The sequence below is a fragment of the Acidobacteriota bacterium genome (assembly GCA_028875575.1).
Classification (GTDB): Bacteria; Acidobacteriota; Terriglobia; order Versatilivoradales; family Versatilivoraceae; genus Versatilivorator.
In genome coordinates this window covers 154457-212127 of the sequence record JAPPDF010000080.1, presented here as the reverse complement: position 1 = coordinate 212127, position 57671 = coordinate 154457, and the positions used below count along the sequence as shown (strand labels likewise).

Below are 57671 nucleotides of genomic sequence, written 5' to 3'. Positions count from 1 at the left end.
GCAGAATGCCGTGAGGCAGGGCCGTCAGCTTCTCCATGGAGGCCAGGATGTCGTCGGGGAACCCCAGGCGCTTCAGCTCGAAGCTGCTGGCGTCGCTCTTGTCCAGGATGCGCATCACCAGGCTCTCCCCGTAGAGGGTGGGCAGGGTGGAGACCCGCAGATCGATCTCCTTTCCCAGCACCTTGAGCTGGATGCGGCCGTCCTGGGGCAGCCGGCGCTCGGCGATGTTCAGCTTGGCCATGAGCTTGAGGCGGGAGATGACGGCGGCCTTCAATTGGGGCGAGGGAGAATCCATGTTATGCAGGATGCCGTCGATCCGGTAGCGCACCCGGAAGTCCTTCTCGAAGGGCTCCAGGTGAATGTCGCTGGCCCGGCGCTCCACCGCCCGGGAGATCATCTGGTTGACCATGCGAATCACCGGGACTTCCGAAGCCATGTCCCGAAGCTGCTCGATGTTCTCGGCGATGCCCTCGGCCTCGTCCAGAGCTTCGTCCGACTCCTGCACCGCCTTGGCCCACTCGTCGGATCCCCCATAGAGCCGTTCCAGGGCCTCGTCGATCTCGGCTTCCCGGCCCAGGCGCACCCGGACCTCCACCCCGGTGAACATGCGCAGGGACTCCAGGGTATTGCGGTCGGAGGGATCGGCCATGGCCACCGTCAACACGCCGTCCTCCTGGTCCAGAGGCAGGATCCTGAACTGGCGGAGAAACTTGGGGGACAGTTTGTCGACCATCAGGGGCACGGCCGGAAAGTCCTTGGCCGGGATGAGCTCCGTCCCGTGCTGGGCCGAGAGGGCGGCCAGCAGGTCCTGTTCCGAGAGGTATCCCAGGTCCAGCAGGATGCGGCCAATCCTGTCCCGCCGCTCCCGCTGCAGGGCCAGGCCGTTCTGCAGCTCCGGGGGAGAGATCAGGTTCCGGTCCAGCAGGATCCGTCCGATGAGCTTGCGTGTCGCCATTCGATCTTGCTCAGAACTGGCTGATCCTCACCTGTCGGACCAGCTCTTCCATGGTGATCTTCCCTTCGCGGTAATCGTTGACCGATCCCGCACTGGCCTTGAAGATCAACTGGGAAGGATAGGGTCGCCCGGGGTCGGCCACGCCGTTGTAGAGGTGAACGATCACGGCCAGGCTGTGGTCGGGCTTCAACTGTCCCAGCAGGGAGCCGTGTTCGGCAACGGCATGGCGGAGGTTCTCCTTGAGGTGCTCCACCCGATCCAAAGCCGCCTGGTAGGCCTCGTCCAGCTCCTGGCGGCTGTAGGTCTTGGGACTGAAGGGCGTCAGGGGGCGGATGCGATAGAGGCTGGCTTCCGTGGAAAAGACGGCCCCGTAGCCCTCCAGGTAGGCGCCCTTTGGACTGCTGAGCACGGTGCTTCCAACGTTCCGCCGCAGCGCGTTTTCGATGACCGCCTGGAAACGCTCGATCTGGCCTCGAAGCCTGCCCTGGTCGACCGGAGCAGGAGGCGGGGGAGCGGCGGAGTCAGGGGCCGGGCGCGTTCCTGCCGGGTCGACGGGTGTCGGGGCTGCCGGCCCGGAAAGCGTCCAGGCGGCTGCCAGAATCAGGATTGAAAGAAGTGTCTTGCTCATTTGCTGCTCCTCGATTTGCCTTCGGCTTCGGCCCGATCTATCGGGCGACCGCATCTGCCGGACGGGGCCGGTAGCGGTCGGCCACCGAACTGATCAGCACCTCGTTCCGGGCCGTATCCTGGCGCATGGCCTGCTGAAGCCTCAGTAGATAGCCTACGTCCGCGTTCACCTGCCGGAGATCGACCGACCGCTGCCGCGTCCATTGGGACTGAGCCCGGGCCACGGTCTGCCGCAGTCGGGCCTCCCAGGTCTCCTCCAGTTGCCCGACCATCTGGTCCAGCAGGCGGCGGACACGAGCCTCGACCAGGGCAGCGGAATCACCGGAGGGAGCCGTTTGCTGGATGACCGGGGGCGCAATCTCGGGTCCGAAGGCGAGGCTGAAACTTCCCTGCCCGATCTCGACGCGGGCGTTCAGAAAGGAGAGGGTCCCCAGGCAGACCACCAGGCAGGCAGCCGCCGCCAGACCCAGCCAGGCCGCGCGGGGCGGCCGGCTCCAGCCGAACCCCAAGCCGCCGGCAACGGCGGCCCTCCCCGGCCGGCCGAAGACCAGGGGCTCGGGGATGGCTTCCTCGGGCCAGGCGGTCTTGAGGACCGAGGCCGTCCGGCCCAGCAGTTCCAGCTCCTCGCGGCAATCGGGGCAGTCGGCCAGACGTTTCCGGAGCTCGCCGGCCAGTTGGGGATCGAGTTCCTCCCCGATCGCCTCGGGGAACAGTTCCCGGCACCGTTCGCAATTCATGATTTCCTCCCTGGTTCTTCGTTGAGGATGGTCTTGAGCCGGCTCAGCCCCAGGTACATCCGGGACTTGGCCGTGCTCAAGGGACACCCTGCAATGCCTGCGATTTCATCGAAGCGGAGTCCCTCGAAAACCTTGAGCACCACCGCCTCCCGCTGCTCGAAGGAGAGCCGATCCAACGCCCCTTCCACCAGCAGGCGAAGCTCGGCCGGCTCCATCTCCTGCAGGTCTCCGAGGCGCGCCGCCGACCGCTCCGGCCGAAGGGCGTCCAGGCCCTGGGGATCCGGTCCTTCGCCGTCCTCGGCCCGACGCTGCCTGGCGCGGAAGTGGGCCAGGCAGTAGTTGCGGGCGATGGTGAACAGCCACCCGGCAAACCGGGCGGGGTCCTGGAGTCGATGCAACTGCTGGAAGGCTTTGAGAAAGGTGTCCTGGCAAACGTCCAGCGCATCCTCACGGTTCCCTGTCAAGCGGAAGGCGTAGTTGAAGAGCCGCTTCTCCCATCGACTCACCAGGAGATTGAAGGCGCCGGTGTCACCGCGAGCCGCTCTTGCTACCAGATGCTTGTCGGTCAGTCGTACCAGCTCCAAGTGAGCTCCTCACTGAGACGAGATGAACGGGGGCGCCAAAAAGTCTAACCGTGCCCAAAAAACGCCGCTCAGTCCCACGGCTATCTGCTGTCGCCGCTTCGCGGCTCCATTCGAACCCCCGGGCTGGAACCCGGGGGTATTCAATAGAAAATCCTATCCCCCCGCAGCGTTGTGGGTTAGGTGAGAGCTGCGAAGCTGCGGTTGGAGTCGGTAATCTGGCTAAACGTTCCCTACAGGCCATCCTTATAGAGCAGCGGAGCTGCGCCCTCGTGTAGCCCCGGGCGGCAGCCCGGGGTCGTTCCGGTTCTACGCCAACCCAGCCGCGAATGCGGCGAATAGGAAGCACCCGTTCGGGAAAGCACCGCTTCTCCAAAAAAACGCCGCCCCACGCCACAATCACCCGCTGCCGTCGCCTTCGCGGCGAATCAAGATCCGCGTTCCCGATCGCACAACATTTCCAAAACGACGCTGCCGGTGCCGCCGATAGTCACTCCCGCAACGCCGCGTTGCCCCCCTCCGGCTCGACGGCGGGCTGAATCTCCTTTGTGGCAATCTCGCCAATTCCGTCCCCCCCACCGGTTCGACTGCGGGCGGAGCCCTTGTCTCACCGGCTCCACTGGCCCCCGGGGGCGGGAGCCCGGGGCGTCTGAAATCCCTCAAAGTTCCTCCGGTGGCCGGCGGCGGGCGTGGAGCCACAGGACCGACCCGAGCAGCAGCAGAAAACGCACCGGAATCAGCAGCCATTGTGCCAGCCAACGAATCCCGGACAGTAGAAGTCGGGATGCGCCTGCCAGGGGCGCCAGCAGGACCCGCACCGGCTGCCGCACCCTGGCCCGCCACCAGGGGCGCCAAAGCCGGCGAGCGCGGGCAACCAGCAGCCTCCCCAGCAGGGAGAAGCCGAGCGGGGCGCACTCCAGGCGGTCGTCGAAGACCAGGATGCGCCTGCCACCGCAGGCCAGGGCAAAGAGCTTGGGGCGCAGGCGGGGAAGGTCTCCGCACCAGAGGACCGCCACCTCCCGGTAGCGCTGTCTCCGGATCGAGAGCCACAGCCGGTAGCCCTTTCCGAGTTCGCGGCGATGGGGAAAGACCCAGACACGGACGGCGGGCGGCTCCTTATGCAGGTAGGGCAGGTCGGAAGGGCTGCAGAGCAGGTGCAGCTCGGGCCGGTCGGCCGGGGTGCGACCACACAGAATCTCCCGAGCCTTCTGGATGTTGTCGGCGCTGGAAGAGCAAACCAGCAGGACCTTGTCAGCCATGACCGGCCTCGACCACGTCCAGAAACTGCCGCCCGATGACGCTCCAGTCGTAGCGCTCGCGGATCAGCTCGCGGGCCCTGGAGCCCAGCTCGGCCCGCCGGCGGGAATCCCGCAGCAACTCGGCGATGGCGGCGGCAAAGGCCTCCGGGGAATCGGCAATCAGCAGTTCCTCACCGTGCCGAACCCGGAATCCCTGGGCTCCCAGCGGCGTGGTGACCACGGCCATGCCCATGGAGAGCGCCTCCAGCAGCTTCACCCGCATGCCGTTTCCGGACAGGATGGGAGCGGCGAAAACGGCGGATTGTCCGTACACGGCCCGCAGGTCCTGGACGTAGCCCTGCAGTCGCACACGGGGGTGGCGGCCCAGCCTTTCCGGGTCCAGCATCTCCGTATTGCCGCCCACCACCCAGAACTCGGCTTCCGGCTCCTGGCGCAGCACCTCAGGAAGGATCCGCTCGGCCATGGTGTAGACCGACTCCCGGTTGGGCGGGTGGCGGTAGTTGCCCACGAAGAGCAGCTTGTTGCCGGGGGGTGCGCCGCCTGCAACCACCTCCGGCTTGAAGAAGCGACTGTCGACCCCGATAGGAACGGTCCGCAGCTTGGAGGAGGGCACGAACTCGGCTAGCAGCCGGGCGTCCTCCCCGGTCATGCAGACGACCGCGTCGAAGCGGGAGCAGGACCGAATCTCGTAGTTGAGCTGCACCATCCAATCGTACCATCTGCGGGCCCCGGTCCAGGGATTGCCGGCTTTCTCGAAAACCCGGGCGGCATTGGCGTACTGAATCTCGTGGAGAGTGAGGACGGTGCGCCGGACGGCCTCCCGGGGCACGTGCTGGGCCATCTGGAGGTACTCGGCCTGGATGACGTCGAAGCGCCGGCCTTGAAGCACACTCCGGACTTCGGCGGACATGGCTACGCCGGCAAACTCGTAGTGCTCGGCCGGCCGGGGTAGCCACAGGTGGCGGGGCGGAACCGGCCGGCGTGGAACCGCCCGAACCTCCACGCCCAGCGGCTCCAGCTTCTCCAGCAGCTCTCTCTCTCTCTCGTGCTCGATAAAGGAGATCAGCGTGACCCGATGCCTGGAGGCCAGGACCTTGACATTGTAATACATGCGCAGGCCGCCGCCGTGCAGGCCCAGGGCCGGCGGATAGGCGGTCAGCACCAGGATGTTCAGGGAATCCATGGGCTATATATTATAAGGAAGGTTAGCGGTCGGTGTTTTCCGGGCCGAACTTTAGCGCCCCCCCCGGCATCACTTGAACGCCAGGAAGACGGCTCGATCTCCGGCCAGGTACTGGGGGTTGGCATCCTCGGGCGGGGCAACCCTCTCTATCTCGGAGAAACCGGCCGCCGAAAGCATCTCGCTCGCAGCGGCGGCATTGGGGATGAAGCTCAGGCCCCGGTGGGCCGCCAGGCGGTTCTCCTCGATGTCGGGCTCCCGGTAGATGGCCAGGGCCGCCGGCAGTTCCAGGAAGGTACCCGTCGCTCCCCAGCCGCTGACCACCGGAGCCTGCTGCCGGGTGAGCTGGGTCTCCACCACGCACATCCGGCGGGTGATGCGATGCAGAATCCGCAGGGCTCCCATGGGATTCTCGAGATGGTAGAGCAGACCCAGAAACAGGGTCAGGTCATAGCGGTCCGGCGGGTCCTGGTTGGCCAGAAAATCCTCGACGTCGAAGGTGAGCTCTCCGGGGTTCTGTCCCTGAATCCGCTGCACGGCCCGGGCCCGCTCGATATTGAGGGGCCGCACGTCGATGCCCCGCACCCGGGCTCCCCTGGCTTGGAGCAGAAAGCTGAAGTAGCCCTCGTTGCAGGCCACGTCCAGGCAGTCGAGATCGGCCAGGCCCTCGGGAAAGGATTCCGCGAGCGCCGGCAGCATCATGTCCCGGCGAGTCCGGTGTATCTGGCGAAGCTCCGGGGAGAGCAGCGGCGTGCGGATGCCATCTCCCAGGTCGAACTCGTACATCCAGGCCGGGGGGGTGTGGGCCAGTTGCAAGCGTTCTTCCTTGGTCATCCTGGTCCTCCCGGACGGGGATTCCGGGCTAAAGCCAATAGGCGATGTGCTGCCGCCGCTAATTCGGCTGCGGCGCGAAACCCCTTCAAGCGTTCCTTTGGGGAGGCCGCGCGTTCCCCAAGGCCGCTCCTGATTCGCCGCATTCGCGGCTAGGTTGGTGCAGAACCCATACGACCCCGGGCTGCCGCCCGGGGCTACCCTGAGCCGCTGCTACGCAGCTCTAAAAGGATGGCTTGCAGGTGGCGTTTGTTCGGTTGACCTACGCCAACCGCAGCTACGCAGCTCTCCCCTAACCGACAACACTGATGATGGATAGAATTTTTCCAATAGATGTTCAACGGTGCAAATGTTTGCGGTCTAACGTGTAAAGGATGCCCGCCCGCGCTCCCGGGTGGAACAACTCTTTTTCTGTCGCGCCTCTTCTTCAATGCCCCTCCCCCCCGGAGGTCTCGGCGAAGATGGAGGCGTCGCTGCGGCGATAGTCGGCCCGCCGGCGGTAGCGCTTGTAGAGCGCTTCCGGAAACTGAAGCAAGGCTTTGAAGAATGCCCGAAGCTCGAAGCGGACATTGGTCTGGGTCAGGAAACGGGCCTGGGTGAGCGGCAGGAAGAGGCAGTGCTGCAGGATCCATCGGGCGTCGGTGATGCTCTTCCAGACGAACAGATACTGGTTCTTGCGAATGGTGTTGTCAACGAAGTTGTCGCCGAACTTGCCCCGGTTGGTGCCCCGGTGCTTGTGGACCACCAGGCTGTCGCTGGCCAGCAGGCTCTTCCAGCCCCGCTTCCAGGCCTGGTAGGAAAGATCCACGTCCTCCAGGTAAAAGGGGTCGTAGAGCGTGTCCAGGCCTCCCAGGGCCAGGAACTTGCGCCGGTCGAAGGCGCTGGAGCCGCCTCCCGCCCAGAGGACGGGCAGGCGCACCCCGGCCGGCTCCGGAGGGACCTCGTCGTGGTAGGGCTCGGGGAACCCCTGCCGCCAGCGGGACTTCGTGTTGCCGGTCTCTTCCCGCCGGCGCGACTTGTCCTGGAAGAAGACCTGGGAGGTCACCGCAAAGACGTTCTCTTCCCGGAAGCCGTCCAGCAGGGGCCGCAGGAAGTGCGGGTCGACCTCCATGTCGTTGTTGAGCAGCACCACCACGTCGCCCGTAGCTGCTTGCACCCCGGCGTTGTTGCCCCCGGTGAAACGCCGGTTCCGGTCCAGCGCCACCACCTTGACCTGGGGATAGCCGGCGTTCAAAAAAGCAACGCTGTCGTCGCGGCTGCCGTTGTCCACCACCAGGATCTCGTGGCCGTCCCCGCCCTGGCGGACGGCCTCCACCACGCTGGGCAGGAACTCCTCCAACAGGTGCTTCCCATCCCAGTTGAGGACGATCAGGCTGGCCCGGAGCCGGGCAGGCAGGCCCCTTGCGTCAGGCTTGCGGCGGAGCAGGGAGAAAGGAAGGTAGAGAATCTCGGCCAGGCAGAGCCCCAGGGCCACCAGCAGGTCGAAGGGGACCATCAGCAGCAGCGCGCCCAGCCTGAGCCAGAAGCCGGGCTGCAATGGGTGGAATGGACTCCCCATGGATCAAGCCCCTGGGCGCTGGTTGCGGTCGCTCAGGTACTCGCGCAAGGCGTCCTTCCAGTGCTTGAGGTCATCCATTCCCAGATCTTCCAGGTGATGGTTGGCCAGCACCGAATAGGCCGGCCGCCGGGCCGCGGCGGCGAAGGCGTCGGAGGTAGTGGGTGTCAGGTCGGGCTTGAGACCCAACAGCCGGAAGATTTCGCCGGCGAACTCGTACCAGGTGCAATTACCCTTGGAAGTGACGTGAAAGAGTCCGTAGTGGGAGGTCTCGATCAGGGCGGCGGTGGCGCGGGCCAGCTCGCGGGTGCTGGTGGGGGTCAGCCGCTGGTCGTCGACCACCCGGATGGATTCATTCCCGGCGGCCTTCCGGATCATGGTCTCGACGAAGTTGCCTCCCTTGCCGCGGCTGCCGGCATGGCCGTAGAGCCCGCAGGTCCGGATCACGACATGCTTTTCCCAAACGGATTCCAGCAGGTGCTCGCCGGCCAGCTTGGAGGCGCCGTAGACGTTGAGAGGACGAGGCAGGTCGTCTTCCCGATAGGGGCGGCCGCCAGCCCCGTCGAAGACGTAGTCGGTGCTGTAGTGCACCAGCACGGCCTCGACCTCGCGGGCGGCCAGGGCCAGGTTGTGGACGGCCTCTCCGTTCACTTGAAAGGCGGTCGAGACCTGGGACTCACAGTCGTCCACCCGGTGGAAGGCTGCTGTGTTGATCACCACCTGGGGACGCTCCAATTGCAGGAACCGGCGGACCCGGTCGAACTGGACCAGGTCCAGCGAGCGGCGGGGCGGGGTGAGCAACTGGTGGTCGGACAGGGCCGTCACCAGATCGGCGCCCAGTTGGCCGGAAGCTCCAATCAGGAGTATCTTCAAGTCAGCGGCTCCCCGGCTCCCGGCCTCCCATCCCGACCACGGCCGGCTTGAAGGGCGCGGCCGGGACCGTGTCGAACACCGACCCGGTGATCCTGATGATCTCGTCGGCCTGCTCCAGGAGCTTCATCCAGGCGATATTGTAGTAGCGGGGGTTGTCGAAGTCGGTATAGCCGTATCGGGAGACGCTCTCCACCATGTCCTTGACGGCTTCTTCCACGGTGACCGCCGGGGCGAATCCCAGCACCCGCTCCAGCTTCTTGCCGGAGACGCGATAGCTGCGGACACCCTGGTAGCGGTATTCCGGTTTGAGCTCCACCTTTATCCCAACCTCTTTGAGGGTGCCGACCACCCGCAGCGCCAACTCCGAAATCCGAAAGTTTCGGTAGACCACGTTGAAGATCTCTCCCGAGACCTTGGACTCCTCGGCTTCCAGGCAGAGGATGTAGGCCCGGGCCGCATCCCGGATATCCACCAGCGGCCGCCACATCTCGCCTCCGTAGTGGGTGGTGACGTGTCCCTTGGAGAGGGCGTCCCGGAAAAAGGTGTTGACCACCAGGTCATAGCGCATCCGGGGAGAGAAGCCGTAGATCGTTCCCTTGCGCAGGATGACCGGGCAGAAATTCTCGTCGGCCAGTTCCAGCAAACCCTTTTCCGCCAGGTGCTTGGAGCTGGCGTAGGCCGCCTTGGGATGGACCTGGGAGGTTTCATCCAGGACGATGTCCTTTTCCTCGTCGGCGATGCCGACATCGTAAATGGAGCAGGAGGAGGCGAAGACGAACCTGCGGATGCCCTTCCGCTTGCAGAGCCGGGCCAGCGACAGGTTGGCCCGGGTGTTCATCTCGTAATTGGCCTGGGGGTTGTACTCCGCCGTGGGATCGTTGGAGAGGCCGCTCAGGTTGATGACGGCCTCGATACCCTCCAGGACCGAGGGGTCCATGGTGCGGACATCTCCCTTTTTCAGCTCGATTCGCTCCCTCTCCTCGCGGAGGCCGGCATCCCCGTAGTACATGCGGTCGAAGACCCTGACCGCGTAGCCCCGCGCCAACAACTCCCTGACCAACACCGAGCCGATATAGCCGGCTCCACCAACTACCAGAATCATGGCCAACCTCCTTCTGTTTGGAACACCTCTGTTTTATCCCTTATGAGCCGCCGCGTGGTATGGGGCGGTTGTGCGGCTAGGTGAAGTTTGAAGTGTGAAGTTTGAAGTGTGAAGTTTGAAGAATGGATGGTGCATTGTGACACGTTAAGTATCTCGTCGCTCTCGGCGCGGTCCTTCAAAAAAAGCTCAACCAGATCACCAGCCGCTCGCCTGTTCCGGAAACCCTCCACTCATCACAATCCATACATCATTCATCACTCATCATTCCCCTACTACCTTCCCTTGACTTCCCACACGTCCCCGAAGGAGTTGGGGGGAATGCGGACTTCGTCCGGCTTCTCCCGGTTGTAGACCTCGCTGGCCGTGCTGACCAGTTGGGTGTCGTCCTCCAGCGCCATCCAGCCATGGTAGACACCGGGCGGCACCACGATCAAGGCAGGATTGCGCGCCCCGGTAACGAAGATCTGCATCTCATTATAGGTTGGGCTGTCGGGACGGTCATCCCGCAGCACGAACTTGGCCGATCCGTGGCTGATAAAAAACCAGTCCCACAGCCTGGCGTGCTTGTGAAAGGCACGGACGGTCCCGCGGGTCAGGTCGCCCACCAGGTAGACCTGCCCGAATCGGGTAAAGTGCTCGTCGGTGCTCCTCAAGATCTCGATCAGATAGCCCCGGTCATCCACGTGGGCGACCAGGGGCACCACCTTCACATCCTTGATCATCATGCTCCTTTCTTATGTCCAAAAGGGGCCGGGGGGCGACTGTCCCGCCAGGCCCGGAGTTTCGCGATGAGCCTTCAGCCGGTGGGGGCGCGGGCTTCGCCCTCTTTCAAACTTCCTCCTTCAAACTTCTACCTTCAGCCCGCGGGCTCCGGCCAGCCCCGATTTGGCCGAACTCACCTGCCTCAATTCAATGCGGCAGCCCATCTTCAGGTAGCCGTAAACCGTCTCCCGCTGCTTCAGGGTGAGGTTCAGGGCGTTCTCCACGAAGTCGCACATCTCCGAATCGCGATGGGTCCCGTTGGCCACCGCCGGGGTGAGATGGTATTGGCCCGGCTGCAGCACCGGGAGCCGCAGATGGAAGTCCACCGTGTAGACCTGGCCCGGTCGGGCCGGCGGCAACCGCAGGTTCTCCACCGAGGTGTTGCTTCCGGAGATCTCCTCGCCCAGGCGGTTGCGCATGAGAATCCCGATCAGGGGCGATTCCACCGGGCGGTCGAACCGGACCGATACCCTCACCGTCACCAGGTCGCCGTGAAAGAGGGTTTGCGGCTCCCTGCCCGCCTGGTCGAGCAGGCGGATGCCCAGGATCCGGGCGTGGCCATTGCCCCAACGCTCGTCCACGTTCGGAAGCGAATGCACCGACAGATCACCGGCTGCGTCCGGCTGGAGTTGGGTCGCCTCGGGGGCCTCCTCGCCGGCATAAGGATCGCGGCGCTGAGTCAGGGCGGCCAGGTAGCGGGCCGTCACCTTGTCGGGGGCGCCTCGATCCCTGATCCTGCCCTTCTCCAGCCAGATGGCCCCATCGCACAGGTTCCTGATTGCGGCCACGTCGTGCGAGACCAGCAGGATGGTCTTGCCCTCGTCCCGCATCCGGCGAAGCCGGCGCACGCAGCGCTGCTGGAAATAGACGTCTCCCACCGCCAGAGCCTCGTCCACCAGCAGAATCTCGGGGTCGAGGTTGATGGCGATGGCAAAGGCCAGGCGCACGTACATGCCGCTGGAATAGGTCTTGACGGCCTGGTCCATGAAGCTGCCGATTTCGGCGAAGCGCTCGATCTCCGGCATTTTCCGGTCGATCTCGTCCCGGCTCAGCCCCATGATTGCGGCGTTCAGAAAGGCGTTCTCCCGGCCGGTGAACTCGGTGTTGAAGCCGGACCCAAGCTCCAACAGGGCCGCCACCCGACCGCTCAATGCCACGCTGCCCGTGGTCGGGGTCATGGTTCCGGCGATGATCTGGAGCAGGGTGCTCTTGCCTGAGCCGTTCTCGCCCACAATCCCGAAGGTGGCGCCCTGTTCGACCTGGAAGCCGACTTCCCTGAGAGCCCAGAAGTCCTGGTGGTAGCGGTGCCGCCGAAAGATCAGCTCCTTCAGTCGGGCCGAGGGCTTGGAGTAGATGCGGTAGTTCTTGGATATGTTTTCGACGGTGACGGCATGCATGGCCAAATCGCCGGAACAGGCGGGGAAAATCGGGCCTCGGGTTTGGCCGGCACCGCACTGGCAGCGGCGACGACCCCAGGCGGATCTATTCTAGCGTGGCAGAGAGCAGATTGAAACCATGGGCGGGCGGGTGGGGAGGGGATGAGTGCCTTCGGCGCGCGGGCATGGTATGGTTTCGACAGGTGCCGGGGCGGATTAGAGGGAATCATGACGACTCACGAAGATCCAAGACTGCGCGAGGCCTTTGCCCTGTTGGACGCCATGCACCGGGAGGATCCCTCGGTTGGCACCGACGGCCCCAAAAGCATCCTGGCATCACTCGACTACCACCAACGGCTCGGCCGCTGGGTTGAGCGCCTGGCTCCCGAGGCCTCCTCAGCCCTTCGCCTGGCGGCCCACAGCCAGCACGTCCGCCGCTGGGCTATCCCCCGCGACTCCTACCCCATGACCCGCAAGGGCTACCGGGACTGGAGAGACGCGCTGGGCCGGTTCCATGCCCGCGCCGCCGCCGAGGTGCTGGTGCGGGTGGGCTACGAGTCTCAAACCGTGGCCCGGGTCGAGCAGCTGCTGAGAAAGCAGCGGCTGCGCACCGACCCCGAAGCCCAAGCCCTGGAGGACGCCGCCTGCCTGGTCTTTCTGGAGGTGCAGCTCGAGGACTTCTCCCGCCAGCACACCGAAGAGAAGCTGTTGCACATTCTCCGCCGAACCTGGAAGAAGATGTCGCCCGACGCCAGGACACTGGCGCTGCGGCTGGAGCTGTCCGAGGGCGCCGCCGGTTTGGTTCGGAAGGCCGTCCGCGGGTCAGGCAACACCCCTGGCAGATAGTCCGATTGCCGCTATCCGGTTCATGTCCCGCGCCCTTTCCGGTAAGATAGCGCGCATCGTTCGTTTCAGAGAGGAGAGCCCCATGAAAGACAAGACGGATCAATCCATTCCCCTGGAAGCGGCCAAGGTGGAGTTCCTGGAGCAGATGGTCCAGGCCCACGGCCTGTCCGACATCGGCAAGGCGGTGCGCTGCCTTATCGACTACGCCCGGGAGAATCCCGACCGGCAGGCCCTGATCTTCGGGGAAGTGCGTTGCATAGACTGCTAGGACGGCATTGCCCTCCTATCCTGTCCATCCACGTTCTATCGGGAATGAATCGTTGATCCCCGGGCGGCAGCTCGGGATTCCAGAAAGCCGCCCGGGCGGCGTCCGCATGTAGCCATCGGCGCCAGCCATCGGAACGGGCGGCTTGCCCCCATCCATTCTCGACACCAGCCTCCCACTCCCCTGCCCTATCCTCGTCCGTAACGGTCTTCCAGGCGGACGATGTCGTCCTCGTCGAACTCACCGAAGGCGATCTCGAGCCAGCGGCTGGGCCGGGGACCCGCGCCCGCGGCCCGATGGCGGGTCTGGCGTGGGATGTAGACCTCCTCGTAGGCCTCCGGCTCCCAGGTCCGCTCTCCCACGGTCACCTGCAAGCCCGGGTCGAGAGCCACCCAGAGCTCGTCCCGGTGGCGGTGAAGCTGCAAAGAAAGAACTTGCCCGGGGTTGACGGTGATGATCTTGACCGTGCTCACCTGGTTGTGGGTGAAGCGGCGAAAGGCGCCCCAGGGCCGCTGCTCCTGGTATATCAGGGATCGGGGATCGTCCTGTGGGTCATGTGGCATAATGTGGCCTTCCTGCAGTCGATTGCGGTCATGGATCCCAGCTAGCCTAGACGATCGGCGCGGGCAACCTCAAGCCGGAATGCCGGTTTCCCCGACCGCCGGCCGGGACGGGAACCGAGACCCGCTCCGGGGAGGGACGACCGGATGGAGACCATGCTGGTTGCCGGAGGCGCCGGATTCATCGGCTGCAACTTCGTCCGGCTGGCGCTGGCCCGAACCGAAGCCCGGCTGGTAGTGGTGGACAAGCTGACCTATGCCGGCAGCCTCCACAACCTGGAGGGACTGGCCGGCAAACCCCGCTGCCGCTTCCTGCGGGGAGACATCGGCGACGGGGACTTCGTCCGAAGGCTCTTTCAGGACCACCGGCCGAGCTGGACGGTCAACTTCGCGGCCGAGACCCACGTGGACCGCTCCATCGACGATCCCCGCCCCTTCCTGGCCACCAACGTAGCGGGCACCGCCGAGCTGCTGGAATGCGCCCGCACCCACTACCGGCAGCTCGAGGGCTCGGCCCGCCGCCGCTTCCGTTACCTGCAGGTCTCATCGGACGAGGTCTACGGAAGCGCCGAGGGAAAATCGACCTTCTCGGAAGCCACCGCCTGCGCTCCCAACTCCCCTTACGCGGCGTCCAAGGCCGCCGCCGACCACTGGGTGCGGGCCTATCACCGGACCTACGGCCTGCCGACCCTCATTACCCGATGCTCCAACAACTACGGACCCTATCAGTTTCCCGAAAAGTTGATACCGTTGATGGTGCTGAACGCCATGGAGGCCAGGCCGCTGCCCATCTACGGAGACGGCGGGAATGTGAGGGACTGGCTGCACGTGGAGGACCACTGCGCCGCCCTGCTGCTGGTGCTGCAAGGAGGTCGCCCGGGAGCCGGCTACAACATCGGCGGCGGCAACGAGCGCACCAACCTGGAGATGGTGGACCAGGTTTGCGCCTGCCTGGAGGCGCTGCTTCCGGCTGCAACCAACCCGGCCATGCAGCGCCGGGGGCTTGCGGCCTACGCCGACCTGAAGAGGCAAGTGCCCGATCGACCGGGCCACGACCGCCGCTATGCCGTGGATTCCGGAAAGATCCGGAGGGAGCTGGATTGGGCTCCCAGATACGCCCTGGAGGGAGGCCTCGCCCAAACGGTGCGCTGGTACGCCGAACACCGGGACTGGTGCCGCAAGGTACAGGAAGACAACTACGACCGACGACGGCTGGGGACCGCGGACAGGGTGGAATCATGAGAAAGGGAATCATTCTGGCCGGAGGCTCGGGCACCCGAATGGCTCCCGTGACCCGGGTCATCAGCAAGCAGATTCTCCCGGTCTACGACAAGCCGATGATCTACTATCCGCTGTCGACCCTCATGCAGGCCGGGATCACGGACATTCTGGCGATCACCACTCCCCGGGACCGGCCCGCCTTCGAGGAACTGATGGGTGACGGCAGCCAGTGGGGCCTGAGCCTGAAATATGCGGTTCAGCCTCGTCCGGAAGGCATTGCCCAGGCCTTCCTCATCGCCAGGGACTTCCTGGAGGACCAGGCGCCGGCGCTGGTACTGGGCGACAACATCTTCTACGGCCAGGGACTCTCCCAGAGTCTTCGCCGGGCCAGCCGGCAGAGCAGCGGGGCCACCGTCTTCGCCTACCAGGTGCGCGATCCGCAGCGCTACGGCGTGGTCTCCTTCGACGAAGAGAGCCGGCCCACCGGCCTGGAGGAGAAGCCGGCGCGGCCCCGCTCCTCCTACGCGGTGACCGGGCTCTATTTCTACGACCGGCAGGTGGTGGACCTGGCCGCACGGCTCAAGCCTTCGGCCCGCGGCGAACTGGAGATTTCGGATCTGAACCGGGAATACCTGGCCATGGGCCAGTTGCGGGTGGAGAAGCTGGGACGGGGGATAGCCTGGCTGGATGCGGGCACCCGCGAGTCGCTGCTGCAGGCATCGGTCTTCATTCAGACCCTGGAGGAGCGCCAGGGTCTGATGGTGGCCTGCCCGGAGGAAATCGCGCTCGAAATGGGATGGATCGAGGCCGCTGACGTCCGCCGCATGGCCAGGTCGATGCAGGGAAGCCCCTACGGGCGCTATCTGATGGGTCTGGTGGAGCCGAAGGAATAGGTCATGAAAGTCACCCGGACGGCGCTGCCGGGAGTGCTGATCATCGAGCCCGACGTCTACAGCGACACCAGGGGTTTCTTCCTGGAGTCCTACCACGCCCTACGCTACCACCGGCAGGGCCTCCCGCTGGAATTCGTGCAGGACAACCACTCCCTCTCACGCCATGGAACCCTGCGGGGGTTGCACGCCCAGGTGCGACAGGCCCAGGCCAAGCTGGTTCGGGTGATCGAGGGGGAGGTGTTCGACGTGGCCGTGGACATCCGGCTGGGGTCGCCCACCTTCGGGCGTTGGACCGGCGTCTGTCTCTCGGCGGTCAACCGCAGGCAGTTCTTCATTCCCGAGGGCTTCGCCCACGGCTTCGCCACCACCAGCCCTTCGGCCCAGGTGGAGTACAAGTGCAACCGGTACTACGACCCGGACGACCAGATCGCCATACGCTGGGACGATCCGGAGATCGGGATCGAATGGCCCATCCGGCAACCCCTCCTGTCCGCCAAGGACCGTGACGCCCCCCTGTTGAGCCAACTCCCCGACCGACTGCCCCGCTTCGACTGAAGTCGGCAAAACCCCCCGGGAGCGCGGGCGTCCCGCCCGCAAAAGACTTCCCGCAGCCTCGGCCATCTCCTCCACCGGCTTCGACCGGCAACGGCGCCAGCACTCTGCTTCGGCCGGGCCCATGCCGTTCCAGACGGCAGGGTGGCCGGGTGCCCCATCGCAGGGAAACTGAGTGGCACCGAACGGCAGTGCATGCGGGCGGGACGCCCGCGCTCCCGGGGGGATGACCGACCAAGGAATACGGTCAATGCAAGCGAATCGTTCGGGAAACGGAGTTTGCCGTCCGCTCTTCCCTACCGCTTCACCTGGGCCAACTGGGAGCGGACGCTGCTTCGCAGCATGGCCAGGTCGTTGGAGAGGTCGATCATCTGAAATCCCCGTGAGATCCACTTGTTGGCGGCAGCCACGTCGCGCACAGGCAGGCCGGCGGGCTTGCCGACGGCCTGGCACCCCTCCAGGATCCGCATGAGCTGGCGCTCGTGTTCGGGGTCGCTGCCGATCTGCTCGGCCTTGAGACCCATGGACAGACCCAGATCGTGGGGACCGATGAAGCCCACGTCGATACCGGGAACCGCCATGATCTCCTGAATCTGATCCACGCCCTCGAGGTCCTCGATCTGGGGAATCAGCAGGATCTGCTCATTGGCGACGGCCGGGTAGTCGACAAAGGTCTGATTGCGACCGGTTCCGGCGGAGCGCTGGCCCAGCGGAGGATAGCGGACCGCCTGCACCAGGGCTTCCGCCTGGGCGCGGTTGGACACGTGGGGAATGACCACGCCGAGGGCGCCGGCGTCCAGCACCCGGGCGATGTCTTCCGATTTGTGGGACCACACCCGGGCCAGGGGAACGGCGCCCCGCGACTCGATGGCCCGGAATCCGTTGGCGGCATCGTCCAACGCCCAGGGCCCGTGCTCCATGTCCACGGTCAGCCACTCGAACCCTTCGGTGGCGAGGACTTCGGCAGCCAGGGTAGAGGCCAGGTTCAGCCAGGAACCGACCGACACCTTTCCGGCGTTCAGCGCAACCTTCAGGGGATTTTCCAATCGCATGCAAGCCTCCGGATCGGGAATTCATGAATGCTCGCCGGGTGGAGCGCAGCCAAGTCTGGCCCCGGGGCCGGACGGCGGTCCATTGTGACGGCAACGAGGAAGCCAGTCAACCGGAAGGGACATCGCGGGGTCTTGTGGCTGCTCGGGAATACAGGCTGGCCGTTTCCGGGAAAAATCCTGTGCATGCTGCGCATCGATGTTGATTGTCCCTGCAAATCACGAGGCGCCGCGTCTGCCCCCCACCGGCTCGACTGCGGCTGAATCTCCTATGTGACGATCTCGCCGATTCCGTCCCCCCCACCGGTTCGACTGCGGGCGGGGCCCTTGTCTCACCGACTCCCCCTCCAGGGGGGAGTGATCCTTGAGGCCAGCACGAGACTTCTTGCCCGATTCCTGTGCAGGATGTAAACCCTGTTTGCGGTTTAGGGTGTGGAGGATGCTTCACGGGAGCGCCGGGGTTCCGCCAGTGGGCGAACCTGTTTTGCCAATCCAGCGGTTGTTTTCTCACCGGGAACGCCCTAAATTAGGAAATTCAATTTTCAGACGCTCAGATTCGGGGCCACCGGCCGGTTCCTGCGCCCCGACGATGCACGGAGAGCGGCAGAGACAGGCACCCATCGATGAGACGACAACACGGGAATCCAATATGAAAAACCACGTCCAGGACGTCCGTTACGAGCCGGACGAACGACCTCCGCTTCCTCTCACCATAGGCCTCGGGCTGCAGTACGCCACGCTGACGGCCGCCGGAATCGTGCTGACTCCGGCGATCCTGGTTGGAGCCGCGGGGGGCAACGAAGCCTATCTGGTATGGGCCGTGTTTGCCGCGCTGGTGGTCAGTGGAGTCACCACGGTGATCCAGTCCGCTCGCATCGGCCGCCTCGGCTCCGGCTACCTCCTGCTCATGGGGAGCAGCGGCGCCTTCCTGGCCGTCTGCGTGGCGGCGCTGGAACGGGGTGGCGGGGGCCTGATGGCCAGCCTGATCATCGTCTCCTCCCTGTGTCAGTTCTTTCTGGCGGCAAAACTCTCGCTGTTCAGGAAGATCTTCACGCCGACCGTAGCCGGCACCGTGCTGATGCTGATCCCGGTCACGCTGGGACCGATCATCTTTCGCAAGCTGAACGACGTGCCGGCGGAGGCTGCGCCCTCGGCCGCCCCGGTCACGGCAGGCCTGACCCTGGCGCTGATGGCCGTGATCTCAATGCGGGCCAGCGGCGTCTGGAGGCTCTGGGCCGGGGCTCTGGGAATGGTTGCGGGCAGCGCCTGCGGCGGCCTCTTCTACGGAATCTACGACACCCGGCGCGTCCTGGAGGCCGACTGGGTCGGTTTTCCGCAGCTTGCCTGGCCGGGTCTCGACTTCGGCTTCGGCCCCGACTTCTGGGCCCTTCTGCCCGCCTTCGTGCTGGTAACGCTGGTGGGCGCCTTGGACACCATCGGAGACGGCATCGCCATCCAGCGGATCTCATGGCGCAGGCCGCGTGCCATCGACTTCCAGTCGATCCAGGGGGCGCTCACGGCCGACAGCCTGGGCAACCTGCTGTCCGGCCTGACGGGCACGGTTCCCAACACCACTTACGCGGCCAGCATTGCGGTGGCCGATCTCACCCGGGTGGCGGCCCGGGTCGTCGGCATCTGCGTCGGTGTCATTTTCGTGGTGCTGGCGTTTCTGCCGAAGCTGGTCGCCGTCATCGTTGCCATTCCCGGTCCGGTGGTGGCCTCCTACTACATCGTGCTGGTGGCATCCCTCTTCATTCTCGGCGTCCGGGTGCTCATGCACGACGGGCTGGACTATCGCAAGGGCTTCGCGGTAGGCATCGCCTTCTGGCTGGGCATCGCCTTCCAACTCCAATGGATCTATCCCGAGCTCCTGCAGGGCGCCTGGAGCGATCTGCTCGGAAACAGCATGACGGTCGGCGGGGTGACCGTGATTGTTCTGACACAGTTCGTGGAGCTGACAGGACCGCGCCCCCGGCGCCTGAAGGCGGAACTGACCCTGGCCAACCTGCCGAAGATCGACTCGTTCCTGTCCGCTTTTGCCGCACGCGGCAAGCGCAGCCGGGAGATGACCGATCGACTGCGTGCAGTCGGCGAGGAGATGCTGCTCACCCTGACGCGGCCGGAGGACGAAGGCAGGGCGCCCTCGGGACGCCACCTCCTGCTCGTGGCGCGCAACGATGGAGATGCGGTCGAACTCGAGTTTGCGGCCACGACCGACGACACCAATCTGGAGGATCAGTTGGCGCTGCTGGGTGAACAGACCAGCGGTCCCCCGGTCGAGACGGAGGTCTCTCTCAGGCTGCTGCGCCACTATGCGTCGTCGGTGCGCCACCAGCAGTTTCACGACACGGACGTGATCACCGTCCGCGTCGGACCGGCCGCCTCCATGTGAGCGGTTGGGCAGCGGGCGTCAACTCGGCCCGCGGGAGATAGGGGACGTTGTTTCGGAAAGGCAGTGCGTTCCCGGGACCCGACTATTGATTCGCCACCTACGCGTTTATGTTGTATCTCTGGTAACAAGCTAATTATAAAAGACTTATTTTGTATCAGACCGCTTCAATCCCCCCATTTGCAAGTGGGCCACCTCTACGACGCCAAGTCCTTGCCCCCCGGAGGTGGAAATCGTTGATCGGTTCGCGGCCGTCGGAGGCCGGGATTTCCTGCTCCTATCGGACGACCTCTTCCATGACGACATCGAAGTCGCCATGGCGTTCGACGGTCTCCTGCCCCCGGAATCTGCGAGCTTTGCCGGGCGGGCTGCCATTTCCAGGCCCCTGGCATGCCAGAACACCCCGGAACGCCTCCTGCACCGATTTCGCCTCAGGAACCCCAGGCCCCCCCTGTGGGGGATCCGGAAAGGCCGGCTCTCTCAGCGTTCCTGTGGTCGTCAATGCCCAAAACCCTGCGATTTTCGATGCCCGTTGACACGCGGCCAAGCGGGAGGCGACTCGGCATATCGGGAAGCGCTAGCGGGTGAGGCTGACTTGTGCCTGGGTGGCTGACTGGACTCGCGATAGACAACAACTGTGACCGACCCCGCCGAGTTGACGAAGTAATTCAGGATTTCAAGAATTCCCAACCCATTGTCCGCATCCAAACAGGAGCGCCGACAGGGAAGGAAGGACTGCAGGTTAGACGGATTGCATCCACAGGCTGCCGCCGCGGTGCGGGACGCAGAGCGGCATGCGCGTCTCGAACAAATCACGGCGGCACTTGTAGATCCAGTCTGACAGGTAGAGCACCCGGAAGTTGGGGTTGGCGCAGAGAAACGCACGCACGAAATAGGTCTCATTCCAGGACCGGTTCTGGTCTGCGATCCAAGCCTCAGGATATTCAAAGGGGAAAAAGATGTCGTGCAGGTGGACGAGCACGCCGGGGCGGAGCCGTGGGAGAATGCGAAACAGGTAGTCGAGGACGTCGCTGCCGGTCTTGCCCACGTGCGAGGAATCAATGAATAGGACGTCGCCGGCGTCGAGGTCGGTGAAGAGCGAGAGTGGCGTCTCCTGCAAGCGCTGCGGACGGACAGACTTGCGATACTTGAGGTCGTCGCCGAAGAGTTCGAGTGCGGGCTCCGGATGGGGCTCGATAAAGGTCATTTCGAGCGCACTGCCGAGATGCTGCTCGTTGATGTCGATGGCCGCACAGGAGGAATAGCCCGCCCCGACCTCAACAAAACGACGGGGACGGAACTCCAGCAGGAAACCAAGAAGGGCCAGGGCGTCGGCGAGCGGGAAGCTGGGGTTGGCGTAATGGTAGCGCCGGCCGGGCGCGGGCTGCTCCGGGAACGGATTTGCCGGATAGTGCGCCGCGATCTTGTCGAACCAACGCAGCAACTCACCTTCATCGATGCCAAACTCCGCCGGCACCGCATCGGGGTGTGCTTCCTGTTCCATGGCCCGGCGAACCCAATTGTCGTCGGGGTCGACGATGGGCGAATAGTAATGACCGGGAGGTTCATAAAGCTGATTCGCCCGCTGCTCGGCCGCGAGCGAAGACAGGGCTTCCAGCCGCTGGTCGCGCGCGGCAATTTCTTCTCCAAGGCGCACAAGACGGACCCGCGCGTCAGCAAGGCTCTCCTGCAATGATCGGTTCTCGTCGGCAAGACGGCGGCACGCAGGAATTCTCAGCAGCAGGCGAAGGAGAAAACCGCCCGGCGGGGATGTTTCTTGTGATTGGGAGTTCCTTGGGGCGATAGTCATAGCCAGCCCCGCAAGATTCTTCGCGAGCGAACGGACGTCGAGGGTCGGAATACAGGAAGCACGGCGAATTCAACAGCAAATCCGCCGAGAATCTAATCACATCCCGAACCGGTGGCTTCAGACGGGGGAAGTCCCGATCCGGATAATCACTCGCTTTCCCTGGACCGCTCGATCAGGTCAGACCATTAGCCTGGGTCGTATCTCTGAAGGCCGGGAAAGACAGAGCCGCCCCGCTTGCCCTATTTCGGGAATACCAGTTTGGGCAGAACGACCTTGCCAGGAGTGGATACAGGCTTTGCACCTATCATTTGAGGATGCGGACGGGCAATGATCTTCATTTCCGAGCTGCGAACCAGGGCTGCCAGACCTTCATAGTTGGGGAACCACCAGCAAGTATCATCTCCGTTATGGTCGTGTTCGACGAAGCGGAAATCGGGAGCAAAAGCGTTAGCCGCTTCCTCCTTGGCCGACTGGATCAGGATGGGCTCCTTGGCCATCTCCGCAAGCCGATCCTGGACGATGGTAGGATACTTGAGGTGATAGATCAAGCCGACACAGACAATGGTATCGAACCGGCTCTCGGTGGTGAGGCAAGGGTGTGCGCGTCATCGATAGCCGTCTCGATTTCCACTTCGAATTGATCGGCTGTGAACTCTGCTTGCTCATTGAACCGGACCAAAGGATCCACCAGAACACCCCGGGCGGCGCCTCGTCTTTTCATCTGGACGGCAAAAAATCCGGCATTGTCTCCAAGGTCTAGAACGGTTTTTCCGGTCAAGTCCTTGGGGACGTGGGCCTTGAGCAGATTCCATCGGGCCTCGACGTCGTATCCAGGTTCCTGACCGCTGCCGGTTCGGACTCGGTTGCTGAATTACTGGAATAACTCGGATCGGCGGCTCCTGAACTTCATTGGTTGAACCACGTCCCCTACCCACACAAGTTATTCCAGTAATTCAACAACGTCCCCGCCGATCCGCGGCAGAGCCTTCGTGAGCCCGCTCCAACGCCTTGGGTGACCTGGTGGTCCTTCGTGTGACTTGGTGGATTACTCTCTTGGATCTTGCGGCTCGATTCCTGCGACTCCCTCCTCACCCGCCGAGCCAGCGAAACGCCTGGGCCACGCAGAAACAGACCAGAAAGCCCATGGCGATGGGGAGGAGCGCCGAGGCCGCCGTCCACTTGACGCTGCCGGTCTCCTTCCAGATGGTGTAGAGAGTGGTGGAGCAGGGGTTGTGCAACAGGCTGAACAGCATCAGGTTGATTCCGGTCAGCAGCGTCCAGCCGTCTGCCTCCAGCACTCCCAGTGTGGCCGAGGCCGCATCGAACTCGAACATGACGCCGGCGCCCTCCCCCACCCCCGAGAGACCGGCGCTCAACACGGTCAGCATCAGCACGGTGGGGATGACGATCTCGTTGGCGGGGATGGCGATGATGTAGGCCAGCAGGATGACGCCGTTGAGCCCGATGAGAAGCCCGAAGGGGTCCATCCCCTGGATCAGGTGCTCCGCCAGGCTGGTGCCGCCGACATGAATGTTGGATACCAGCCAGATGGCGGCGCCGGCCGGCACGGAAAACACCACCGCCCGCCAGAGCACGATCAGGGTGCGGTCGATGAGGGAGGTGTAGATGGTCTGCAGGATCCGGGGGGGACGGTAGGGGGGCAGTTCCAGGCTGAAGGCCGAAGCCTCTCCCTTGAGCAGGGTGCGGGACAGTCCCCAGGACACCAGGAAGGTGCACCCCACTCCCAGCAGCACCACCGCCATCACCGACCCCGCCGACACCAGCCCGGCCAGGGCCGGAGGGGCCAGGCTGCCGATGAAGATGGTGGCGATCAGGATCTGGGTGGGCCAGCGGCCGTTGCAGAGGGAGAAGTTGTTGGTCAGGGTGGCGATCAGCCGTTCCCGGGGACTGTCGATCACCCGGGTGGCCACCACCCCGGCCGCATTGCATCCGTAGCCCATGGCCATGGTGAGGGCCTGCTTGCCGTGGGCTCCGGCCTTCTTGAACCAGCGGTCCAGGTTGAAGGCCACCCGGGGCAGATAGCCGAAGTCTTCCAACAGGGTGAAGAGGGGGAAGAAGATGGCCATGGGGGGCAGCATCACGCTCACCACCCAGGCCATGGCCAGGAACATGCCGTCGATCAGCAGACCGTCGAGCCACCAGGCCAGTCCGGCCGCGGCCGCCGCCTGCTTGAGGGCGGGATGGAGGGTTTCCAGGAACAGGGAGGATAGCAGGCTGGAGGGTACGTTGGCCCCGGCGATGGTCACCCACAGCACTGCCGCCATCAGCAGCATCATGATGGGGAAGCCCAGCCAGCGGCTGGTGACCAGCCGGTCGATGGTCCGGTCCAGGTCGAAGGCAGGCCGGGTGTCGTCCCGACTCAGCACCCGATCCGAGATCCGGGCGGCATCGGTGTAAAGCGCCTCCATCAGCGAGTCGTGGAGGTCGGGCCCCACCTCCCAGCGCAGATTGGCCGCCGCCTCCAGCACTTCTTCCCGGGTGTTCACAGGATTCATCCCGCCCTCTCCGCCGGCGCCGCCGTTCCCACCCCTTCCGGGGCTCTCACCAGTCCGGCCAGCTCCCCCGAGCGCACGGCTTCCTCGATCCTGGCGTCCCCCTCCAGCAGGCGCAGGGCCACCCAGCGGGCATTGGGAAGATCGGGGAAGGCCGCCTCCAGCTTTTCAACCAGCAGGCTGACGGCACGCTTGAGCGCCGGGGGCTCACTCTGAATGCGATGGGGCTTGCAGACGAAACTGCCGGTGGCGACCTGGTGGATCATGTCGATCAGCAGGGGAACGCCCCGTCCCTGGCGAGCCGCCGCAGGCACCACCGGGACGCCAAGCTCCCGCGCCAGGGATCGTTGGTCGACCGTCAAACGGTGACGCTCGGCTTCATCCATGAGGTTCAGGCAGACCACCGCCCGCCCGGTGATTTCCAGCACCTGGCAGACCAGGTTGAGGTTGCGCTCCAGCCGGGTGGCGTCCACCACGATCACGGTCACGTCGGGTTGTCCGAACAGGATGAAGTCGCGGGCGATCTCTTCGTCGGTGCTGGTGGAGAGCAGCGAGTAGGTGCCAGGCAGGTCGACCAGCTTGTAGTGGCTGCCCTGGTAGGCAAAGCCGCCCTCGGCCCGGGTCACGGTCTTGCCAGGCCAGTTGCCGGTGTGTTGGCGTAGGCCGGTGAGGCTGTTGAACAGGGTGCTCTTGCCGGTGTTGGGATTGCCGGCCAGGGCCACCACAAAGTCGTAGCGGTCCATGTTCACCCCCAGCCGCTTCAGATTGGCCGGATGGTGGGCGGGGCAGACCTCGCAGGCGCTTGGAGGGTGAGTCGGTTGCATCAGGCCACCTGTCTTCGGGAGTTGATCCGGATACTGGCCGCCTGCTCCCCGCGCAGCGCGATCAGCGCTCCCCGGATCCTGAAGGCCGTCGGATCTCCCACCGGACTCTTCATCTCGGCTGCCACCACCGTCCCGGGAAGGAGGCCCAGGTCCATGAGGCGGCGCCTTTCCAGGCCCCGGCAGTTGGGAGACAGACCGACCACGGTGGCTTCTTCGCCGGGTTCCAGGCACGCCAGAGTTTCCAGGGACTCTTCCACCGGCTGCTCCCGCGGCAGGGAAACCACCGAAACGTTGGCGGCCACAATGGGCGCCAGCACATGCTCCTCGCCTTCAGCCCAAAAGCAGATGCGCTCGGCCGAAACGTGGGTCAACTGAACCGCCATCAGGGGATGCAGCCCTTCGGCCACCAACTGGGCATAGACGGCCTCGGGCTCGTCCTCCAGATGGGCGATCCTGGCCCGTTCTCCCACCGCCAGGCTGGTGAGCGGTTGGCCCCGGCGCGGGGGGAGCTGCCCCCGTTGGGTGGGGATGGGATCGCCGTGCGGATCGAAGGGCGGGTTGCCCATGCGGGCCGCCAGGGCATCGGCTTCGCTGGAGGACAGGCGATGCTCCTCCTGCTCGGCGCGCTTGTGCCAGTCCGGCTCCTTCAGTCCCGTCTCCTCCGAGAGGTAGCGCTCCCAGAGGCGATGCGCCCGGATGATTCGCAGGGCGTACTCTCTTCCCTTGGGGGTCAATCGTAGCGAGGCGCCTTCGGAAGTGACCAGCTCACCGGCCTCGATGCGCTGAACCAGCCCGGCCACCCTTTCCACGGGTGTGCCCAGAGCTCCGGAAAGGCTCTGAATCGTCGCCTCCCGCTGCTCGTACTCGCAATGGTAGAGGTGCTTGAGTGCATCCTCGGACAGCACCCGGTCAGACAGGCGCAGCCACCTGCGCCAGCGCTCCAGCCAGCCAGGTCCGGGCCGAAACAGGAAATAGATCGCCAGGGCAGCCAGAACCAACAGTATGGGACCCGTCAGCTCGTTCATGGGAATCTCCGGTCCGCCCGGCCAAATCAATGGCGGGCGGCCCAGCGCGGCTGATTCCTACTCGTTCCAAGCGCCTCGGCCGGGCCGGCCGACAGCCCCCTGGGATGCGCGACTCTCCGGGAGTGCAGCGGGGGCGGGGGGGCGGTCCTTCAGGGGCAACACAAAGATGCTCCTGGAGGCCTCCAGCCCCAGGTATACAGGCTCCCGGCCGGATTCGGGGAGCAGCTTCAACGGCCCCTGAAACGGGGCCTTCTCTTGCAGCGAGAGCCGGGTGGCCGGACGCAGGCCGACCTTGTCCAGATAGGCCAGGAACTCGGGGTCGCTGTTGGTGACCTTGCGGACGCTGTAGCTCCCCGGTTCGGCCTCGGCCAGGCAGAGGTCGTCCTCCACCTGCCGAAACCCCCGGGCGTCGGGGATGGCTTCTCCGTGGGGGTCCTGGGAGGGAAAGTCCAGCAGGGCGTCGATCCGGGATATGAACAGGTCGGAAACGGCATGCTCCAGGCGTTCGGCCTCCTGGTGGACCTGCTCCCAACCGTAGCCCAGCACCTGGTGGAGGAACATCTCCAGCAGCCGGTGACGGCGCAGAATCCGCACGGCCACCTGACGTCCCTTCCGCGTCAGTGTGGCCCCGTAGTAGGGCTTGTATTCCAGCAGTCCGGCCTTCTTCAACTTTCTCAGCATGTCGGTGACAGTAGCGTCGGCCACGTCCAGGTGACGCGCCACCCTGGAGGTGCTGGCCCTCTGCTTCATGTCCTCGATCTTGAGGACCACCTTGAGATAGTCCTCCACGGTGCTGGAGACGGTTGCCTTCTTCTGCGATTCAGCTGCCACCGGATTACCCTTCGTTTGCTTTCATACCAATTTAGAGTAACCGAAAAAGACACCCTTCGCAAGCGTCCAATGTGTTCTTTTCAGGTTGTCAAGAGCACTTTGGAATTTTATTAGACTGATCTAAAAATGAGGGGTGGGCAGGAGGGATCGCCAGTTGGAGGGTGAAGGACCGAAGGATCCAACGTTGTCGGAGAGGCGGGTGGGACAACTATTGAATCCTGCACGAGAACCGTCCTGTTTCATGCGAGGTCGGCCCCTGGCCTGCCGGGTGGATCATGCCGGGTGAAACAGAGACCTCGTACCAACCCCGGAGACTGGGGCCCCAGCGGCTCGACGGCGGGCTGGATCTCCTATGTGGCGACCTCGCCGGTTCCGTCCCCCCCCCCACCGGTTCGACTGCGGGCGGAGCCCTAGTCTCACCGACTCCCCCTCCAGGGGGGAGTGATGCTCGTGCGTTGTATGCAAGCCTCAGGAATCACTCCCCCCTTGAGGGGGAGTCGCAGAAGCCGAGCCGCAGGCGAAGGCTGATGCGGAGGGGGGCATACGCGACGCCGCAAAGCTGCGGCTTCCTGAGACGCAGCGTTTGTTTCAACTTAGGCCGGCTTCCTGAAATGCTCGCATGACCTGTTCCCTGGAGAGACCGGGGCACTCCAGGTAGCGCCTTCCCTCCGCCGGAAGGTCCACTCGGCCTCCCGTGGACCGAAACGCCACCGGGCCCTTCCCCGGGTCCTGCCATAAACGCAAGCTATCCCCCGGAAGTTCCAGTTCCACCCGGCCGCTGCCCGCCGTGTGCCAGTAGACGATCCAGGAAGCTCCCTGGTGCTCGAAGTAGAAGGCGCGCAGCCGGTCGCCGCCGGCTCGCTCGATCTGACGGCAGGGCGCCAACTCGAATTCTCCGGATGCCGTCAGCAGCAGGGTGTGCTCCTGGTCGAGATTCTTGAGGGCCTCCCGGTGGGCCGGCGTCAGCCAGCGGTTCACCCTCACCTCCTCCCACCGTCGCAGGACTTCAAGATTGTCCGGCGTCCTGGGGTGTCTTGAAAACAGCTCCAGCCGCCCACGGAAGGAAATGGGGCAGTCCCAGGCGGCGGCCCGGCTGGTGACGAATTCCAGCATGTCCGGTTGGGTCCCCATGGTCTCCGCCGAGGATTCCCAGTAATCGATCCACCCGTAGTTGAGGCCGGTAAAGTCCTTGGCGATGCGGGGCGCCTCCTCGCAGGGATGGGCCCGGGTGGCATCCTTCATGACCTCCGGGCGGAAGATGTCGAAGGCGTTGCCCCGGGTGAGGATGTGCCAACTGAAGTGAGACTTGCAGGCCCCTTCCGCAAACAGCGGTCCGGGCTTCATCTGCCTCCAGGTGAGCCACTGGGCGCGGGAGACGTTGAACCAGTAGGGCGGAGGGACGTCCTCGGCGCCGTCGAAGTAGGCGAACCGGAAGCCGGCCCGGCCGTAGAGCTTCCCCAGGCGTTGGGCGACCTCCTCCTGGATGCCGGTCTTCTGGTCGTAGACGCCGACCACGCCGGCGACCTCTCCCAGCAGGCCGAACTTGCGTCCTGGCCGGTGTCGCCGGGCCCGGGTTCCCAGCGCTCCCCTCCGGCATTCCATAAAGCGGTAAGGGCGCTGGGTGGTGAAGGAGCCATATTCCACCAGTTCCTCCTCCAGTTTCAGCACCTTGACCGCCGAGTCCAGCTCGCAGCCTTCGGGATTTTCCTCGACCTCGATTGCGGTCTGCGAGGTATCCACGGCGCCGGCCAGGGTAAAGGTGCGCTTCAGGTTGAGGCGGGGGTCTGGCCGGGGCGTGATATAGGGGTCCTGCCCGATGGCCTTGTTGTAGTGGTGATGGAGTCCCGGAATCAGGCCGGCATCCTCGATCTTGCGGACGATCCGCTGCAAGTCGCGTATGCCTTCCGGGTAGCGGTCCTTGCGAAAGCGATAGTGGCCCGGGTTCGGGGCGAAGGCGGTGTAGTAGATCATGAAGGTCCGGAATCCGCCTCGCCTGGCGTATTCCAGGTGGAGATCGATATTGGCGGGGGTGACGTCACTGACCCAGTAGTAGGAGTAGGGGTACTCCCTGCGCCGCCGACTCTCCACATCGGGAGGCAGGTCGAAGTCCTTCTCCACCTGAGCTACCCCGTCCAGGATCCGCTCGGCGCCGGTCACGACGAGCGCCGCTCCCACCCCCTCCAGCTTGACCCCCCGTACGGCCGCGGCCTGCATCAGGTGGTATCCGTCCCGTTCCAGTCCGTCGATGCGCGGGTGGGGATCGGTTCCCAGTAGGCAGACCGCCACCGAGTCGTCCCACTGGACGTTCAGCCACTCTCCGAAATGTTTGCGGTCCCGAACCGGGAGCTGGAGCAGGCACACCTCGTCGAGCGGAGTCGGCCGTTTCTGGCGAAAGCCCGGCTTTTTGGCCGACTCGATCTTCTCCACGGAAAAGCTGAAGTAGTCTTCGGTGACCCCGGTCCTGAGGGTGATTTCATGATCCACCAGCTCGAATTCCAGCAGCAGCCGATCCCCCTCCCGGTGCACCGAACGAACCGGGAAGGTCCTGGATTTGGCGGGGTACCTGAGCTGCAGCTCGTTCTCGTAGGGACGGTACTGGGTCACCGAAAACGCGGGGGCCGCGGTCCCGGGAGCCAGGCACTCCTGGCCGGTCTGTTTGTGCCAGAGGCTGCGGGCGATGCCGTCCGCCCCGATGATCAACCTGGCTTGCCGGTTCTCCAGGACGATGTCGTCGGGTCCCGGAGTGAACTGCCTGTCGGTGGTCGAACCCCGCTTTCCTGCCTGTTCCAGCCCGCAGGCGGGGGTCAGCAGCCCTGCGGCTCCCGCCAGAGTTCCGGACTTCAGAAAGGCCCGCCGGCTCTGACCGCCCGACCCCCGGCCTCCGCCGGGAGATTGTTTGGCTTCATTCTCCATCATCTGTGCTCCTGATCGCTTGCGCGCCGGGGGGGATGGGTCAATTCCAGGACGCCCAGAGGCTCAGGACTCAGGAATTGCGCGCTTCGACTCGACGCAATAAACAGGTCTTTCCGCTGGGTCTGGATTATACGCGGATTCCGTCCCGCATTCCGCAAGCAACAGGAAGGTTGTGAGCGTAAGGGGTGGGCCGGTTTCTGGGGGTGGGGTCCGGTGCTTTCCATGGGGTTACGCTCAAGGCGGTAGGGTTCGGAGGGGTATTCAATTTTCTTCGATAGATACGAACCAGCCTTTCACGGGACAGGCCGGGAGAATATCCACCAGTCCCCGGTTCTTCGGTGTTTCGGCAAGCACCAGGCGATATTCACCTTTATCCACCCGTTCAGTTTCAAAGGCTTGGCCGGGTTGGATGTTGTCGTGCTTGGGCAATTCAACCGGTATGACAATCCGGCCTTTGGTGGAAATCACCGTTTTCATGTCAAGGAAGGTAACATCTTGGCAGGGCGATTGTCGATCTTGAGAGCTACGGCTATTTCCCCCAATCTGGGCCGATAAGCCTTTCAATCGGCCAACTCCCTTACCAAGAACCCGCCAATCCCGCGGGAAACCCGAGCTGAAGTTGGAATCATTCAGGAAGCTGCCTTCGAGAGGTGCAGAACTGCCGTCGGAAGGAGTATGATGGTGTCGCCGATATTGCTCCGGAGGTCCAAAGGGAGGCACGACGATGGATGCTTGCAAGGTCTTTGACCCGGAACAGTTGCAGGAAGGTGGTGAATTTCTGAAGCAGCAAGGGTATGTGATTTTCGACCGGGTCTTCCGAGGAAAGGAACTGCAGCAGCTCATTGCGGATTGTGACCGGCTCATGGCCCGGGAGCGCGAATTTCACTTCGATCCGGGAGACGGCCCGGAATCTCCCGACGATGCTGAAATCGAAGCCTACCTGGCCAGAACCTACAAGGTAGGTGCGGAAGAGCTAAGCCGGGTCATGAAGAGGATCCGCCACACCAGGGCTCTCAATCACGATACTCCCTGGCCGGTGCCAGCGGAAGAGGTGAACCACAATTTTCTCCACATCCCCCTGCTCCTGGACGAAGGCCGCATGCAGCGCTGCTTCAACCTTCCGGCCAAGCTGATCGGCTGTGACCGTCTGTTCGACCATCCCATTCTGCGGCAGATCATGGGCGAACTGCTGGGGAAGGATTGCGTGCTGTCCGATATGGCCGCCACCCGTATCGGCCCCCATTCGGAACCTTCCTACTGGCATGTCGATTCGCCATTCACCATGGTCCCCGAGCCACTCCCCACCATCCCCATGGCTATCGCCATCGGCTGGATGCTGGACGACTTCACCGTGGAAAACGGAGCTACCCGAGTGGTGGCCGGCACCCACCTCAGCGGCAGGAAGCCGCCCTGGACCTACGATGCGGTCGAAGGCGAGGTGGCGCTGACGGCCCCTGCCGGCAGCTTGGCGATCTGGTTTTCCCAGACCTGGCACCGGGCCGGAACCAACCTGACGGACGGCCCCCGGCGGGCCGTGCTGGGGAATTTCATTCGCGCCTGGATCAAACCCTTCACCGACTATACCCGCAGCGTTCCTGACGATATCGTGGATCGCTACCCACCCCACGCCCGCTACCTGCTGGGCTGGTCGGCCTTCGGTCCGGCCCGCGGCTGACCCCGCCCGCGGCTTCTGAACGGGTGTTCTGTCTCAGATAGTAGCGTTGCCGTATTTCTGTGCGCAACGGCGCCGGATTCAAGGAGCGACGACGCAGTTATGCAACCACTGTTTGCAGTCCTGACGCTTATGACAGCCGGCTATCTCCTGGCGGGATGTCTATCAGCTGACAATCCGCCAATTCCACGGACGCCGGAGGACGATTCCTCTCGCTTCCGCTACCTCCTGCTCGACAGCCGCATCCTCGAAGAGAAGCACAACCTCCGTCTGGCTGTGGGGACCGTCAGCAAGCATCCAGCCAATCCGCTCTTTGGCGAAGACAAGCCCTGGGAGCAGCGTTTCGACAACCTGTACGCGAACGTCATTTACGATGATGAGCAGAAAATCTACCGATGCTGGTACAACCCCTTCATCGCAGATCCGCTGGTCAGGAAGACTCCGCGCGAGCAGAGGCACTTGGTGCCCTACCGTCCCTATGATCGTGAATTCGGCATCTGCTATGCCGTCAGCAAAGATGGTCTGACATGGACCAAGCCCGAGTTGAACCTGGTGGATTTCGAGGGCAGCAAGGCCAACAACCTGTTGCTGCGGGGCGTGCACGGCGCCGGCATCCTCAAGGATTCGCGAGACCCCCAGCGCCTTTACAAGATGTTTTACGGGGGAAACTGGATTCGGAAATGGAAGCCGGGAGTGGCGGTCCGGTTTTCGGATGATGGGTTGCTGTGGAGCGAGCCGGTCGCCTGCCCCGAGGTGGAGGCCAACGGTGACACCCACAATAACGCCTGGTGGGCACCTGAACTGAACCGCTATGTGGCCATGACCCGGCTCTATGAAGGTGAAAGGATCGTGGCTCGAACCGAGAGTTCCGACTTTCTCAAGTGGACCAAGGCGGTGGAAGTGCTTCGGGGAGACCCGGAAAACCAGACCTATGCCATGGAAGTGTTTCGCTACGGTGGAGTCTACCTGGGTTTGGTCATGATCATCCGGCGCAACGAAGATCGCGTTCATTGCGAGCTGACCTGGAGTCCCGATACGATTCACTGGGAACGGATCGATCCGGGCACTCCCCTGATTCCAAACTCTGCCGTCAAAGGAAGCTATGACTGGGGCTGCGTGTATGCCGCCAACGCTCCCGTTGTCACCCGGGAGGAGATCCGTATCTACTACGGTGGCTCCAACGGTGCCCACCGCGATTGGCGTGAGGGGGCATTTTGTTTGGCAACGCTACGTCTGGATGGGTGGGCCGGCTATGAGCCGGTCGATCCCGGCAGGCAGGCAACCTTAGTGACCAAACCGCTGAGGTGGCGAGGTGGCTTGCGCCTGACGGCGGACTCGGAATCCGGTCGAGTGAAGGTGGCAGTCATCGGTGACCAGGGGGAGATCTTGGCCAGGAGCCGGCCTGTAGAGGGCGACGTGACCGACGGCGAGGTGCATTTTGACGAACCGAAGCGACTGGAAGACCTGGCCGGGCGATCGGTTCGTCTGAGGTTTGTCCTGCAGAGAGCCAAGCTCTATTCTTTCGTGCTGACGCGGTAGATTCTCTTTTCCGTTTAAAGCAGGATTTCGTCGATGACCCGTCCGCCAATGTCGGTGAGCCGTTTGAAGCGCCCGGCATGGAGGAAGGTCAACTGGTGCTGATCCAGCCCCATCAGGCGAAGAAGGGTGGCGTGCACGTCACGCACCGGTAGAGACTCTCCGGAGCTGCGGAGCGCGAATTCGTCGGTCTCTCCGAAAGTGGCTCCGGGGCGCACGTCTCCGCCCGCCATCCACATGACCAGCCCAAAGCGATTGTGGTCTCTTCCGGGTTTGTCCGATACCACGTTGGAATCGAAGGGAGTCCTTCCCATCTCCGAGGCCCACACCACCAGGGTCTCTTCCAGCATTCCCCGGGATTTCAGGTCCTTCAACAGGCCGGCAATGGGCTGATCGACTTCATGACACAAGACCGGCAGGCGGCCGGCCAGATCCCCGTGCTGGTCCCAGGGTTTGCCCTTGCCGTGAAGGAGCTTGACGAAGCGAACCCCCCGCTCCACCATGCGGCGGGCCATCAGGCACTGGCGGCCGAAGGTGCCCGCGACCGGGTCATCGAGCCCGTAGAGCTTTCTGGTGGCTTCCGATTCCCCGGAGAGATCGATCAACTCCGGCGCCGCGCTCTGCATCTGGAAGGCCATCTCGTAGGCGGCAATTCGCGCTTCGAGTTCTCCGGTCCGGGTGCGCTGGCCGGCGTGCCGCTGGTTGAGCCATTTCAGCAGGTCAAGCTCGTTGCGCCGGCTGCTCGCAGAGGTTCCGGCCGGCGGGTGCAGATCGGCGATGGGATTGGAACCCGGTCGGAAGAGCGTGCCCTGGTGGATGGCCGGCAGGAAACCGTGACTCCACTGGGAAGCGCCGCCCACCGCGGGAGCCCCCTGTCCCAGCACAATGAAGCCGGGCAGATTCCGGTTTTCGCTCCCCAGACCATAGGTCATCCATGCCCCGATGGCCGCTCCGCCGGGAAGGATCTGTCCCGTCAGGGAATGATAGACAGCCGGAGCGTGATTGCTGCTGTCGACCGTGACACCATGGAGAAAGGCCATGTCGTCGACACAGGTCGAGAGGTGGGGTAGCAGTTCCGACATCCAGCGACCCGACTGGCCGTGTCGGGCGAAGCTGAAGGGGGAAGGGATGATTCGGTTGTGGGCGGTTCCGAGGCTGGCCACGTCCAGATCGGTCCCGCGGACCGAGGGCATCTGCTGCCCTGCATACTTGTCGAGGACCGGCCGGTACTCGAAGGTGTCCATCTGGCTCACTCCACCTTCCATGAAGAGAAAGATGCAGCGCTTGGCCCTGGCGGGCAAGTGAGCCGGCTTGGGCAACAGCGGATTCTCGGCCGAATCGGCCGAGGCGCCCGCATCGCCTGCCAGCAGATCCATCAGTGCCAGGCTGCCTAGGCCCAGATAGGAGTTCTTCAAAAACGCTCTGCGGGAGGGTAGAGGGCTCATGGTGAAATCCCTGTGAGGGTGCCTTCGGATCGGATTTTGTGGAAGCTATTTTACCTCAACTCAGTCCATGAACAAAAACTCGTTGGAATTGAGCATGACCCGGCAAAGGGCTTCCAGAGATCCCTGGAACTCCACGAATTGCTGCTGCTCGGCCGGGTCGGGCGGGCGGTTCAACGCGATCTCGAACAGTTGGGCCACCCGATCCTTCCGCCGGCCCCCGGCTTCTCTTGCCACGCGGGTCGCCAGATGAGCCGCTTCCTCGTTCACCAGCCGGCCGTTCATCATCGAAAGGGCCTGCAGGGGAGTGGTGGTGACGCTGCGCCGTTCACAGGATTCGTTGAAGACGGGAGCATCGAACGAGGCCATCATGGGCAGCGGGAGCGACCGCCTCTGAAAGATGTAGACCGAGCGTCGCCGGGCGTCAGGTTCACTTTCGTTGGGCTCCCACATGGACCCGCCGGATCGCGCGGGGCGGCTCAGATCCTTCATGTCTTCCGGCAAGGGCGGAAAGACGCTGGGCCCTCTTCGCTCCAGATTCAAGCGGCCGCTGGCAGACAGAATGCTGTCCCGGATGGCCTCGGCCTCGAGCCGGCGGCGGTTGAAGCGCCACAACAGGCGATTCTCCGGATCCAGGGATGCGCCACCGACCCCTGGATTGTCCGCCGCCTGGCGGTAAGTGCTGCTGGTTACCATGAGCCGATGCATGGCTTTCACGCTCCAGTCTTCTTTCACGAAGCGTACCGCCAGCCAATCCAGCAGTGCGGGGTGGGTGGGGCGGTCGCCGTTCTTGCCGAAGTCGCTGGAAGTTCCCACGATGCCGCGTCCGAAGTGCTGCTGCCAGATACGGTTGACCATCACCCGGGCGGTGAGCGGATTCCGCGGACTGGCGATCCACCTGGCCAGCGTCATCCGCCGGCCCCGGGTCGGATACTGGCGGTAGCGGTCCTTTTCCAGCACGGCCGCGGCATCGCTTCCGCTGATGGCGCTGGGGAATCCCGGCTCGACCGCCTCTCCGGGTTGCCGGTAATCCCCGCCCTTCAGCACGCGGGTTGCCGGGATTCCCGGCCCCAGGGGAGGACCGATCACGTTGGTCACCGTCAGGGCCAGCGGCCTCCAGCGCAACAGCCGGCGCCGCAGGACCTCCATGGTGTCGGAAAGATCGAGATGCCGCTGTTTCTCCTCCCGGGTAAAGTATTTGGAGGGGCGATTCACCCGGCGGGCTTCAGCCCGGACATCCGCCAGCGTCAGCGCCCGGAAACGCCCCGGTGGATCGGTGGTCCCGGCGGCATAGGCCGCGGTGAGCTTTTCAAGGAGCCATTCTTCATAGCGAGCCAGGGCGCTGTGGTCTTTCTGCTCCAGTGTGCGTCCGGCTGTCTCCTTCAGGTGGTCATATTCCGCCTTTTCCTCGGCGGAAAAGACGTTCTGGTCCTTCCGTGAGAATTCGAGCTCAAGGTCCTTGGCGGTGAGTTTGTCCGAAGCTGCCTCCGACACTTTCTTTGAGATCAACTTGTCGAGAAGCGCCTGTTCGAGCGCCTCCAACTCCTGCTTTTCCGCTCCGTTTTCGAGGCGCTCCCGGTACTGTTCGATCTTGGATTCGGCCAGGGTCCTGAAATGAGGATCCTGGTAGGGGACGATGAATTCTTCGGGTGGAATGCCTGAGGTGTTGCGTGGCAGCGGGACCCGGATGGCGTTGAAGAATGCCTGGAAGCGAAAGTAGTCCCTGGCGGGAATGGGATCGTATTTGTGGTCGTGACAGCGGGCGCAGCCGAGGGTCAACCCCAGGAAGATGGAGCCCGTCGCCGTGGTGACTTCATCCAGGAAGTCCTGCCTCAGTTGTTCGGACGCCAGGTTGCCGAGATCCCAGGGCGCCAACCGCAGGAAACCCGCGGGAATATGTCCCTGAATTTCCGGCTTGTACCAGGCCTTGCGGCTGTGCTCGTCTCCGCCCGCCACTTGAAGCATGACAAACCGATCATAGGGCAGATCGGAATTGAAGGCCTCGATCACCCAATCCCGATAGCGCCAGGCATTCCCTATGAGAATGTCGCCTTCCATGCCGTCCGACTCTCCATATCGGACCAGGTCCAGCCAGTGGCGTCCCCAACGCTCGCCGTATCTGGCGTCGGCCAACAGGGTGTCCACCAGTTTTTCGTAGGCGTTGGGCGAAGGATCATTGAGAAAGCGCTGCATTGCCTCGGGCGTGGGCGGCATCCCGATCAGGTCCAGGTAGAGGCGGCGCGCCAGCGTCCGCCTGGAGGCGGGAGGGGCGGGCGCCAACCCGTTCTCTTGCTCCAGCCTGCGCAAGATGAAGCGGTCAATGGGATTGCGTATCCAGCCGGAGTTCCCGACTTCGGGAGGAACAGTCTTGACCGGTTGTTGGAAAGGCCAGATCCAGGCCTCGGCCTGAACTCCTTCCGTCGGTTGCAGGTTGCGAATCCAGCTTTCGATCCGGGCAATCTCGCTCTCCGTCAGGACTCCGCCCAGTGGCATCCGGGGATTGATCTGTCCCTTGAGGAGGCGCACGAGCGGGCTTGCCTCCGCATTGCCCGCCAGCACCGCCTTGCCGTGCTTGTTCCCGCCGGAAATCACCGAATGCAGGCTCGCCACCGAAAAACCGCTGGTTTGTTCTCCCTCCGAGTGACAGGCCTGACATCGGGCCAGCAACAGGGGTTTGACATCGTTTTCAAAGATGGGATCGGTGGGTTCACCGGTGGCGAAGCAGGGAGCCAGGATGGCCTGCAAGAGCAGGACGGTCAATCGGTGAGAAATGCGGGTTACAGCCATGGACTACTCCATCGTTTGCATCCATGGAAATTATATCGAAGAAGAAACCTTACAAGTCCACAAAGCTGCGGGTCAAGCAGAAGGCGCCGCAGCGATTCTTTGGTTTCGTGGTCGGTTGAGGCTGCAGGGGGCTGCTGTTGGACTACAGTGGGGACGGACCCACAAGGTTATACTAGGATAGCTCGGCCTCTCAGGCAGAAGAAGCCTCACTATGGACGACAACAGGACCAGGATCCGCAGGCGCATCGACCCGCTCAAGACCGCGCTCGCAATCTCGATTCTCTGTGCGCTGCAAGTCGTCTACAATCCGGCGCTCCTGGCCCGTGACTTCCAGCTACGCTCGCCCAACGGCCAGGTCACCCTCACGGTCGGTCTGAAGGAATTGCGGACCCCCTATCCCAGGGGAGTCCGTCCCTACTATCGCATCGGCTTCCATGGGGCGACGGTGGTGAGGGATTCCTGGCTGGGGCTGGATCTCAGGGGCGGGCCTCCGCTTGGACGGGATTTCGTTCTACTGGACTGGGACACTTCGTCCGGGGACGAGCGCTACCGTCTCCCCTACGGAACGCGTGGGGAACTGAGGGACGCTTACCGCCAGGGGGTTCTTCGCCTTCGGGAGAGCACACCTTCCGGCCGCCGTCTGGACCTGGTTTTTCGCGCCTACGACGAGGGAGCCGCCTTTCGCTACCGCGTTCCGCCTCAACCCGGCCTGTCGGATGTGGACCTGCTCGAAGAAAACTCCACCTTCTTTTTCCCGGAGGGCTGCCGCGCCTGGGTGCTGCAACTTCGGGACTTCGCCACCAACTACGAGTCGGAGTTCAATCCCCAGCCACTGTGGCGCCTGCAGCCCGGCGCCATCGTCGGCCTGCCGCTGCTGCTGCAGACCCTCTCAGGTTCCTGGCTGGCCCTCGCCGAGGCCAACATCACCGACTACGCCGGCATGTACCTGACCCCCGTTCCGGGCATTCCGGAAACGCTGGAAAGCCGCCTCTCGCCCCATCCGCGCCGGACGGGAGTAAAGGTCCGAAGGGAGGGTGCCCTGCAGTCGCCCTGGCGCGTCTTCCTCTTGGGCAGGACACCGGGGAAACTGATCGAGAACAATGTGCTGCTGCTGCATCTCAACGAGCCGAACCGGATATCCGATCCCTCCTGGATCCGGCCCGGCAAGGCCGCCTGGCACTGGTGGAACGGCACCAGCGCCAAGGGAGTCCGATTCGAGCCGGGAATGAATACCGCGACCATGAAGCACTACCTGGACTTCGCCGCCGACCAGGGCCTGGAGTACCTTCAGATCGACGCCGGCTGGCATCAGGGCAGCGAAGAGCAGGGAGACATCACCCGGAGCCGGCCCGAGCTCGATCTCCCCCACCTGATCGGATACGGGCGGAAGCGTGGGGTGGGCATCCTGCTGTGGCTGCACTGGAAGAGGGCCCGGGCGCAGATGGAAGAGGCCTTCAGGCTCTATGAGGACTGGGGGATTGCCGGCGTCAAGATCGACTTCATGGACCGCGACGACCAGGAGATGGTGGGCTTTTACCACCAGGTGGCCCGCCGGGCCGCCGGCCACCGCCTGCTGGTCAACTTCCATGGAGCCTACAAGCCGGATGGCCTGCGCCGCACCTGGCCCAACATCATTACCCGGGAAGCCGTTCTGGGCCTGGAGTGGAACCGGCTGGGAACCCGCTGCAACCCCACCCACGACCTGACCCTTCCCTTCACCCGGATGCTGGCCGGACCCATGGACTACACGCCCGGAGCCTTTCGCACCGTGCTCCGCAAAGACTTCGAGCCCCGGGCGCGTGAACCCCTGGCCCAGGGGACCCGCGGTCATCAACTGGCCATGTACGTGGTCTACGAGAGTCCCCTGCAGATGCTGGTGGACTATCCGGCCGCCTACCGGAAGCAGCCGGGAATCGAGTTCCTGGGCAGGGTGCCGACTTCCTGGGAGGAGACCAGGGTCCTGCAGGGCAGGGTGGGAGAATTCATCACCGTTGCCCGCAGGAGCGGAACGGAATGGTACGTAGGCAGCATGACCAACTGGGACGGACGGGAGTTGAGAATTCCTCTGCAGTTTCTGGGGTCAGGACGTTTCCGGGCCGAGGTTTATGCGGATGTCGAGGGTGATCCGACCGGAGTCCGGCGGCAACACCTTCGAGTCGGCTCCGCCGACGTGGTGACAGCCCGGCTGGAGCCGGGCGGGGGCCACGTCATGCGGATCTATCCGGAAAGGCCTTGAGCCGCCCCATTACTTCGGTGCCGGCGAGCCCATCACTGCCCCCTGGAGGGGATTCGCGGAAGTCGACACGCGCCGGCGCCTGTTCCTGCCGCCTGGGTCCTCGGCCAGGTCGAGCGCCTGGATACGTGCTAACCCGCATTTCTCACCAGGTCGCTGAATGTTCTTAAAAAGACCTTTTATATTCAGCACTTTATCGAACCTGTTGGGACTTCTTGCGACTACAAACGGCGCTGGGCGCGCCCTGGCTTGTCCTTTCCTCCTCAGCGCGCACATGCTCGCTCGACCGTAGAAACCGCTACGCTCTTCGCTCACGAACACGCGCTGAGGAGGAAATTACTGCGCCATGATCACACCCCCTGGTGAGAAATGCGGGCTACTCCCACCCGATCATCGGCTGTTACCCCATTCGCGTGAACCGCTCTCGGGCAAACCGCCGGATTTCGATTGCCTCGGCAACTCGCCGACTTTTACCTAGTACAAATATGCATTGATGTGTTATGTATAGGATCGTGCGTCGTCGCCGACGCGCCGGGACTCGACGCCATGAACATCAGCAAGGACTTGGTAGCTGCTTCGGCCGGGCCACTCGTCCTGGCCATCCTGGCCGAGGGAGACAGCTACGGTTACGCCATCATCAAGCGGGTCGGCGAGCTGTCGCGGGGCCAGCTCCGATGGACGGACGGGATGCTGTATCCGGTGCTGCACCGCCTGGAGCGACTCGGCTACGCCGAGGCCCGCTGGGCCACTGCCGAGACCGGCCGGCGTCGCCGCTACTACCGCATCACGAAGGCAGGCCAGGCGCACCTGGAGGCTCAACGACAGCAGTGGCAGGTGGTGGACTCGACACTCCGCGGGCTTTGGAGGGAACGCACCCAGGCGCCTGCTCTCGGATAGATCCCACGGCGACGCGGACGGAACGATCATGGTGACGAACAACGACCCACTCGAGGCACAGATCGCACAGTGGCGAAACTGGCTGCAACGCCGGCCGGCAATCCGTACGGTCGACGTGGAGGAACTGGAAGGACATCTGCGGGACCAGGTGGCGGCGCTCGTCGATGCGGGTCTGGCTGCCGACGAAGCTTTCCTGGTGGCCGTCAAGCGGCTGGGCAACCTGGATGCCGTATCGCGCGAGTTCGCGCGCGAGCACTCCGAGCGGCTCTGGAAACAGCTTGTCGTCTCTTCGGGAGCGGACCACGAAGCGCGTAAAACCACGCGCATGGAGATCCTGGTGGTCATCGGTCTGGCCGCGGCCGCCGGCATGGCCGTCAAGCTTCCCGAGTTGTTCGGCTACCCGCACATCGGATCAGGAGAGGGCCTGTTCGACTCCAAGGCGCCCTACTTCCCCAATCTCAGTTTCTTCGTGTTTCCGTTCCTCGCCGGCTACTTCGCCTGGAAGCGCCGGTTGAACCGGACCGGGTGTGTCCGACTGGCGCTGGCCTTCACCACCGCCGCACTCGTCGTCAACGCCTTCCCGTTCACGCCGGCCGGTCACACCTGGACGCTGGCTGCGCTGCACCTGCCAATTGCGTTGTGGCTCGCGGTAGGCGTTGCCTACACCGGGGGGCGCTGGCGCGACGGCCGCCGACGCATGGACTTCGTGCGCTTCTCCGGCGAGCTGTTCATTTACTACGTGCTTATGGCCCTGGGTGGGGGCGTCCTGACCGGATTCACCGTCGGCATGTTTGCCGCGATCGGGGCGGATGTAAAGTGGTTCGCGACGCAGTGGCTGCTGCCGTGCGGCGCGATGGGCGCCGTCATCGTCGGCGCCTGGCTCGTGGAGGCGAAACAGAGCGTCATCGAGAACATGGCGCCGGTGCTCACCCGCCTGTTCACGCCGCTGTTCGCGGCCGTGTTGATTGCCTTCCTCGCCACCATGGTCTGGACCGGCAGTGGCATCAACGTGGACCGGGAGGTGCTGATCGGCTTTGACCTGCTGCTGGCGCTGGTCCTGGGCCTGCTGCTCTATGCGGTCTCGGCGCGGGACCGGCACGCCCCGCCCGACGCGTTCGATGCGCTTCAGCTCCTGCTCGTAGTCAGCGCTCTCGTTGTCGACGGCGTGGCGCTGGCGGCCATCGCCGGACGGATCTCCGAGTTCGGCTTCAGCCCCAACCGGGTGGCGGCGCTGGGCGAAAATCTGATCCTGCTGGTCAACCTCGCCTGGTCGGCCTGGCTGTACGCGCGCTTCCTGAGCGGCCGCGGCACCTTCTCCGCCCTTGAACGCTGGCAGACCGACTACCTGCCGGTCTACGCGGTCTGGGCAGGCTTCGTGGTCGTCGCCTTCCCGCCGCTGTTCGGCTTTGTCTAGAGTTCCGTGATGGAAAAGGGAACCAGACGCATCCGCATCGTAGAGAAATGTCGCTAGGGTCGCGGGGATCTTGCTCCCTCGTGAGTTTGGTGGTTGCCGGCGCGTATCGGTTCCCCTCACCGGCTCGACTTTGGACTGCGCCCTTGTCTTGCAGGCCCCTGCCGGCCCCGGTGGACTTGGACCGGGAAAGGAACTATATTCTTGCAGACAAGCGCCCGTAGCTCAGCTGGATAGAGCACCTGCCTTCTAAGCAGGGGGTCGCAGGTTCGAATCCTGCCGGGCGTACCAGTATCTGAAACACTATGCTGGATCGCATTTCTCACAAGAGCTGGGCATCGACCGTTTTCAATGCGTGACTGTGCCCGCCGCATTCGCGACTGACCGGATCGCCCTGGGCTGCCGCCCGGGGATTTTTTTGGCACGTTGTCCCCCAGGCGGTGTCGAGATATGGGGAAGAAGGGAGATAACAATGGCCAAGACTCACACCCGGCCGTGGGACGCTACGGATTATCTTGAGACCGAGGAGGACATCGTAGCTTACCTGGAAGCGGCGTTCGAGGACGGCGATCCCAGGCTTGTAGCGGCTGCGTTGGGGGATGTTGCGCGGGCCAAGGGTATGACCAAGGTTGCCAGAGAAGCGGGTCTGGGCAGAGAGAGTCTCTACAAGGCGCTGTCGGCCGATGGCAACCCGGAGTTCGCTACCGTGCTCAAGGTCATGCGAGTCCTAGGCCTTCGTCTTCAGGCTACCGCCGCGACCGTTCAATAATTTCTGGAGTGAAGTCCGTTATTTTGCCTGGCTGTGACGCCTTTCTTCCTCCTGCTTCCGCAGTTCCCGCCGCAGGATCTTTCCGGAGGTCGTCATGGGGAAGGATTCGACAAATGAAATCTCTCTCGGGTATTCGTGGGAACCCAATCGGGTCTTGACGAATTCCTGAATGGATTGTCGGAGTTCCGAGGTTGGCCTGCATCGGGGCTTGGGTTTGACGAAGGCCTTGACGATGGTGCCGCGGATCGAGTGGGGCACGCCGATGACGGCCGCCATGGAAACGTCCGGGTGCTTGAGTATCGACTCTTCCACTTCGGCCGGGCCGATCCGATATCCGCTGCTGGTGATGAGATCGTCGGTGCGTCCCACAAACCAGATATAACCGTCGTCGTCCTTGCGGGCCAGGTCACCGGTGCGCGCCCAATCTCCCGTGAATTTCTCCTCGGTGGCGCGGGGGCTCTTCCAGTACTGCAGGAACATCACCGGGTCGGGTCGCCTGACGGCTATTTCGCCGATCTCGCCGACCGGGCCAGGATTTCCGTCCTCGCCAATCACCTCGACCCGATGTCCGGGGATCGGACGACCCATGGATCCCGGCTTGATTCCCATCACCTCGTGACAACTGCCCACGACCATGTTGGCCTCGGTCTGACCGTAGACTTCGTTGACGGTCACACCCAGAGTGCCCTTGGCCCAATCGAGAACCTCGGCTCCGAGAGGCTCGCCGCCGCTGAAAATCGATCTCAGGCTGAAGCGGTATCGGTTCCGCGGTTCCGGGACCTCGCGCATCATCTTCAGAGCCGTCGGAGGAATGAGGGCATTGCGAATCCGGTGCTGTCCCAAAAGGGCGAAGGCCCGTTCAGGATCGAATTTCCGAAAGGTCCCGGCAACGACCGGGAGTCCATGATGCCAGGCCGGCAGCAACACGTCCATGAGGCCGGCCACCCAGGCCCAATCCGCCGGAGTCCAGAAGCAGTCTCCCGACTGAGGAGCGAAGTTGTTGGAAAATTCGACTCCGGGCAGATGGCCCAGCAGCGCGCGGTGGGCGTGCAGAGCCCCCTTGGGTGGGCCCGTGGTTCCGGAGGTATAGATCAGCAACGCCGGGTCTTCGGCCCTGGTGCGCACCGGGGTGAAGGAGCCCCTTGCCCCGGTCAGCAGTTCGTCGAAGCGGTGAAACTCGCCAACGCTGCCCTGGGTCACGACAATGATCAACTTCAGCGACGGCAACCGGGTTCGTATTGCGGTGATCTTTTCCAGGTTCTCGGCATTCACAACCACGGCCTTGGCTCCGCTGTCATTCAGCCGGAATTGGAGGGCGTCGGGGCCGAACAGACAGAACAGGGGAACCGCGACGGCTCCCAGCTTGGAGGAGGCCAGGTGGGTCAGCGCGGCTTCCGGGCCTTGCGGCAGCACGATGGCGATGCGCTCCCCTCTTTCGATGCCCAGGGACCTGAGTGCGGCGGCTAACCGATTGCTCCATTCTCTGAACTGATGGAATGAATACTCGGTGGTGGTGTCGGTCTCTTCCTGGTGGTAGATCAGGGCGCGCCTGGTTCTTCCGGTGGCGTGCCTGTCGCAGACGTCGACGGCAATGTTGTAGTCCTGCGGAATCTCCCAGCGGAATGCGTCATAGGTCTCCTGGTAGCTCGGTCTTCTCAGAAGCATGTGGCGACAGTTCTCCGTCAGGTCGGGTCGGCCTGGTCAGCTGCTGTATTTCTGCTCCCGTTTTGCCGGTTCTACGCAAACGAATCTGAATTCGTCCGGCCAGGGTTGGGGATGAGATTCGGGATCAAAGGCCCAACTCTGCGGAGACCGGCTCCGCAGGACCGTAGTCGTAGAAGCCCCTCCCCGACTTGCGGCCATGGAAGCCTGCCTGAACCATCTGCTTGAGCAAGGGCGGCGGCGCGTACTGTGCCTCCCGGTATTCGTCGAACATGATGTTGGCGATGGAGTAAATGGTGTCGAGCCCCACGAAGTCGAGCAGCGTGAGCGGACCCATGGGGTGCCCGCAGCCCAGGCTCATGCCTCGATCGATATCCTCAATGGAGGCGGTGCCTCTTTCGACGGCTCGAATGGCGCTGAGCAGGTAGGGCACCAGAAGCAGGTTGACCACAAATCCCGAGTTGTCCTTGCAGGCAATAGGGACCTTTCCCACCGATCGAGCCCACTTGAAGACGGTGTCGAAGGTCGCCTGTTTCGTCTGTATGGTTCGAACCACTTCCACCAGCTTCATGATGGGGACGGGATTGAAGAAATGAAGACCGACAAACTGTTCCGGACGGCGAGTGACCACCGCCATCTCGGTGACCGTCAGGGACGAAGTGTTGGTGGCGAAAATCGTCTCCGGTTTGGAAATCGCGTCGAGAGCGGCGAAGACCTCTTTCTTGACCGCGAGGTCTTCGGTGACGGCTTCGATGACGAGGTCGCATTCTCCCAACTCCTCCAGGGCGGTGGTGCCGGAAAGGTTCTTCAGGGTCTGCTCTTTATGCTCGGGGGTCGCCTTGCCCCTCTTGACCGACCGATCCAGGGACGCGGCGATCTTGGTGAGACCGCGGTCCAGGAGTTCCTGGGACACCTCGCGGACCACGGTCCGGTAACCGCCCGCGGCCGAAACCTGCGCAATGCCGGAACCCATCAGCCCGGCCCCCACGACTCCAACCCTTGTTATGGTCATGGTTTCTCCCAGTCTGCCGCCCGTTTCCACCTGAGAGCCCAGCGCCCCGGTGAGATATGCCGGCTAAAACCGGTCGGCGCGATAGGCTTGGAACTGGCTGTCCTGCGCCCGCTCGGCCACCAGGTCGGCAATGATCTTGCCTGAGGTGGCGGCGCCGGTCAGTCCGAGATGCCCGTGGCCGAAGGCGAAATAGACCGAGCGGTGAAGCGGTGATCGGCCCAGCACCGGCAGGGAATCGGGCATGGACGGCCGGCAGCCCATCCAGGGAACCGCCCCCTGGCCGTTCAGGGAGGGCAGAGCCTGCCGGGCGGCCTGGAGCAGGGCGTGGGCCCTGGCGTAGTTCGGTTTGGCGTGGACGCTGGCCAGCTCGACCGTGCCGGCCAGGCGCATCCCTCCTTCCATCGGCGTCAGGCCGAAGTATCGGTCCCCGTGGACCACGGTTCGCTGCAGCCTGATCCCGGCCTGCGGCAGCATGAGGTGGTATCCGCGTTCGGCCTCCAGCGGCAGCCGGCTGCCCAGCCTGGCTGCCAGGGGGCGTGAATAGGCCCCTGCCGCCAGCACCACTTGATCGGCCGGGTGGCGGGAGACATCGGTAACCACCGACCAGGCGCCGTCCGCACCCATGCGGAAGTCGGTGACCCTCTCCCGCAATACGTCTCCGCCGCGGCGCACGAAATCCTCGGCCAGCAATCGGGTCAATCCCAGCGGGCTGGTGGTATGACCCGACTCGGGATAGAAGGCTCCCTGCCGGCATCGGTCCGCCAGCTCCGGTTCCAGTTCCCGGATCCCCTGTTGGTCCAGCATCTCCACCTGGACGCCGCAGCGGCGCAGCAGGTCGAACTTGACTTGCGCCTTGGCAAAGACGCGCTCCGACTGGTAGACGTCCAGCCTGCCCTTGCGCCGGATCAAGTGCTCGGCTCCGGCCTGCTCCAGAAGCGGGGAAAAGGCGACGAGGGAATCCTTGTTGAGCCGGTAGAGAGCCCTGGCGATCTCATCGACACGCCCGGGGGAACTGGCAGCCACGAATCGCAGCAGCCAGGGGAGCAGGCTCGGCAGGTAGGGCCAGCGAATGGTCAGGGGCCCCAGGGGATCCAGGACCATGGCCGGCACCTCCCTGGCGATGCCCGGAAGGCCCAGGGGCACACAGTAACCGGTCACGAACTGTCCGGCGTTCCCGCTGCTGCAGGCCTCGCCGGGTCCGCCGGGATCCATGATCGCCACGCTGTGCCCGTCCCGCTGCAGGTAGAGGGCGCAGCAGACGCCCACGATGCCGCCGCCCACCACGGCGATCCGGCACCGGCTGTCGTTGGGGCTAGTCTCCATTGGTCACTTCAATGAAAATCGGATTGGAGTAGAACCAGAGGTCCTTCCAGGGGTCTTCTCCGCGAGGGTCAGGCTCCGGTTCCAGCTCTCCGGTGTTGGTGCCCCGGATGCGGAGGTAGTGGTCGTCCTTGATGCCCTCCAGAGTATGGCTCATGGTCCGGTACTCACCCTGGCGGGACCAGTCGTCCCGAGTGAATCGCCGCACCACCCGGGTAGTGGGGTTGCGGTCCTGGGCCGGGTCGGACAATGGTCCGGTCAGGTTGCCGACAATCAGGTCCACCCGGACCACCTCCGGGGTGTCGCCATGCCAGTTGGGAGACTCCGGATCTCTGAACCGGATGGTGACCTCGACGGAGGCTCCGGCGGTGGCCTGAAGGGTGCCCCCGATTTTCGCCCTCAGGTCTTTTGAACGCGCCGTCACATAGAGCTCCGAGAGGAGATCCCCGGTGGTCACGAAGATTCGCCCGCGGCGCAGTCCTTCCAGAATACCGGGATGCGACTTCTCCGCGTGAACGTAGGTCTTGGAGTACTCGCCGGGCCAGAAATCACTGCCGCCCTCGGTGTAGTGCACGTGGGAATCGGAGTTGGCGGTGATCCACCAGCGGCGCCCCTCTCCCAGCATCGAGTCCCAGAGACCGCCCAGCCGAGCGGTCATGGGATCGAACCCTCCCCGGGTCGGATACCTGCCATAGGACCCGCGGGGACTTTCCGGATCGAGGGTTCCGTCCGGGTTGAGCGTCCTTGCCTGGTGGCCGGGGGCTCCCGCCATGCCCACCGCCACCTCGGGGGCCGTATCGTTCCAGCGCCGCAGCTCGGCCGGGTCGTAGGCTCCGTATTCACCGGTCTCCGAGGCCGAGCGCGAGGGATGGTTGGCGATCAGGACCGGCTTGTGCTCCAGACCGTTCATCAATTGAATGGCCTCGATCATGCGGGGTTCTGTATCCCGCGTTTCGTCGATCGGATAGGCCTCGGCGCGGTCAAAGCCCGACTCCAGCTCGTACAGCCGCTGGGCCTCGTCCTGGCTATGGGGAATGATGAGGCTGCTGTGGTCGGCTCCCGGGGAGTTGAACTCCATGCCCCAGAACTGGACCACCTCGGGAACCAGCTCCCGCGACAGCACCAGCTCGGGATAGGCCCGTTCCAGGTTGACCTTGCTGTGGTTGGGACCGCCGTGGTCGGTGGCAACCGCCCAGGACAGCCCGAAGCGCCTACCCATGAGCGCATTCATGGGAATGGGGTAGATGGCGTCGCCCCCGATGATCGGGGTGGGTGGATCGTTGTCCCGGTTCCAGCCTACGCTGAAGCGACTGTGAATGTGGTGGTCCCCCGCCAGCCAGCGGGCTCCCCCGGAAGATTCTCCCGGGCCGCCGGTCACGCGACCCAGATAGAGAATCACCAGAGCGATTCCGGCCAGACCCAGCCGGACCGAGGTTCTTCCTGTCAATGCACCCATCGGATTCACCATTGCAGGGGACTCCTTTCCCGCGGAAAGATCGGGTTTCGCCAGGCGGGAGCACAGCCGGGAATTGCGGCTCGCTGTCGGCAATGCGGTGCGTCAGCCATGCTTTTCCCGCAGTAGGCGGGCCGCCCGACACATTGCCTTGAGTTTCCGATAGGCCTCGTCCAGATCCATCGGGTTCTGGGCGGAAGGGGCGAATCCGCAGTCGGGGTGCAATGTGATGCGGCTCTTGTCCAGGTGCCGCATGGCTTCCTCCACCCGCTTCACCACCTCTTCCACGCTCTCCACTCTGGGTTCGCAGTGGTCGATGCAGCCCAGCCCCAGCCGCACTTTCTCCGGGAACTGGGCCAGGGAATCCAGCCCACCAGCCACCGGGGTGGCATATTCCATGGAAATGGTTCCCACCCGAACCCTTTGCAGCGCCGGCATGATGAGCTCGTAGGGACCCTCGCTGCCGTGTTGGCGGTCGAAATGGGCGTGGCAGAGGTGCATTCCCGTGGCCAGGCCCCGAAAGCCGTCCAATACCTGGTTGACCAGGTCCACGCACCGGTCCATTTCGTAGGAGGGATCGTCGATCCCCTCCCGACGGCGGAAGGCGGGATCCACCATGGTGGACAGCCAGGGCTCGTCCAACTGAACGGTATCGGCGCCGGCCTCGCGGAGGGCTTCGATTTCCCGGCGGAGGATCGGAACGCATGCTTCCATCAGGCCCTCCCGAGTGGGGTAGGCCTTGCGGGAGTGGTCGGCGTGCCACATGCGCCGTCCGATGATGTAGGGCGCGGGAAGCGTGATCTTGACCCGTCGCCGGGTGCGGGCCCGCAGAAAGCGGAGTTCGTGCAGCACCAGGGGGCGATGGTACTCGATGGGAGCAACCACGGCCGGATAGGGCATTCCGCTGTCGTGAAGGTCGGCCTTGAAGCCTCGTACCCGTTCGGCAAATACCTTGACGTAGCTCTCCCGGCGCCACTCGCCGTCGGTGATCTCTTCCAGCCTGGCCTGTTCCTGAAGGGCGATGGAGGATTCGATGGCCCGATCCAGCAACGGCTCGGACTCCTCTTCCGAAATGCGGCCGGCCTTGCGGTCCAGGATGAGGTCCAGCACCCAGGCCGGGCGGGGCAGGCTGCCAATCACGGTGGTGGGAAACAGTGTCGGTTCCATGGAATGGTTCTCAGGGCAAACCAGGGGCCGGTTCACCCCTATGGTTCACTTCGGGTTCGTCAAAGATTCGGTCGGCTTCGGGTCCGATTATACGCCTGGCTGATCGACCGATCCAGATTCGGGTGATAGGACGGGGCGTTTAGCCGGGAATGGCCACAAAAGGCACAAAAACTCAAATTGTGACTTTTGTGCTTTTTGTGGTTGGGCGGCATTTTTCACCAGGTTGAACCTGAAATTGAAAAAGGCAGAATCTCAGGTTTGCAGGCAAGATAACCTGCCCCGCTGCGAACTATGCAAAAAGCTCTATGATCAAGAACATGGATGGCCAGGATGTACAGGATAAACAGGACGGGAAGCCGCTACAGGAGAAGTTCACTGGAGGAATGAATCGGTGTGGGTTTGCGGATGGCCAGGATTGCAGGACCCCCAACTCCCAAAGACAATCCTGTATATCCTGTTCATCCATGTAAATTATACCGGCAAATCATAAGGCGGCGTGTTGGCCACCAAGCCCGGTCGAAGCCGACGTGCCCGCATCCCGGATGCCTCCGGAGTTCCCGTGATAAGATTTCGAAGATGTGCCGCTCCGGCCCGTTCAGGCACGGCCTGCCGACGGAGCTGCAGGTCTCCGGCCAATTCCGGACCCATCCGATTGGAGAGCGCCGCCCATGGGAGAGTTCGACCACCTCCTCACTTCCCGCGAATTCGCGCAGAGTCCCTATCCCACCTACCATCTGCTGCGTCGCCAAGCTCCCATATACTGGAGCGATCTCTGGGGTTGCTGGATCCTCACCCGCTATCGGGAAATTGTCAGCACCCTGCAAAATCCCAAACGGTTCACCAGCGTCGGCAGACTCACCGCCACCATGGAGATCCCTCAAGCGGTTCGGGAACAGGTCCAGCCGCTGGTGCGTCACTATTCTCAGGGCCTCATCAATGTCGACCCACCGGATCACACTCGTATGCGCAAGCTGGTGCACAAGGCTTTCCTGCCGGGCACCATCGCCGCCATGGCCGGTTACGTGGAGGAGATCGTCGAGGGGCTGATCGACGAGGTACGGCCTCGGGGCAGGATGGACATCATCTGGGACTTCTCCTACCCCTTGCCGGTCACGGTCATTGCCAGGCTGCTGGGGGTCCCCGCGGCCGACCACGGCAAGCTCAAGCGCTGGTCGGGGAAAATTATCGAGTTCATGGCTACCCCCAAGCCCCTGCCCGACGTGCTTTTGTTATCCCAGGAGGCTCTGCTGGCTCTGCAGGACTACTTTCGATCGACCTTCAGGCGTCGCCGACTGGAGCCTCGGGACGATCTCATCAGCGCCCTGGTGGCGGCCGAAGAGGAAGGGGAACGACTGACCGAAGAGGAGCTCATTTCGACGTGCGTGACCTTGCTGATCGGCGGGCACGAGACCACCACCTACCTGATCTCCAGCGGGGTGCTGGCCCTGATCCAACATCCGGAACAGATGGGGAAACTGAAAGCCGATCCGGACAAGGCCGGGACGGCGGTGGAAGAGATGCTGCGCTACGAGGGACCGTTCCAGCGCAACCGCCGCCTGGCCACCGAGTCGGTGGAGTTGGACGGCCATCTCATCGAGAAGGGTCAGCTGGTGGTGCAAATGCTGGGTGCGGCCAACCGGGACCCGGCCGTATTCCCGAACCCGGACTCATTCGATATCGAGCGGCACCCCAACAGACATGTCTCTTTCGGTCAGGGTCCACACTTCTGCGTGGGAGCTCCGCTGGCGCGTCTGGAAGCTCCCATCGCCATCAATGCGCTGCTGCGGCGCTTGCCCAACCTGGAGCTGGCAACCGAGGAGCTGGTCTGGAAAAATACGGTCTTTCGCGGCCTGGAGCGCCTCCCGGTGACCTTTGGGTAAATATGGAGCCCACCCTGGTTCTCCCGCAAGATCGGAAAGCAGGGCCGACTCCACGGAATCCCTCTACCGGAAAGCCATCCGGTTCCAGCCCTGGTCCTCCTGCTTGCTGGGACCCGGGGGAGGCGGAGCGAAGGCGTAGAAGTAGCAGAGGTCTTCGTGGCCGTCGTTGAAGGACTGGTGCTTGACTCCCGCCGGAATGTAGACGGTCATGCCCTTCTCCACCCTGAATTCCTGACCGTCCATCACCAGTCTCCCGCGCCCGCTCACCACGTAGTAGATTTCGGCCGACTCGGGGTGGATGTCGGCCTGGGTTTCATGCCCGGGGTGCAGCCAGAAGAGTCCGGCCGAGATGTCGCCGGCACCGCAGGTTTCGGGGCTCACCAGCAGGTTGACCCTGCGGGATCCATCGGGAGCCTGCCAGACGGGGAAGTGCTTCGGATCCAGGACCCATTCCGGGTTTTGTGCCATTGGGGATGCCTTTCGCAGGGAAAGCGGGGGAAGCTGGCCGCGGTCGGGACCGATGGCCCCTTGACCCGCCCTCCGGGTGGAAGTCAGATCAAGAGAGAGCCTCCGTTCACGTGCATGGTCGAGCCCGTCACGTAGCTCGACCGGGGACCGGCCAGGAACAGGACCGCCTCGGCGATTTCCCGGGGGGTTCCCTGGCGCTTCAGCAGCGACGCCTCCACGTAACTTTGCAGGTTCTCCTCGCCGAAGGCCTCGGCAAGAGGCGTATCGATGCTTCCGGGCGCGACGGTGTTGGAAAGGATGCCGTCGCAGGCAAACTGCTTGGCCAGGTACTTGGAGAGCGCGATGACGCCCGCCTTGCTCACCCCGTAGCCGACATGACCGGTGACGCTGCCCACGAACGCTCCCACCGAGGAGATGTGGACCAGCCGGCCGAACTTCCGTTTTTTCATGTGCGGCAGCACCGCCCTGCTGCAAAGGAAAGCGCTGGTCAGGTTGACCGAGAGCATTCGATTCCAGCTTTCCAGGGTGGTCCGGTCCCAGGGAACCATGGGGCAGATTCCCGCGTTGTTGACCAGAATATCGATCCTGCCGAACCGTTCCGCGGTCGCCTGAACCATGCGGTCCACCTGGTCCGGGTCGGAAACGTCGATCTCGGAAACCAGCAGGTCAGCGTCGCGGTGCTTGCGAAGATCCGAAGCCAGGCGATGCAGGGGGGCCGCTTGGATGTCGGCCAGCGTCAGTCCGGCCGCCCCTTCCCGCGCGAAGAGTTCGGCCACGCTGCGGCCGATCCCGGAGGCCGCCCCGGTGACGATGGCCACCCTTCCTTTCAATTCATCCATGACGGGTAAAAGGTGAATAGGTTTGTGCTCGGGCCGGCAATGTTGAAATGCCATTTCAACAGGCCATCACTGGCATGGGGACATGAATGGCCATCCTGCTCTAGGCATTGCCTTCAGCACGCCTTTGACCAAGACCGGGATTCATGGGCTACGGCCCCATGGCTGCTATCTTAAGCGTCCGGTGTGGAGCGATGCAACCCTGCTTGAGGACTGTCGCTCCGCTTCGTTTCTCCGGCGGGCGCAGTCAGGCACCCTTTGCTATACTGGCGGCCCCATCCGGATGCAGATATGGAGAAAGACGATGCGAATTCGCTTCGTACATGCCGCCGACCTGCACTTGGACAGCCCCTTCACAGGCCTGAAGGCCGCCGCGCCCGAAAACGTGGCCAACAAGTTATACAGTGCCACCTTTGACGCATACGACAACATCATCAACTTTTGCATTTCCGAAGAGGTGGACGCGCTGCTGGTCGCAGGGGACGTGTACGACGGGGTCGACCGCAGCCTGCGCGCTCAACTCAAGTTTGTCGAGGGCCTGAAGAAGTTGGACGCCAAGGGCATTCGTTCCTTCGTCTGCCACGGCAATCACGACCCATTGGACGGCTGGGAGGCGCGGCTGGATTATCCGCCAGGCTGTTTCCGCTTCGGCACCGAATGGAAAGCCGTGCCTGTGTTCGACGACCCAAACCGTGCAGTCATACACAGCATCAGCTACCCGAAGCGCGATGTCACTGAAAACCTAGCCCGCCGCCTCGGCAAGACCGAACCAAGCCCTTTCTCGATTGGACTGTTACACGCCAACGTCAGCAATGATCCCAACCATGCGGCATACGCCCCTTGCTCGCTAGACGACCTTGCAGCGTCCGGATTTGATTACTGGGCACTCGGCCACGTGCACACGCGCTCAGTTCTGAGTGAGCATAAGCCGGTGGTAGTCTACCCAGGTAACCCGCAGGGTCGGCACCCGAACGAGGCCGGCCCCCGGGGTGTGTATCTGGTGGAAGTGGACGACGGGGGGAACGTTGGTCTCGACTTCCGGCCCATGGACACCGTCCGCTGGGCGCGGCTTGATTTGGATATCGGAGCGTTCGAGACGGAACAGGAACTGTTGGACGCACTGCACGAACGGATGCAGGGTGTGCAGGACGGGACTGATGGTCGGTCGGTCGTCGTACGCATAACGCTCACCGGTCGCGGTGAGTTGAGACAAACTCTCCGCAGGCCGAATACGATTGGGGACTTGGCCGAAGCAATCAACCGGGAAGGGACCGAACGGTCGCCGTTTGTCTGGTGCGAACGAATCGAGGACGCGAGCGCCTCACCCTTCAACCGGGAAGTTAGGCTGAAGGGCTCCGATTTTCTGGCGGAGGTGCTGCGGGCGGCGGACCGGTCGAAGATCGATGCGGAACTCCTGGCAAGGCTTGGAACAGGGCTTTCCGACCTCTACCGACATCACCGCTTTCGACGATATTTGTCTGAGTCTACCCCAAACGACGAGGAACTTGCCGCGCTGGTCGATGAGGCTGAGGCCATTGCCGTGGACCTGCTCGCCGAGAACGACGACCGATGAAGATTTTGAATCTGCACATCGAAGGCTTCGGACATTTCTCCAATCGGGCATTGGGCCCCTTCCAACGGCCCGTCACCGTCTTTCTCGGTCCCAACGAGGCCGGAAAGAGCACCCTGCTGGAGTTTGTCCGCAGGGTGTTTTTTGGATTCCCCGATGGCCGTAGCAGCAGCAATCCTTACCAGCCGCTGGCCGGGGGCCGACACGGTGGCAGAGTCACATTCGTCGATGACGACGGCGAGACCGTTACCGTCCAGCGATTCCAGGGGACAAGCGGCGGGCCGGTCGCACTGACCGCCGCATCGGGAGGGCCGCTCCCCGAGGGCGAACTGCCACGTCTGCTGGGTCACCACTCCAGGGACGTCTTTCAGAACGTCTTCACCTTCACCCTCGATGACCTCCACAGCGACAAACTGCTGAGCGACGACAGCGTCAACAGCCAACTCTACAGCGCCGGCATGGGTGCGACAAAGCTGCCCGCGGCAATAAAGGCGCTTGAGTCCGACAAGCAGTCCCTGTTTCTTAAGGGTGGCCAAAAACACACGATCATCCTGGCGGGCAACGAACTCAGCAAGATTGACTCCAAGCTTGCGGTAGTTGCAGACAACGCTGAGGTCTACTCAAGCCTCACCTCCCAACTAAAGGAGGTCGACGAGGAGCTTGAGCGACTGAGCGGACACCGCCAGGAGCATCAGTCGGAACTCGGTCACCAGAAGCAGTTGGAGAGTGCCTGGGACGACTGGAACGACCTCAACCAGTTCGAGGGGCAACTGGCCGAGTTGCCGGCTATTGACGATTTTCCTGTAAACGGCGTGGGCCGCCTGGAAACACTGGAAGAGCGGATCAGGACCAGGCAGGAGGAATACGACTCCGCAAAGGAGGCGGTTGGGGAAGCCAAAGCCAAAGCGGACGCGGTGGTGGAGCATGAGGCTATCCTCAACTATTCAACTGACATCCGAAAACTGGAACAGGATCGCACCTCCTTCGGTAAATCCGACCGCGACCTGCCCAAACGCAAGGATGAATTCGAAGATCACGAGAACGCCCTGTCCGCGACCCTGAAGGACCCGGGGCCTGACTGGAACCAAGCCCGCCTGGAGAGCTTCGACCTGTCCCTGGCCGTCCGCGAGGATATCTCACAATTCCGGGAACGCCTGCGGGAGGCGCGCGAGGAACTTGATCGGCGCAAGTCCGATCAAAGTCAGAAAAGGACACTGTGGGAGGACGCCCTTGAGGCTGAGGGCAAGGCCGAACGGGAGTTCGAGGCTGCTGTCAAGCCGGTCAGTCGCAAGAACGGCAGCAAGGTGTTGCCAGCCGTCTGCGTTGCTGCCGGCATCGCGCTGTTGGCCTTGGGGACGGTACTTGGCGGACCTGCTTTCCCCGTAGGGCTTGTCGCCGGTGTCGCGCTGGCGGCTGTGGCGGCTTACTTGTTCGCATCCGGCTGGCCATCTACCGGTACTGACACGGAAAACGCACGTCTATCCAGAGAACTTGATGGTGTCAGAGAGTTGGCCCGGCGGAGGAAGAGCAGGGTGGAGGAGTCCCAGAAAGCTGCCGAAGAGACTGAGCGCGCACTCGCATCCGTTCAGGGGAAATGGCGGAAGTGGCTCCTAGCGCGCCGTCTGCGGGACGACTTCCTTCCAGAGACCGTGGTCGAGCTTCGGAGCAAGGTGGAACTCGGCCTGACTCAGCTTCTCAATGTGCAACGCTGGCGTCAGCGCATAGACGCGATTCAGCGGGATATCGACAACTACGTCGCTATCGCCACGCCTTTGGCGGCGGCCTTCGAGATTCCATTGGACAGGACGGAGTCGGGCCGGGTGGCCGGGGCTGCTGACAGGCTGATCGAGATGCATGCCGACGTCGAGCAGAAAATGGGAGATCGGATGGACGCGGAGGCCGCTTTCAGGAAGGCAGAGGAGCAATTGAAGGCGAGAGAGAGCGATCTCCAGAGGGCGGAGGAAGAGATGAGAGGTCTGCTCCAATCCGGCGGCGCCGATGAGTCCGAGGACTTTCGCAAGCGGGCACAGATCGTGCGCCGGCGAACCGAACTGGAAGACGAGCGGCGTGGCGCACTGGGACGGTTACAACGCCTCAGCGGTCCCGGTGACCCGCTCGAAGCCCTGAAGAAGCAACTCGGCGAAACGGATATCCAGGCGATCCGCGATCAAGCGAGCTCGGCCAAGAAAGAAATTGACAACGCCAACGCACATATAGGGGAGTTGTCCAACAGGCAAGGATCGATCCAAAAAGACCTCAAGAATCTGACCAGCGAGGAGGAATCGTCAAAGCTGCGGGCGGAGCGTCAGAGACTGTTGGAGGAGGTCCGCGGCAACGCGCGGGACTGGGCCATTCGAACCATGGCCCAGAACCTACTCAAGGATGCGCAGGCCAAGTTTGAGAGAGAACGCCAGCCTGAAGTCGTACGCCACGCCGAATCGTTTTTCAAGGGCATTACAGGTGGGCGATACCAAACGGTGTTCTCCCCGCTTGGTAGTTCGGAGATACACGTTACCGATTCCTCGGGCGTCTCCAAACAGCCCAACCAGCTTAGCCGGGGCACGCGGGAGCAGTTGTTCCTGTCGCTCAGGTTCGGCCTTATCCGGGAGTTGGGCCAGCGGTCGGAAACGCTGCCGGTGATCGTGGACGAGGCGTTGGTGAACTTCGATCCCGAACGCGGACTGCGGGCCGCCCGAGCCTTCGTGGAGTTGTCCCAGTCCAACCAAGTGCTTGTTTTTACCTGCCATCCGACGATCGTCGATCTTTTTCAGAAGGCGGCAGCCACGCTAGGCATGCAAGAACCCGAAGTAATCGTGCTTGGGTAGGCCCGCCGGTGAATTATCGATACCTCTCAAGATGGCTGCCGATGAACCGGCGCCACCAGTACTTCGGTTGAGGTGTCTCACGGTGCCTTCTTCACTATCACGCAGGCAACCTCGATGGCATTGACTGGCTTGTCCAATGGCGCCATCGATTCCGGCCAGGGCTTCTCCTGGCAGGGATCTCTATCCGGGAGAACGGCTGCGGATCTGTCGGGTCGACCCCGCCGTCACCGGCCGGGGAGGGGGTCAATTGGCCTTCGCGCGCTGCGCGTAGTCCCGGTACTTGCCGAAGAGAGTCACGAACCGCGTGGAAATGTTGTCGAAATTTCTCGACTGCACCGGGGACCCCGGGCCTCCCTCAGAAGCAATCAGGCCTAGATTTCTGTTTCCGATGAAGCTGGTCCTCACCGTCTCCTGCATTCTGGTCGGAAGGTAGTAGGATCGCTTGCCGATTCCAATCTTCTTGTAGTCGATGCTGAGCTCGTAGGCCTTGATGGGGGAATCCTTGGGGATCTCGGTGTCCTTGGCGCGAAACCGCACCACCTGGAAGTCCTTGAGGTCGATCCAACATTGTCCCTCATACCCGAAGGTGACGGATTCCTCGTCGCTGACGCGGAGGGTTCGTTTGGAGTGCTCGGACGCGACACTAAAGCGGACGCGCGCCACTTCGCGGCCGCTGATTTTTTCCAGGCGTTCCAGTTCCAGAATGGCTTGGGATTGAGGGGAGAAGAGCTCGGCGATGGCGGGACCGAACTCGCCTGCCGTCTGGGGAGCAGCTCTGCTGGCGCCCACGTTCCGGTAATGCTTCTGCTTGTCGTGATAGGAGAGTTCGTGAGCCAGGAAATCCTCCTGCGTCCATCCCCCCCGGCCGATCTGGCGGTAGCGGCGGGTGGTCTGGTTGCAGACGAATTCAGGCAGTTTGCGCTCATAGTCAAAGGTCCTGGCGCGAACGGTCTTCAGGAACAGCGGCCAGTTTTTGCTGGTGGGCCTGGTTCCCGGCTTCATCAGGTCTGACGCTTTGGCGGCGACGCGCCGGGGGCGTTTGCGGGAGACCTTGACCACCCGGGCCGAGGCCACAAATTCCAGGGCCTGCTTCTTGCATAGCAACTTGTCGGGCAGTTGCGTCGCCTGATCGCAGGTTGCCCCCGCCACTTCGGTTGGGCGCAGCAGGGGAGCGTCGGGGTTGCCGGTCGCCAGGACTCGGC

Annotated in this window: 47 protein-coding genes and 1 tRNA gene (2 of these 48 running past the window's edge); 16 read left to right on the top strand and 32 right to left on the bottom strand. The window is 63.5% G+C overall.

All coding sequences use genetic code 11. The features are described 5' to 3' along the window. The 12 genes from gspE to OXI69_12485 all read right to left on the bottom strand — a co-directional run. Positions 1 to 955, bottom strand: the 5' portion of a protein-coding gene (gene gspE / locus OXI69_12540) for a type II secretion system ATPase GspE (GenBank protein MDE2666969.1). The gene continues 737 nt to the left of window position 1, outside the view; 955 of the gene's 1692 nt are visible here — the first part of the coding sequence; the start codon lies at positions 953 to 955; its stop codon lies off the left edge, out of view. A gap of 10 nt (positions 956 to 965) precedes the next feature. Further along, positions 966 to 1583 (bottom strand): hypothetical protein, encoded by a 618-nt coding sequence (locus OXI69_12535; protein MDE2666968.1) that lies wholly within the window; start codon positions 1581 to 1583, stop codon positions 966 to 968. A 37-nt stretch (positions 1584 to 1620) separates the two neighbouring features. Further along, entirely contained in the window at positions 1621 to 2319 is a 699-nt protein-coding gene (locus OXI69_12530; protein MDE2666967.1) for a hypothetical protein, read from the bottom strand. Continuing rightward, positions 2316 to 2903, bottom strand: a complete 588-nt coding sequence (locus tag OXI69_12525) for a sigma-70 family RNA polymerase sigma factor (GenBank protein ID MDE2666966.1) — start codon at positions 2901 to 2903, stop codon at positions 2316 to 2318. The genes OXI69_12530 and OXI69_12525 overlap by 4 nt, the downstream gene beginning before the upstream one ends. Before the next feature lie 656 nt (positions 2904 to 3559). Beyond that, on the bottom strand, positions 3560 to 4159 hold the full coding sequence (locus OXI69_12520) for a hypothetical protein (protein MDE2666965.1): 600 nt from the start codon (positions 4157 to 4159) through the stop codon (positions 3560 to 3562). Then, complete coding sequence (locus OXI69_12515) at positions 4152 to 5342, bottom strand: glycosyltransferase family 4 protein (protein MDE2666964.1); 1191 nt, start codon at positions 5340 to 5342, stop codon at positions 4152 to 4154. Before OXI69_12515 ends, OXI69_12520 begins: the two co-directional genes overlap by 8 nt. Before the next feature lie 69 nt (positions 5343 to 5411). Continuing rightward, the gene (locus OXI69_12510; GenBank protein ID MDE2666963.1) at positions 5412 to 6173 is read right to left on the bottom strand and encodes a methyltransferase domain-containing protein; all 762 of its coding nucleotides are present in this window, start codon (positions 6171 to 6173) and stop codon (positions 5412 to 5414) included. A gap of 424 nt (positions 6174 to 6597) precedes the next feature. Next, complete coding sequence (locus OXI69_12505) at positions 6598 to 7728, bottom strand: glycosyltransferase family 2 protein (protein MDE2666962.1); 1131 nt, start codon at positions 7726 to 7728, stop codon at positions 6598 to 6600. Between the two features lie 3 nt (positions 7729 to 7731). Continuing rightward, complete coding sequence (gene rfbD, locus OXI69_12500) at positions 7732 to 8598, bottom strand: dTDP-4-dehydrorhamnose reductase (GenBank protein MDE2666961.1); 867 nt, start codon at positions 8596 to 8598, stop codon at positions 7732 to 7734. Position 8599: 1 nt separating this feature from the next. Further along, positions 8600 to 9700 (bottom strand): NAD(P)-dependent oxidoreductase, encoded by a 1101-nt coding sequence (locus OXI69_12495; GenBank protein ID MDE2666960.1) that lies wholly within the window; start codon positions 9698 to 9700, stop codon positions 8600 to 8602. Between the two features lie 272 nt (positions 9701 to 9972). Continuing rightward, complete coding sequence (locus OXI69_12490) at positions 9973 to 10425, bottom strand: dTDP-4-dehydrorhamnose 3,5-epimerase family protein (GenBank protein ID MDE2666959.1); 453 nt, start codon at positions 10423 to 10425, stop codon at positions 9973 to 9975. Positions 10426 to 10542: 117 nt separating this feature from the next. Next, on the bottom strand, positions 10543 to 11859 hold the full coding sequence (locus OXI69_12485) for an ABC transporter ATP-binding protein (protein ID MDE2666958.1): 1317 nt from the start codon (positions 11857 to 11859) through the stop codon (positions 10543 to 10545). A gap of 207 nt (positions 11860 to 12066) precedes the next feature. Between OXI69_12485 and OXI69_12480 the strand changes: the two genes are divergently transcribed. Together OXI69_12480 and OXI69_12475 are read left to right on the top strand one after the other, a co-directional pair. Continuing rightward, a complete protein-coding gene (locus tag OXI69_12480) occupies positions 12067 to 12684 on the top strand; it encodes a DUF4202 domain-containing protein (protein ID MDE2666957.1) in 618 nt (205 codons plus the stop codon). Between the two features lie 82 nt (positions 12685 to 12766). Continuing rightward, a complete protein-coding gene (locus OXI69_12475) occupies positions 12767 to 12952 on the top strand; it encodes a hypothetical protein (protein ID MDE2666956.1) in 186 nt (61 codons plus the stop codon). Positions 12953 to 13137: 185 nt separating this feature from the next. Here OXI69_12475 and OXI69_12470 read toward each other — a convergent pair whose 3' ends face one another. Next, complete coding sequence (locus tag OXI69_12470) at positions 13138 to 13512, bottom strand: phosphomannose isomerase type II C-terminal cupin domain (protein ID MDE2666955.1); 375 nt, start codon at positions 13510 to 13512, stop codon at positions 13138 to 13140. 144 nt (positions 13513 to 13656) lie between these two features. Between OXI69_12470 and rfbB the strand changes: the two genes are divergently transcribed. The 3 genes from rfbB to rfbC are packed head-to-tail and all read left to right on the top strand — an operon-like array spanning position 13657 to position 16178. Next, the gene (gene rfbB, locus OXI69_12465) at positions 13657 to 14751 is read left to right on the top strand and encodes a dTDP-glucose 4,6-dehydratase (protein ID MDE2666954.1); all 1095 of its coding nucleotides are present in this window, start codon (positions 13657 to 13659) and stop codon (positions 14749 to 14751) included. Then, positions 14748 to 15623, top strand: coding sequence for a glucose-1-phosphate thymidylyltransferase RfbA (gene rfbA / locus OXI69_12460; GenBank protein MDE2666953.1), 876 nt, complete (start codon positions 14748 to 14750; stop codon positions 15621 to 15623). Before rfbB ends, rfbA begins: the two co-directional genes overlap by 4 nt. Before the next feature lie 3 nt (positions 15624 to 15626). Beyond that, positions 15627 to 16178, top strand: coding sequence for a dTDP-4-dehydrorhamnose 3,5-epimerase (gene rfbC / locus OXI69_12455; GenBank protein ID MDE2666952.1), 552 nt, complete (start codon positions 15627 to 15629; stop codon positions 16176 to 16178). 293 nt (positions 16179 to 16471) lie between these two features. Here the strand turns inward: rfbC and OXI69_12450 are convergent, their stop codons facing one another. Then, entirely contained in the window at positions 16472 to 17227 is a 756-nt protein-coding gene (locus OXI69_12450; protein ID MDE2666951.1) for an aldolase/citrate lyase family protein, read from the bottom strand. Positions 17228 to 17873: 646 nt separating this feature from the next. Between OXI69_12450 and OXI69_12445 the strand changes: the two genes are divergently transcribed. Further along, positions 17874 to 19616 (top strand): hypothetical protein, encoded by a 1743-nt coding sequence (locus tag OXI69_12445; protein MDE2666950.1) that lies wholly within the window; start codon positions 17874 to 17876, stop codon positions 19614 to 19616. A gap of 739 nt (positions 19617 to 20355) precedes the next feature. Here OXI69_12445 and OXI69_12440 read toward each other — a convergent pair. From OXI69_12440 to OXI69_12405, 8 genes are all read right to left on the bottom strand, one after another. Beyond that, entirely contained in the window at positions 20356 to 21306 is a 951-nt protein-coding gene (locus OXI69_12440; protein MDE2666949.1) for a class I SAM-dependent methyltransferase, read from the bottom strand. Positions 21307 to 21662: 356 nt separating this feature from the next. Next, a complete protein-coding gene (locus OXI69_12435) occupies positions 21663 to 21971 on the bottom strand; it encodes a hypothetical protein (protein ID MDE2666948.1) in 309 nt (102 codons plus the stop codon). A 540-nt stretch (positions 21972 to 22511) separates the two neighbouring features. Continuing rightward, the gene (locus OXI69_12430) at positions 22512 to 23939 is read right to left on the bottom strand and encodes a ferrous iron transporter B (protein MDE2666947.1); all 1428 of its coding nucleotides are present in this window, start codon (positions 23937 to 23939) and stop codon (positions 22512 to 22514) included. Beyond that, entirely contained in the window at positions 23936 to 24760 is an 825-nt protein-coding gene (locus OXI69_12425) for a 50S ribosome-binding GTPase (protein ID MDE2666946.1), read from the bottom strand. Before OXI69_12425 ends, OXI69_12430 begins: the two co-directional genes overlap by 4 nt. Continuing rightward, a complete protein-coding gene (locus OXI69_12420; protein MDE2666945.1) occupies positions 24760 to 25785 on the bottom strand; it encodes a metal-dependent transcriptional regulator in 1026 nt (341 codons plus the stop codon). Before OXI69_12420 ends, OXI69_12425 begins: the two co-directional genes overlap by 1 nt. Before the next feature lie 57 nt (positions 25786 to 25842). Further along, positions 25843 to 26616, bottom strand: a complete 774-nt coding sequence (locus tag OXI69_12415) for a metal-dependent transcriptional regulator (protein MDE2666944.1) — start codon at positions 26614 to 26616, stop codon at positions 25843 to 25845. A 588-nt stretch (positions 26617 to 27204) separates the two neighbouring features. Further along, positions 27205 to 29532 (bottom strand): hypothetical protein, encoded by a 2328-nt coding sequence (locus OXI69_12410; GenBank protein ID MDE2666943.1) that lies wholly within the window; start codon positions 29530 to 29532, stop codon positions 27205 to 27207. Between the two features lie 258 nt (positions 29533 to 29790). Beyond that, positions 29791 to 30006: an AbrB/MazE/SpoVT family DNA-binding domain-containing protein gene (locus tag OXI69_12405; GenBank protein ID MDE2666942.1), complete on the bottom strand. Its 216-nt coding sequence runs from the start codon at positions 30004 to 30006 to the stop codon at positions 29791 to 29793. A gap of 247 nt (positions 30007 to 30253) precedes the next feature. Here OXI69_12405 and OXI69_12400 point away from each other — a divergent pair, with 247 nt between their 5' ends. Together OXI69_12400 and OXI69_12395 are read left to right on the top strand one after the other, a co-directional pair. Next, complete coding sequence (locus OXI69_12400) at positions 30254 to 31204, top strand: phytanoyl-CoA dioxygenase family protein (protein MDE2666941.1); 951 nt, start codon at positions 30254 to 30256, stop codon at positions 31202 to 31204. Between the two features lie 99 nt (positions 31205 to 31303). After that, positions 31304 to 32740: a hypothetical protein gene (locus OXI69_12395; protein MDE2666940.1), complete on the top strand. Its 1437-nt coding sequence runs from the start codon at positions 31304 to 31306 to the stop codon at positions 32738 to 32740. Between the two features lie 14 nt (positions 32741 to 32754). Here OXI69_12395 and OXI69_12390 read toward each other — a convergent pair whose 3' ends face one another. Beyond that, positions 32755 to 34182 carry a DUF1501 domain-containing protein gene (locus OXI69_12390; GenBank protein ID MDE2666939.1) on the bottom strand — a complete coding sequence of 476 codons (1428 nt, stop codon included), beginning with the start codon at positions 34180 to 34182 and terminating at the stop codon, positions 32755 to 32757. Between the two features lie 60 nt (positions 34183 to 34242). Beyond that, the gene (locus OXI69_12385) at positions 34243 to 36966 is read right to left on the bottom strand and encodes a DUF1553 domain-containing protein (protein ID MDE2666938.1); all 2724 of its coding nucleotides are present in this window, start codon (positions 36964 to 36966) and stop codon (positions 34243 to 34245) included. Between the two features lie 211 nt (positions 36967 to 37177). On the opposite strand from OXI69_12385, the gene OXI69_12380 reads away from it, so the two are divergent. From OXI69_12380 to OXI69_12360, 5 genes are all read left to right on the top strand, one after another. Then, the gene (locus tag OXI69_12380) at positions 37178 to 39202 is read left to right on the top strand and encodes a glycoside hydrolase family 97 protein (protein ID MDE2666937.1); all 2025 of its coding nucleotides are present in this window, start codon (positions 37178 to 37180) and stop codon (positions 39200 to 39202) included. Between the two features lie 543 nt (positions 39203 to 39745). Then, positions 39746 to 40096: a helix-turn-helix transcriptional regulator gene (locus OXI69_12375; protein ID MDE2666936.1), complete on the top strand. Its 351-nt coding sequence runs from the start codon at positions 39746 to 39748 to the stop codon at positions 40094 to 40096. A gap of 28 nt (positions 40097 to 40124) precedes the next feature. Beyond that, on the top strand, positions 40125 to 41510 hold the full coding sequence (locus tag OXI69_12370) for a permease prefix domain 1-containing protein (protein ID MDE2666935.1): 1386 nt from the start codon (positions 40125 to 40127) through the stop codon (positions 41508 to 41510). Positions 41511 to 41721: 211 nt separating this feature from the next. Then, positions 41722 to 41798 (top strand) — tRNA-Arg (locus OXI69_12365). A gap of 181 nt (positions 41799 to 41979) precedes the next feature. Then, positions 41980 to 42276, top strand: coding sequence for a putative addiction module antidote protein (locus OXI69_12360; protein ID MDE2666934.1), 297 nt, complete (start codon positions 41980 to 41982; stop codon positions 42274 to 42276). 18 nt (positions 42277 to 42294) lie between these two features. Here the strand turns inward: OXI69_12360 and OXI69_12355 are convergent, their stop codons facing one another. The 5 genes from OXI69_12355 to OXI69_12335 form a co-directional block, all read right to left on the bottom strand. Further along, positions 42295 to 43941: an AMP-binding protein gene (locus OXI69_12355; GenBank protein ID MDE2666933.1), complete on the bottom strand. Its 1647-nt coding sequence runs from the start codon at positions 43939 to 43941 to the stop codon at positions 42295 to 42297. Between the two features lie 124 nt (positions 43942 to 44065). After that, positions 44066 to 44950, bottom strand: coding sequence for a 3-hydroxybutyryl-CoA dehydrogenase (locus tag OXI69_12350; protein MDE2666932.1), 885 nt, complete (start codon positions 44948 to 44950; stop codon positions 44066 to 44068). Positions 44951 to 45013: 63 nt separating this feature from the next. Next, the gene (locus OXI69_12345) at positions 45014 to 46273 is read right to left on the bottom strand and encodes an FAD-dependent oxidoreductase (GenBank protein MDE2666931.1); all 1260 of its coding nucleotides are present in this window, start codon (positions 46271 to 46273) and stop codon (positions 45014 to 45016) included. Further along, complete coding sequence (locus tag OXI69_12340) at positions 46263 to 47738, bottom strand: phosphoesterase (protein ID MDE2666930.1); 1476 nt, start codon at positions 47736 to 47738, stop codon at positions 46263 to 46265. The genes OXI69_12345 and OXI69_12340 overlap by 11 nt, the downstream gene beginning before the upstream one ends. A gap of 90 nt (positions 47739 to 47828) precedes the next feature. After that, positions 47829 to 48890: a cobalamin-independent methionine synthase II family protein gene (locus tag OXI69_12335; protein MDE2666929.1), complete on the bottom strand. Its 1062-nt coding sequence runs from the start codon at positions 48888 to 48890 to the stop codon at positions 47829 to 47831. A gap of 668 nt (positions 48891 to 49558) precedes the next feature. Between OXI69_12335 and OXI69_12330 the strand changes: the two genes are divergently transcribed. Beyond that, positions 49559 to 50770, top strand: a complete 1212-nt coding sequence (locus tag OXI69_12330) for a cytochrome P450 (protein ID MDE2666928.1) — start codon at positions 49559 to 49561, stop codon at positions 50768 to 50770. 63 nt (positions 50771 to 50833) lie between these two features. On the opposite strand, the gene OXI69_12325 is transcribed toward OXI69_12330, so the two are convergent. Together OXI69_12325 and OXI69_12320 are read right to left on the bottom strand one after the other, a co-directional pair. After that, positions 50834 to 51238, bottom strand: a complete 405-nt coding sequence (locus OXI69_12325) for a cupin domain-containing protein (GenBank protein ID MDE2666927.1) — start codon at positions 51236 to 51238, stop codon at positions 50834 to 50836. Positions 51239 to 51321: 83 nt separating this feature from the next. After that, entirely contained in the window at positions 51322 to 52077 is a 756-nt protein-coding gene (locus OXI69_12320) for a 3-oxoacyl-ACP reductase FabG (protein ID MDE2666926.1), read from the bottom strand. A gap of 301 nt (positions 52078 to 52378) precedes the next feature. On the opposite strand from OXI69_12320, the gene OXI69_12315 reads away from it, so the two are divergent. Continuing rightward, positions 52379 to 53647, top strand: coding sequence for a metallophosphoesterase (locus OXI69_12315; GenBank protein ID MDE2666925.1), 1269 nt, complete (start codon positions 52379 to 52381; stop codon positions 53645 to 53647). Next, positions 53644 to 56469, top strand: a complete 2826-nt coding sequence (locus OXI69_12310; protein MDE2666924.1) for an AAA family ATPase — start codon at positions 53644 to 53646, stop codon at positions 56467 to 56469. The genes OXI69_12315 and OXI69_12310 overlap by 4 nt, the downstream gene beginning before the upstream one ends. Positions 56470 to 56712: 243 nt before the next feature. Here the strand turns inward: OXI69_12310 and OXI69_12305 are convergent, their stop codons facing one another. Next, on the bottom strand, positions 56713 to 57671 hold the final stretch of the coding sequence (locus OXI69_12305; GenBank protein ID MDE2666923.1) for a pentapeptide repeat-containing protein. Its footprint extends 1060 nt past the window's final position; the window shows 959 of its 2019 coding nt (coding positions 1061-2019); the start codon falls outside the window, past its right edge; its stop codon occupies positions 56713 to 56715.

What these genes read in the sequence shown, in the direction of transcription:
- OXI69_12535 (MDE2666968.1), bottom strand. Translation starts at nt 1,583, where the DNA reads ATGAGCAAGACACTTCTTTCAATCCTGATTCTGGCAGCCGCCTGGACG.
- OXI69_12530 (MDE2666967.1), bottom strand. Translation starts at nt 2,319, where the DNA reads ATGAATTGCGAACGGTGCCGGGAACTGTTCCCCGAGGCGATCGGGGAG.
- OXI69_12520 (MDE2666965.1), bottom strand. Translation starts at nt 4,159, where the DNA reads ATGGCTGACAAGGTCCTGCTGGTTTGCTCTTCCAGCGCCGACAACATC.
- OXI69_12515 (MDE2666964.1), bottom strand. Translation starts at nt 5,342, where the DNA reads ATGGATTCCCTGAACATCCTGGTGCTGACCGCCTATCCGCCGGCCCTG.
- OXI69_12510 (MDE2666963.1), bottom strand. Translation starts at nt 6,173, where the DNA reads ATGACCAAGGAAGAACGCTTGCAACTGGCCCACACCCCCCCGGCCTGG.
- OXI69_12505 (MDE2666962.1), bottom strand. Translation starts at nt 7,728, where the DNA reads ATGGGGAGTCCATTCCACCCATTGCAGCCCGGCTTCTGGCTCAGGCTG.
- OXI69_12495 (MDE2666960.1), bottom strand. Translation starts at nt 9,700, where the DNA reads ATGATTCTGGTAGTTGGTGGAGCCGGCTATATCGGCTCGGTGTTGGTC.
- OXI69_12490 (MDE2666959.1), bottom strand. Translation starts at nt 10,425, where the DNA reads ATGATGATCAAGGATGTGAAGGTGGTGCCCCTGGTCGCCCACGTGGAT.
- OXI69_12485 (MDE2666958.1), bottom strand. Translation starts at nt 11,859, where the DNA reads ATGCATGCCGTCACCGTCGAAAACATATCCAAGAACTACCGCATCTAC.
- OXI69_12480 (MDE2666957.1), top strand. Translation starts at nt 12,067, where the DNA reads ATGACGACTCACGAAGATCCAAGACTGCGCGAGGCCTTTGCCCTGTTG.
- OXI69_12475 (MDE2666956.1), top strand. Translation starts at nt 12,767, where the DNA reads ATGAAAGACAAGACGGATCAATCCATTCCCCTGGAAGCGGCCAAGGTG.
- OXI69_12470 (MDE2666955.1), bottom strand. Translation starts at nt 13,512, where the DNA reads ATGCCACATGACCCACAGGACGATCCCCGATCCCTGATATACCAGGAG.
- rfbB (MDE2666954.1), top strand. Translation starts at nt 13,657, where the DNA reads ATGGAGACCATGCTGGTTGCCGGAGGCGCCGGATTCATCGGCTGCAAC.
- rfbA (MDE2666953.1), top strand. Translation starts at nt 14,748, where the DNA reads ATGAGAAAGGGAATCATTCTGGCCGGAGGCTCGGGCACCCGAATGGCT.
- rfbC (MDE2666952.1), top strand. Translation starts at nt 15,627, where the DNA reads ATGAAAGTCACCCGGACGGCGCTGCCGGGAGTGCTGATCATCGAGCCC.
- OXI69_12450 (MDE2666951.1), bottom strand. Translation starts at nt 17,227, where the DNA reads ATGCGATTGGAAAATCCCCTGAAGGTTGCGCTGAACGCCGGAAAGGTG.
- OXI69_12445 (MDE2666950.1), top strand. Translation starts at nt 17,874, where the DNA reads ATGAAAAACCACGTCCAGGACGTCCGTTACGAGCCGGACGAACGACCT.
- OXI69_12430 (MDE2666947.1), bottom strand. Translation starts at nt 23,939, where the DNA reads ATGAATCCTGTGAACACCCGGGAAGAAGTGCTGGAGGCGGCGGCCAAT.
- OXI69_12425 (MDE2666946.1), bottom strand. Translation starts at nt 24,760, where the DNA reads ATGCAACCGACTCACCCTCCAAGCGCCTGCGAGGTCTGCCCCGCCCAC.
- OXI69_12420 (MDE2666945.1), bottom strand. Translation starts at nt 25,785, where the DNA reads ATGAACGAGCTGACGGGTCCCATACTGTTGGTTCTGGCTGCCCTGGCG.
- OXI69_12410 (MDE2666943.1), bottom strand. Translation starts at nt 29,532, where the DNA reads ATGATGGAGAATGAAGCCAAACAATCTCCCGGCGGAGGCCGGGGGTCG.
- OXI69_12405 (MDE2666942.1), bottom strand. Translation starts at nt 30,006, where the DNA reads ATGAAAACGGTGATTTCCACCAAAGGCCGGATTGTCATACCGGTTGAA.
- OXI69_12400 (MDE2666941.1), top strand. Translation starts at nt 30,254, where the DNA reads ATGGATGCTTGCAAGGTCTTTGACCCGGAACAGTTGCAGGAAGGTGGT.
- OXI69_12395 (MDE2666940.1), top strand. Translation starts at nt 31,304, where the DNA reads ATGCAACCACTGTTTGCAGTCCTGACGCTTATGACAGCCGGCTATCTC.
- OXI69_12390 (MDE2666939.1), bottom strand. Translation starts at nt 34,182, where the DNA reads ATGAGCCCTCTACCCTCCCGCAGAGCGTTTTTGAAGAACTCCTATCTG.
- OXI69_12385 (MDE2666938.1), bottom strand. Translation starts at nt 36,966, where the DNA reads ATGGCTGTAACCCGCATTTCTCACCGATTGACCGTCCTGCTCTTGCAG.
- OXI69_12380 (MDE2666937.1), top strand. Translation starts at nt 37,178, where the DNA reads ATGGACGACAACAGGACCAGGATCCGCAGGCGCATCGACCCGCTCAAG.
- OXI69_12375 (MDE2666936.1), top strand. Translation starts at nt 39,746, where the DNA reads ATGAACATCAGCAAGGACTTGGTAGCTGCTTCGGCCGGGCCACTCGTC.
- OXI69_12370 (MDE2666935.1), top strand. Translation starts at nt 40,125, where the DNA reads ATGGTGACGAACAACGACCCACTCGAGGCACAGATCGCACAGTGGCGA.
- OXI69_12360 (MDE2666934.1), top strand. Translation starts at nt 41,980, where the DNA reads ATGGCCAAGACTCACACCCGGCCGTGGGACGCTACGGATTATCTTGAG.
- OXI69_12355 (MDE2666933.1), bottom strand. Translation starts at nt 43,941, where the DNA reads ATGCTTCTGAGAAGACCGAGCTACCAGGAGACCTATGACGCATTCCGC.
- OXI69_12350 (MDE2666932.1), bottom strand. Translation starts at nt 44,950, where the DNA reads ATGACCATAACAAGGGTTGGAGTCGTGGGGGCCGGGCTGATGGGTTCC.
- OXI69_12345 (MDE2666931.1), bottom strand. Translation starts at nt 46,273, where the DNA reads ATGGAGACTAGCCCCAACGACAGCCGGTGCCGGATCGCCGTGGTGGGC.
- OXI69_12340 (MDE2666930.1), bottom strand. Translation starts at nt 47,738, where the DNA reads ATGGTGAATCCGATGGGTGCATTGACAGGAAGAACCTCGGTCCGGCTG.
- OXI69_12335 (MDE2666929.1), bottom strand. Translation starts at nt 48,890, where the DNA reads ATGGAACCGACACTGTTTCCCACCACCGTGATTGGCAGCCTGCCCCGC.
- OXI69_12330 (MDE2666928.1), top strand. Translation starts at nt 49,559, where the DNA reads ATGGGAGAGTTCGACCACCTCCTCACTTCCCGCGAATTCGCGCAGAGT.
- OXI69_12325 (MDE2666927.1), bottom strand. Translation starts at nt 51,238, where the DNA reads ATGGCACAAAACCCGGAATGGGTCCTGGATCCGAAGCACTTCCCCGTC.
- OXI69_12320 (MDE2666926.1), bottom strand. Translation starts at nt 52,077, where the DNA reads ATGGATGAATTGAAAGGAAGGGTGGCCATCGTCACCGGGGCGGCCTCC.
- OXI69_12315 (MDE2666925.1), top strand. Translation starts at nt 52,379, where the DNA reads ATGCGAATTCGCTTCGTACATGCCGCCGACCTGCACTTGGACAGCCCC.
- OXI69_12310 (MDE2666924.1), top strand. Translation starts at nt 53,644, where the DNA reads ATGAAGATTTTGAATCTGCACATCGAAGGCTTCGGACATTTCTCCAAT.